Consider the following 57,671-nt stretch of genomic DNA (forward strand, 5'->3'; position numbering starts at 1 on the left):
CTGGACCCCTTCGGCCCCCAGATGCTGGTCCACCAGAAGGCTCTGGACGGCAATGTCAAGCTGGCCCGTGGCATGCGTTCCCACCTGACCCCGGGCGACTTCTACGACATCAGCTACGGGGGTGTGGTCAACGGCAGCCGTTCGGACGGGGAGCACTCCTGGCTGATTCCCAGTGACCGTTGGGAGGACATCGAGGACTGGCATTGGGCCTGTCAGCTGCAGCAGGCGCAGGCCATCCGGTTCGGGGTGGAGTACATGCGCTCGCTGGAGCCGGTAAATGCCGGTACTCTGGTCTGGCAGCTCAACGACGACTGGCCGGTGATTTCATGGGCGGCAGTGGATTATGACGGACATCGCAAGCCCCTGTGGTTCGCTTCGCGTGACTTCTTCGCCCCCTGCCTGGCCAGCATCCAGCCCAAGGTCTCCGAAACCTACCGTGCGGAACACAGCTGGGCCGGCATGCCTGTGCCCCCGGACCAGCTTGCGCTGATCATGGTCAACGACACACGCCGGGCATGGGAGGGCCAGTGGCGGGTGGAACGCCGCCGGTTGGACGGGACCGTACTGGCCGATCAGACCGTCCCCGTCTCCATTGCGGCCGGCGGACAGGCTGATGTGGTTCTGGATCCTGCTGTGGCCTCCTTTGACGACCCCACCAAGGAGATTCTGGTGGCCCTGCCCAGCCAGCCGGGCTTCGCCAGGGTCATCTACAACCCGGCCGAGGTGGTGGCTCAGACCCTCGATCCAGACCCCCTTGAGGCATCCGTCCAGACCGTGGAGGGTGGCTACCAACTGTCCATCACAGCCCGGTCCTACGCCCGAGATGTCTTCTGCCTGGTCGACAAGGTCAATCCAGCTGCTTCCATCGACGGCGGGATGGTCACCCTCCTGCCCGGTGAATCAGTCACCTGGCACATCACCTCGGCACCCGTGGGAAACCCGGCGGCCTTCGCCACCTCCCGGGTCCTGCGCACAGCAAACGATCTGCACCGCCAGGCGCGGTGAGCCCCGGCTCGACTGGGTCGCAGGAGACCGCCCCCCGGTTGACGTTCCTCGCCTCAGTCCGGGGCCCTTTGCCTTTACATTCCTCCAGCTCCGCATAGCAGGGCGAGACACGTGCATGTCGGTTTCCTTCGTAGCCATGGTCGGGTAAGTTAGTCAATTGGGTCCCGGCTGCCCGCTGGGGAATGAGCAGACAACGGACAATGGAGTGCAGGAGCCGCTAGGAGGCCGTAGACCCAGGCAACCCACCGACAAGACGAATTCCAAGGAAGGATTCCGATGAATCTGGATTATCTCGCCAATATCAAGCCGTCCCGACGTCAGCTCGATTGGCAGCGCATGGAGATGTATGCCTTCATGCACTTTGGCATGAACACGATGACCGACCGCGAATGGGGCCTGGGCCACGAGGACCCCGCCCTCTTCAACCCTGAGAGCCTGGATTGCGACCAGTGGATGGAGACCTTCAAGGCCGCCGGCATGACCGGGGTGATTCTCACCTGCAAGCACCACGATGGTTTCTGCCTGTGGCCCAGTGCCTACACTGAGCACAGTGTGGCCAATTCCCCCTGGAAGGGCGGCAAGGGCGACGTGGTCCGCGAGGTCTCCCAGGCGGCCCGCCGCCACGGTCTCAAGTTCGGCGTCTACCTGTCCCCTTGGGACAGGACCGAGGCGGCATACGGACAGGGCAAGGCCTATGACGACTATTACGTCAACCAGCTGATCGAGCTCCTGACCCACTATGGGCCCATCTTCAGCGTCTGGATGGACGGGGCCAATGGCGAGGGCCCCAATGGCAAGACCCAGGCCTACGACTGGCGGCGTTACTTCGACGTGATAAGGGCACTCCAGCCCGAGGCGGTCATCAGCATCTGCGGGCCCGATGTCCGCTGGTGCGGCAACGAGGCCGGCAAGGCCCGCGAGAACGAGTGGAGCGTGGTCCCGGCCTCCCTGCGCCAGGCGGAGTGGAAGATGGGCAAGGAGGAGCAGACCGGGCGCGCGAACCCTGATTGGCGCATGCGCTCGGAAGACGAGGATCTGGGCAGCCGCAGCGTCCTTGAGCAGTATGGTGGCCCCCTGGTCTGGTACCCGGCCGAGGTCGACACCTCCATCCGTCCCGGCTGGTTCCATCACGTCACCGAGGATGACAAGGTCCGCACGGCGGACGAGCTCTTCGACATCTGGTCCACCACCGTGGGAGGGAACGCCAACCTCCTGCTCAATGTGCCGCCCAACGCCCAGGGACGGATCAGCCAGCCCGATGTGGACTCCCTGACAGGCCTGGGCAGGAAGATCCAGGAGTTTTGGGAGGACACCGTCACCGCAGGTGCCAGGGTGACCGTCTCTTCCAACGCAGGCGGTGACGACCCCCAGGCCCTCCTGTCTGCCGATGAGGGCTCGGGCCGGTGGCAGGCCGGGGAGGATGACGAGGCCCCGACCGTCACCATCGACTTCGACCGTCCCCGCCGGATCGACGGACTGGTCCTGCGCGAGTACATCGAGGCCGGCCAGCGGATTGAGCAGATCGGCGTCAGCGCGGATGTGGACGGGAACATCCGTCAGGTGGCCGAGGTGGGCGCCGTTGGTTATCAGCACTTCGCCCACTTCGATCCCATAGCCACAAATCACATGGAGGTCCGTGTGACTCGTTCCCGTGGCCCGGTGGCCCTGTCCACCTGCCTGGCCTGTGAATGCGAGTGAGATAGGGGAACCGATAGCCGGGGCCGCGATGGTCCCTGCGTACGTGCTGTGACCGGTGTCGGGGAGGGCAGGCCTCGAATGTGATACGGCGGCCTGCCTTCCCCTGTATCCGGAACCTTGCACAGGGGGCCACCGCATCATGTGCCTTGCTGCCATCCGTCTGCTAGGCTTGGCGGCAATCACAACCCGTACGGGGGTTGCGTGGGCCCTCTGCGGTTCCGAACGCCACGCTTGGCCCGGCCCGGGGCCCCTCGGGCGTTGTGTCTGGGCCCCCGTCCGGGGTGCCGAAAGGGGCGCCGATGAGCATTCGTCTGGAAGAGGTCACAGAGGCCTCCCGTTCCTATCTGCCTGCCGCCTGGTACTTCATCCAAGCCTGTCGCAGCCGGCCAGGGGATGAACTGGCGGGCGTGGGCAAACTGGGGGACTATGCATCCCAGATCCAGGCGGAACGGGATTGGGTCACGGATTGCACCGCGGAGGCCTCCGGAAGGAACCTGCCTGAAGGGCGGGTGCCGGCCCTGCAGTTCTATGCTTTGGACCGGGACGACGATCTGGTGGGAATGATCCAACTCCGCCTGGGGCTAAACGATTACCTCCTCCGGAACGGGGGGAACATCGGTTACTCGGTACGTCCCGACCGGCGCAGGCGGGGTTATGCCAGCCAGATGCTGGCCGACTGTCTGGTCCAGGCCCGTCGCAACGGGTTGGACCGCGTCTTGATCACATGTTCCCCCGCCAATGAGGGCAGCCGCCGGACCATAATGGCCGCCGGGGGAGTCCTGGAGGATGTCCGGGAGAACGACGAGGGCCGGCCGACCGAGCGTTACTGGATCGATTTGTGAACGGAGGCCCGCTCGTCCCGGTGGGCATCGGTCTTCCTGTCGCTTGGCTGATTTCTGCCGTGTTCGGTTCGTCTCCGCCTGCGCCCGACGAACCGGGCCATGTGTGAAGCAGGTTGGTTTGTTTGTGCGATGTAGCGCGTCTGCCGGTGGTTTCTGAGACAATGAAAACCATGGTGTGGATTATCGTCGGTGTCTGGGTGCTCGTAGTGGTGGCATTCGTGGTCATGGTGCTCCGGCTCGCCCAGGGCGAGTCTCTCGACCGTGCCTTCTCCCAGGCACTCGACAAACGCATCCACAGGGCCGCGATGCGCGACCGTGAGGCTTTGGACCGCCTGCCTCGGATGGCCGGTGGAAGGCTCTCCTTCCCTCCCCGCATGAAGGACCAGGATGATGAACCCGGTGCGGATGGGATCATCTCCCTGGCCTGTCCCGTCTACGTCAACTCGTCCTCCGTGGTCGAGATGAGGGCCCTTCTGACCTCAGCCACCACAGGCGAGATACATGTGCACCTGCCTTTGGGCCGTCAGATTCCTGCTCCCTGGGGTGGGCCGGGTGCGAGGACCGCAGAGTTCGAGTCCCCTGCCGAGGTGGTTCCGACGGCAGGGGGGCAGGGTCATGTGACCGCTGCCGGCGAAGGGGACGACATCCACAAGAAGGGGGAGGCCCTCCAGGATGCCCCCGCCCCTGGAGGACGGCCCCCTCTCGCGGCCGACCCTGGCCACGGGCCCTCCCTCAAGGAGGACCAGGTTGATCGAGCAGGTATTGAAGATCCCAAGGATGGGCGGGAACCGTCAGAGCAGGCGGAGCCCCTGGCCGTGACATCCGAGGTCCTGCCGGCCGTGGCCCAGGCCAAGGGACCGTCCGCAAGCGCGCCGGCCCATAAGTGACCGACCCCCGGGAGGCCTGATCGGCAGGTGGGCGGCCTGACCAGTCTTCGGCCGTGTCCTTTCGCGACTTTAGGCTTACCTGTATGGATACCAAGAGCATCATCGCCGTCGTAGCTGTCGTCGTCCTGATCCTGGTCGTGGCCGGCATCTGGTTCTTCCTGTCACGTCGCAGGGAGAGCGGCCTCCAGCGGACGCAGGAGGCCGAAGACCAGGAGGGGTCCTCCTCGCGGGAGGGCAGGGGGCAAGGGCCTTCGGGCAGAGAACCCCTGCAGGGCCAGACTGAGGGAGGGGCGGGCGCCCAGGGGCCGTCCGCCCGTTCCGGCAGTGCCGGCGAGGGGGCGGCTCAACCGGCCCGGCCCCCCCAGTCCGCTTCTGCCGTGGTGACCCCGGCTACCCCGGCCTCCCGACTTACCAGGCTCAGGGCGCGGCTGGCCAAGAGCCCCAATCCCTTCGGCAAGGCGCTGTTCTCCATTCTCACCAAGGACCACCTGGACGAGTCCGACTGGGAGGATGTGGAAGACACCCTCCTCATGGCTGATGTGGGGGCCGAGGCCAGCGGCCAGCTGGTCGATGACCTCCGCTCGGATGCCAGGGTCACGGGGGAGAAGGACCCGGCGGCCGTCAAGGCCATGCTTCGTGAAAAGCTGATCGCCCTGGTCGACCCGTCCATGGACCGTTCCCTGGCGGCGGACAGGCAAGGAGCCGCCAAGCCGTCGGTCATCATCATGGTCGGGGTCAACGGGACGGGGAAGACCACCACGGCCGGGAAGTTGGCCCGCCTCTTCGTGGGGGCCGGCAAGTCGGTGATCATGGCGGCCGCGGACACCTTCCGTGCCGCGGCGGCGGACCAGCTGGAGACCTGGGGGAGCAAGGTGGGGGTCCCGGTGGTCCGCAGCGACAGGGAGGGCGCCGACCCTGCCTCCGTGGCCTTTGAGGCCTCCCGAAAGGCGCAGGAGTGCGGTGCCGACATCCTCATCGTCGACACGGCCGGCCGTCTGCAGAACAAGGCCAACCTCATGGACCAGCTGGGCAAGATCCGCCGCGTGGTCGAAAAGAACCTGCCTGTGGATGAGGTCCTCCTGGTCCTGGACGCGACCACCGGCCAGAACGGGATGACGCAGGCCCGGGTCTTTGCGGAGGCCATCGGGATCACGGGCATCGTCCTGACCAAGCTGGATGGGTCCGCCAAGGGAGGAATCGTCATCTCGGTCCAGCGGGAGCTCGGCGTCCCTGTGAAACTGGTGGGTGTGGGCGAGGGGCCTGACGATCTCTCCCCGTTCAACCCGGAATCCTTCGTCGACGGCATTCTGGGCGAAGGGTGAAACGGCAGCCCCCCATCCGATGGTTAGAATCGAACCGGTCGCCTGCCTGAGTGACGGCAGGTGCTGAAACTGCACGAGGGTCGAAAGAGGTTGAGCATGGATTCTGGCAATGCCGCATGGATGCTGATGGCAGCGGGGATGGTCTTCCTCATGACCCCTGCGCTGGCCTTCTTCTACGGGGGCATGGTCAGGGCCAAGGCCGTGCTCAACATGATGATGATGTCGACCGTGGCCATCGTGGTCACCGGTCTGGTATGGACCCTCTGGGGTTGGTCGATCGCCTATGCGGGCAAGGACCTGGGCGGGATTTTCGGTGACCCGGTGACCGGCTTCCTCCTGCGTGACTCGGTGACGGCCAAGGACGGGGTCTTCACGGCCATCAACCCGCGCGGGGCCGCATACCCCCACACCATTGACATCGCCTTCCAACTGGCCTTCGCCATGATTGCGGTGGCCCTCATATCCGGCGCCCTGGCCGAGCGGGTCAAGATCAGCACCTGGATGGTCTTCGTGGCTCTTTGGGTCTCTCTGGATTACTCACCGCTGGCCCACATGGTCTGGAACCATGGACTTCTCTCGGCCGACGGTGCCGTCTCCAACGCCATAGGAGCCGCCTTCCATGACTTCGCCGGCGGTACGGTCATCCATGTCAACGCCGCCGTGGCGGCCTTGGTCATCGTCCTCATCATCGGCAGGCGGTCCGGTTTCCGGGAGAAAGCCATGCGCCCCCACAACGTGCCGATGGTCATGCTGGGGGCCTTCCTCCTTTGGTTCGGCTGGTTCGGTTTCAATGCCGGCTCGGCCTTCGCCGCTGACGGGACCGCCGGCTACGCCTGGCTGTCGACCGCGATAGCGGCAAGCGCGGCCACCCTGGGTTGGCTTTTCACCGAGAAGATCCGCTCCGGACATTACACGGCGGTGGGAGCCGCCTCCGGCATGGTCTCCGGTCTCGTGGCCATCACCCCCTGCGCGGATGCGGTCTCCCCCCTTTGGGCCATCGTGACTGGACTCCTGGCTGGCATCGCCTGTTGCCTCGCCTGCGGGTTGAAGTTCCGCTTCGGCTATGACGACTCCCTGGACGTGGTGGGAATCCATGGGGTGGCCGGTCTCCTTGGCACCCTCCTGGTGGGGGTCTTCGCCGCGGATACAGGCCTCTTCGCAGGTGGGGGCTTCCGCCAGCTCCTGGTACAGCTGGTTGTGGTCCTGATGGTGGTCATCTTCTCGGCCGTGATGACCGCCGTCATCGCCTTCCCCCTCGAAAAGACCATGGGCTGGAGGGTCAGCGACCAGGAGGAGGCCATCGGCGTGGATCGTGCGGACCAGGGCGAGACGGCCTACGGTCTTTCGGATGCGGCCGATGCCGCGTTCTCGATGTTGCAAGGAGGCAGGTGACGATGAAGCTCATCACGGCCATCATCCAGCCGCAGAAGCTGGGCGAGGTGAAGAAGGGACTGTCCGAGGCAGGGGTCGCCGGCATGACGGTTTCGTCGGTGAACGGGTTCGGCCATCAGGCAGGGCACGAGGAGGTCTACCGGGGGGTGCGGTACCAGGCCGACCTCGTTTCCAAGATGAAAGTGGAGGTGGTCGTCGACGATGACGATGCCCAGGGCCTGGTGGACCTGATCGTCCGAACGGCCGCCACTGGCACCATAGGTGACGGGAAGGTATGGGTGACCCCTGTGGATTCCGTCACCCGCGTGCGTACGGGGGAGACCGGTTCCCAGGCCCTGTGAGCAGGCAGTGACCCGGCTGCGGACGCGGCTGGAGCCGACTGTGCCCATCCGGGTGCCCACCGGCGGTGGTCCGTCGGCTCCGGCAGGCCCCGGTGCATGTGTCATGCGCCCGGGCGGCCCTGCAATCAGACCGTGGCCATGGCGCGATTCATCCATGTGTCCGTCCGCACGCGCAGGCCGTTGCTGATTGCCCTGATGCCTATGTAGAGGACGTTGATGGCCCCCCAGAGCATGACGATCCGCCAGACGGGAGCCCAATCCCGGGCAAGGAGGGTCAAGCCGGACAGGCAGGCCACATAGATGACAGCCGTCAGCGAGCAGGTGGCGGCCAGGTAGCGGTAGTCGGCGGCACCGATGAGGATGCCGTCCAGGGCCCACATCCAGCCGGCTATGGGCATGAAGACCCCCTGTACGATCATCCCCACGGTGATCAGGCTTCTTATGGCCGGGGTCGGGCTGAAGAGTGGGGCTGCGAAGAGGCCCAGGCAGACCATGATCAGGCCGACGCCCACCCCCATGATCATCCCCGCCCTTGCCGAGATGTCGGTCATGGTCCGGGCCTGGCCCCTCCTGCGTGCACCCAGTTCGGTGGCCACCAGGGACTGGCCGGCTATGCCGACGGCATCCAGCATGTTCAGCCCGAAGTTCCAGGCCGAGTTGACTCCCTGGTAGGCGGCCAGGACCTGGTCGCCCAGGTGGGCGGCGGCCACCACGGTGGAGAACAGGCAGACGCGCAGGGCCAGGGTCCTCAAGAAGAGGGGGACGCCCTCTCCCATGCTCCCGACGATTCCCCGCATCCGGGGCCTCCAGCTGGCTCCCTCCCTCCTGGCCCAGACCAGGGCGGGGACGGTCAGGAAGACCCCCATATACCACTCGGCGATCAGGGTTGCGGTGCCCGAACCGAGAATTCCCCAATGGAAGCCGAAGACGAAGATGACTTCCAGGACCGTATTGAGGATGGCCCCGGACACGGCTGCCACCAGGGTCACATTCACCTTCTGCAACCCCCTGAAGATCCCGTTGGCCGCATAGACCAGGAGCATGGCGGGCAGGCCAGGCAGGAGGGCCCGGAGGTAGGTCCTGGCGTCGACGAGTACCCGGCCCCTGGCGCCCATCATCCTGCAAAGGGGGGTGCTGAAGGCGAAAAGGAGGGCGCAGACCACAAGGCCGATGAAGAGGGCAAGCCACATCCCGTCGATCCCCGTCTCCATGCCCTCCCGGCGGCGGCCGGCCCCGATCAGGCGGGCCACCTGGGAGGTCGTCCCGTAAGCCAGGAAGACACAGAGCCCCACCGTGGTCAGCACCACGGTCGAACCGATCGACAGGCCGGCCAAGGCTGTGTCGCTGACATGCCCGACGATGGCCGTGTCGATCATGACGAAGAGGGGGGCTGCAATCAGCTGGCCGAAGGTCGGTATGGCCAGGGTCACAATGGATCGGTAGGCGGCTGATCTGCCCGCCCCCTTTCCTGCATTTTCCGGTTCGCTGACCTGTTGGGCGCCCCCGTGGTCCCTGCCGTCATTCATGCGCATGAGCGTCATGTTACCGCCCGGGGAGCATCCGTTCTGCGGACCGTCTGTGGTCGTATGGTGAACGAACCCTCTTCCGGTCATCTGGGCGGCTGGCGGCTATCACTTTTAAGGTCCTTATGCAAGTGGGTCCATCTTGAATCTGGCCTGTCCCCACGTTTTACACAGAGTTATACCCATCAGGTGGATAACTTTGTGGAATGTCCTCTGTGACACGCCTAGATTGTGGATAACTTTTCTTTCTGTCCACATTATGCCGGATCATTAGTGACTACTACGGGAACTCACGACGACACGCATGGAGATGTGTAGGAATCATGTACGTGCGGCTGGACCACCTGTATGATTCCGTCCCGGCATCTGCTTTTCGCCCGCCCAAACCCCGCCGTCGCGGACCTGTAAACGCCTTGGGCGGAAACTTCCCCTGTGGGTCGAACCAGGAGGGCCAGACCGTAGAATCGGGCATATGGCAACCGACGAATACAGCGACTTCTCCAATCACGGACAGGGCCCGGACACCGGACACGGCGGGGGGCGCGACGCCCTCTTCGACAGGATCCCCCCGCATGATGACGATGCGGAGATGGCAGTCCTGGGCGGGATGCTGATGAGCAAGGACGCCATCGGTGAGGTCAGTCAGATGATTGACATCTCCGACTTCTACCAGCCCAAGCACCAGACCATCTACGAGGCCATCATCACGTTGTTCTCGGCCTCCCAGCCGGTGGATGCCGTCCTGGTCGCCAACGAGCTGCTCAAATCCGGAGACCTGGAGAAGGTGGGGGGCACCGACTACCTCCACTCCCTGGTCGCCTCCGTCCCCACGGCCGCCAACGCCACCTATTACGCGGAAATCGTCCATCAGAGGGCCATCCTGCGCAACGTGATCGCCGCAGGGACCAAGATAGCCCAGCTGGGATATTCCGCCGAGGGGTCCCAGGCCGAAGACATCGTCAACCTGGCGCAGGCCGAGGTCTACGAGATGAGTGTGGGCAAGGTCCGTCAGGATTACGAAGCCATCGGCCCTGTGGTCCACGACACCCTGGAGCAGTTGGACAAACTGCAGAACGGGGAGATGGAGAAGGGCGTACCCACGGGCTTCAAGAGCATAGACGACGTGACCCAGGGTCTGCAGCCCGGCCAGATGATCGTCGTTGCGGGTCGTCCGGCCATGGGCAAGTCCACCCTGGGCATCGACTTCGCGCGTTCGGCCGCCCTCCACCACAACATGACCACCATCGTCTTCTCCCTGGAGATGAGCAAGACCGAGTTGGCCCAGCGCATCATCTCGGCGGAGACGGACATCCCCCTGGTGGCCCTGAGGAGGGCAGACGACGTGACGCCCGAGCGTTGGAACGTCCTCAACAACTTCTGGAGCAAACTGCAAAACGCCCCCCTCTTCATCGATGACTCCCCCAACATGAGCCTGATGGAGATCAGGGCGAAATGCCGTCGGCTCAAGCAGACCAACGACCTCAAGCTGGTGGTCATCGACTACCTCCAGCTGATGACCTCGGGCAAGCGAGTCGAGTCCCGCCAACAGGAGGTTTCGGACTTTTCGCGCGCCCTGAAGCTGCTGGCCAAGGAGCTGGAGGTCCCCGTGGTGGCCCTCAGCCAGCTCAACCGTGGTCCCGAAATGCGCAACGACAAGAAGCCCATGCTCTCCGACCTGCGTGAGTCCGGTTCGATCGAACAGGATGCCGACGTGGTCTTCCTGGTGCACCGGCCCGATTTCTACGACAAGGAGGACCGGCCGGGCGAGGCCGACATCATCATGGCCAAGCACCGCAACGGGCCCACCGACACCTTCCAACTGGCCTTCCTGGGTGAGAAGTCCAAGTTCAAGGACATGCCCCAGGACTACCAGCAAGGAGGGGTGTGACATGACGCCCGTAAGGGACGGTGACGGGAGGGGACTGCGGCAGGACCGGCCGGGGGCTGAGTCCGGGGCCGACCCGGAGGCGGCCGCCCCCAGGCGCCACTGGTACTCCTTTGCCGCCCTCCCCGCGGGGAGGGCGGTCAGGGCCCTGTCACGACTGACCCATCATGGCGGTTCCGCCCTCCCGGGCAAGGTGGTGGAGCGGCTGGATCCCACCTTCCTGGCCCGGACCCTGGCCCGCCTGCCCAGGGGGGTGGTCCTGGTCTCCGGCACCAACGGGAAGACCACCACGACCAGGATGATCGCCTCCATCCTGGAGGCGCTGGGGCTCAAGGTCTTCACCAACCCGACCGGATCCAACTTCACGCGGGGGGTGGTTTCCGCCCTCGTTTCCGCCCTGGGGCCCGGCGGGCGGTTGGATGCCGACGTCGCCGTGCTGGAACTGGACGAGGCCTACGCCGTCCACTTCGTCGAGCAGGTCAGGCCCCGCTACGCCCTCCTTCTCAACGTCATGAGGGACCAGCTGGACCGGTTCGGGGAGATCGACAACACGGCCCGCCTCCTGGCGCATGTGGCCCGGGCGACCACGGGTACCCTGGTGCTCAACCGGGAGGACCCCCGTATCAGGGCCCTGGCCGGACAGGCCCCCGCAGGGACCAAGGTGGCCTATTTCGGCCTGGCGGATGACCTGCTCACCTCCTTCCCGACGGATGACGACATGGGGGTCCCGGCCGAAGGAGGGGCAGGGGATCAGCGTGCGGCGGATTCCCGTGGGTCCGATACGGGCCCGCTGGTGGGCGGCCCCGGGGCGGCCCCCGCCCATGAGGAAGGGTCCGGTCCCTCCCCCGGGCACGCGCTGCCGGCCGATGTGGTTCTGGAATCGGTGGGTGACCATGCCGCCACCTTCCTGGTCGAAGGCAGGACCGTCCGGACCCGGGTCAGGTTGGAGGGGGTGTACAACCTCTTCAACGCGGCGGCCGCCCTGGCGACGGTCAGGGCCGTCATGGAGGGGACGGAGCCGGACGACGGCAGGCTGATGCAGGCCCTGAGCCAGGTGACCCCGGCCTTCGGAAGGGGTGAGATCATCGACTACCGGGGCCAGCCCGTCGAGCTGGTCCTGGTGAAGAACCCGATGGGGTTCAGGCTGGCCCTGGCCTCCTTCGACCCGGAGGGGCAGGACACGATGATCGCCATCCGTGATGAATACGCCGACGGGAGGGACATGAGCTGGCTCTGGGATGTGGACTTCACCTCCCTGCGGGATTCCGGGGTGGAGGTCGTCTCCGGCACCCGTGCCTACGACATGGCCCTGCGTCTGAGCTACGACCAGGTTCCGGTCCGGTCCGTCCTGCCCGACCTGGACCAGGCCCTGACCACCTTCCTCCAGGCGCATCCCGACAGACCCAAGCGCATATACTGCACGTACACCTCCATGCTCCGCCTGAGGGCGGCCCTGGGGAGGCTGACCTCCGTGCCGGATGCCGGTGTGGGGGTCTGAGACCGTCACGGCCAGGCGGGCGGACGCACAAGCCGGGAGGGCGAACTTCATGACGGGCGGTGCCGGAGCATCGATTCAAGGGGTGAGAACATGAGCGAGAAGACCAAGGTGCCGGCGGAGGCGGCGGGGGAAGCCACGCAGGACCGTCCCCCGATCGACATCATGTCCCTGTACCACCGGGACATGAACATCTACGGGGATTCGGGCAACATCCTGACCGTGGCTCGGCGGGCCGGGCTCTACGGCTTCGCCCCCTCCGTCCACTATTACGACCCCGGCGGGGTCTGGCCCGACCGGGTCGACCTGGTACTGGGCGGTGGCGGTCAGGATCAGGGGCAGGGACGGATCATGGAGGACCTGGCGGCCAGGGGTCCGGTCCTGCATGCCCTGGCCGATGACGGAACCCCCATGCTGATGATCTGCGGCCTCTACCAACTCTTCGGCGACTATTTCCAGACCTCGGCAGGTGACCGTCTGGAGGGCATCGGAATAATCGGGGCCCACACGGTGGGGCGGGACCGCCGCATGATCGGCAACCTGGTCGACCACACGGACGGCTTCGGTGATGTGATCGGCTACGAGAACCATTCCGGGCAGACCTACCTGGATGACGGTGTCCGGCCCCTTGGGACGGTGGACGCCCAGGGCTGCGGCAACAACGGTGAGGACCGGACCGAGGGGGCCCGTGTCGGCAACGTGATAGGAACCTACATGCACGGTTCCCTTCTGCCCAAGAACCCTGCGGTGGCCGACTTCCTCATCCGAGCGGCGGTGGACCGCCGATACGGCAGGGGGGCCTTTGCCCAACAGGCGGCCTCCCTGCCAGAGGAGAACAGGCGGGAAATCGCCGATCTGGACGACCTGGCCTCCCGGGCCGGCCGTGTGGCCGCCTCCCGCCCCCGCTGACCTTGTGCGCCCAGGCACAGGGCCGTGAATGACATTGCAGGTGGGGCCGGGTGGGGGTGCGATCGGTGATTCCGGCCTCCCTGGCCCCGGGCCGTCTGAATCGGGGTTATCGGGAGACGAATCAGGGCCGGCGGGGTGGACTTGCAATCCCTTAATAAATCATTTAGATTTATTAAATCGGACCGGTCGGAAACTCAAGAAGTCCAAGATGCTGTGGTGCATGGCCGGACCGCATAAGTGCAAAGGAGCAGATATGAACACGAGAAAAAGGAAGCTGTCGGTTATGACCGCCCTGGCTGTGTCGACGGTGCTCTGCCTGTCGGCCTGCGGGGGGACATCCTCTTCCGCGGGGGGGGGGATTCGATAAAGGTCATCTATCAGAAGACGGATCAGTTCTCCCAGTTTGACTCTCAGGTCAAAAAAGCAAAAAAGATATTCGAAGACCAACATCCGGGCAAGAAGATCGAACTTCAGCCGATTTCGGCCCAGGAATCCGACTATAAGACCAAACTCTCCCTGGCCCAGCGTTCACCGGAGACCGCGCCCGATGTCATTTCACAGGATTCCGACAGCCTCCAGGCCGACGCGGACGCCGGTTACCTATACAACATCAAGCCTTTCGTCGACAAGTGGGATGACTGGAACACACAGTACATAGACACCGCCAAGAAGATAGGAACCGGCAAGGACGGTGTCTATGGGGTCCCCGTCGACACCGACACCCGCATCATCTGGTACAACAAGCATGTCTTCCAAAAGGCCGGGATACCCATGCCCTGGCAGCCCCACAACTGGCAGGACCTCTTGGATGCCGCAGCCACAATAAAGGCGAAGGTGCCGGGTGTAGTCCCCATGAACATGTTCGCCGGAACATCCGTGGGGGAGGGGACCTCCATGCAGAGCTTCTACCAGCTGCTTTACGGGACCAAGCTGGGGGACAAGGCCCTGAGGGATGCCGATTCCGGGAAATGGACGATCGGCTCCCAGGGTTTCAAGGACTCCCTGAACTTCCTCAAGACCATATATGACAAGGGCTATGCCCCCACCCCCTCCCAGGCCCAGGACGCCAACATCGGCGGCATAATCAGCATGGAATGGCTGCCTGCCGATAAGATCGGCTTCGCCCTGGACGGCAGTTGGCTCCCCTCGACCTGGATCAAGGGCGGCCCCAAGGAGTGGCCCGACTATGAGAAGACCCTGGGTGCCGCCCTCTTCCCCAGCCAGGACGGCGGGAAACCGGAGTACGTGACTTCTTCCGGCGGTTGGACCCTTGCCGTGGGTGGCAAATCCAAGGACCCCAAGCTGGCCTTCGAATTCATCAAGATCCTGTGCAGCAGGGAGTTCTCCCTCGAGAAGGACATCACGGAGGCCAAGATAGCCGTGCGCTCCGATGTGGCCAAGGACCCGAAGTACCTGGCCACCAACGCCTTCACCGAAATCACCACCAAGGCCCTTGCCTACACCCATGTCCGTCCCAGCGTGACCGAGTACCCCAAGGTCTCTGCGGAGATCCAGAAGGCCACGGAGCAGGTGGTCACCGGGGGCATGTCGGTCGATGAGGCGGCAAAGGCTTACGACCAGGCGGTGACCGGAATCGTCGGCCAGGACAAGGTCGCCGTCAGGTAATAGGAGCCTGGTGGTCCGGGTGCGGCCGGCCCCCGCGCCGGCCCAAGGCGCCGGGGGGGCCCCCCCCGGCCCCCTCCAACGCCCGCGGGGGCCCCGCCCCGCCCTCCCGTCCTGGAAAGGAAATGCCCATAATGCGTACTGCCAAACGGTACTGGACGGTCCTGCCCGCCCTGGTCCTCATGGCCGTCTTCATGCTCGGCCCCATTCTCTGGGCCTTTTACGGGTCCCTGACCAACGTCTCCCTGAGCGGCCCCACGGCCACCCAGCCCGCTTTCGTCGGCATGAAGAACTATTCACACCTGCTCACCGACCCCAGTTTCCCCAGGTCCGTGTGGCTGACGGTGATCTTCGTCGTGGTCAGCGCCATCATCGCCCAGAACCTCCTGGGACTGGCCCTGGCCATCCTCCTCCAGAGGGCCAACAAAACCGCCGGCAAGCTGGTCTCCACGGCCGTCGTTGCCGCCTGGGTCATGCCCGAGATGGTGGCCGGTTTCGCCTGCTACGCCTTCTTCTCCAAGGAGGGCACGCTCAATCAGATCCTGGCCGCCTTCGGCGTGCACGGGTCGGAGTGGCTCTACCTCTTCCCCATGTTCTCGGTCATACTGGCCAACATCTGGAGGGGGACGGCCTTCTCCATGATGAACTACCAGGCCGCGATCGGCGAGGTGGACCGGTCCCTGACGGAGGCCGCAGTCGTCGACGGGGCCAACGCCTGGCAGGTCTTCATCCACGTCACCGTCCCCGTCATCAAGCAGACCATAGTCACCAACCTCATGCTGATCACCCTGCAGACCATGTCGGCCTTCACCCTGATCTTCGTCATGACCTCAGGCGGGCCCGGGGACAAGAGCACCACCCTGCCCGTCTTCGCATACAAGGTGGCCTTCAAGTTCGGCGACATCGGCTATGGATGCGCCATCGCCGTGGTCATGCTCTTCATCGGGGCCATCTTCGGAATCGTCTACGTCCACGCCCTCAGGGACGGGAAAGGGGTAACCAATGAGTGAAGCAATCACGCGGCCCGGGGCACCAGATCGGCCGGTGACCCGCAGGCGGGGGAAGCTGACCACGCCCACCTCGCCCACCCGGCACGGCATGGCGGCCTTCCTGTCATACCTGGCCATGGCGGTGGTCTTCGTGGCCTTCGTCCTCCCCCTCCTCTGGCTCTTCTTTGCAGCCTTCGACGGGGAGGCCACCTTCCAGACCAGGATTCCCAAGCACTGGACTTTGAAGAACTTCGCCGCCATCATGACCAGGGACCAGACCTTCCTGCCCCTGTGGAACAGTTTTATGATCTCGGCTGTGGTGACGCTGATCGTCCTGGTCTGCGCCGTGCTGTGCGCCTACCCCCTGTCGCGCTACAGGTCAAGGTTCAACAAGCCCTTCCTTTACACCATCCTATTCGGCACCTGCCTGCCCATCACCTGTCTCATGGTGCCGGTCTACTCCCTCTTCGTCATGCTCCACCTCCTGGATTCCATGGCGGGGACCATCCTCTTCCTGGCCGCCTCCTCCCTCCCCATGGCCATCTGGATGACCAAGAATTTCATGGATTCGGTGCCGGTCGAGCTGGAGGAGGCCGCCTGGGTGGACGGTGCCAGCATGCTCAAATCCCTGAGACTGGTCGTGGTCCCCCTGATGAAGCCGGGGTTGGCGGCCGTCAGCATCTTCATCCTGATGGGTACCTGGGGGAACTTCTTCGTCCCCTACATGCTCCTCCTCTCGCCAAGCAAGCAGCCTGCCTCGGTGACCATCTACTCCTTCTTCGGCCAGCACGGGATGATCATCTACGGCCAACTGGCCGCCTTCTCCCTGATCTACACCCTTCCGGTGGTGGTCATGTACGTCATCGCCAACCGTTTTCTGGGCACTTACTCCCTGGCCGGGGGGATGAAGGGTTGATATCAGGCCGGATCCCTGTCCTCCTGGCGGCGATGGGCGATGGCGGGGTAACCTCGTATGCGGGTCCCGTGGAGTCCGCCGCCTCCTGCGGAGCCCTGCCGCCTCCAACGGAGGCCCGCCGTCTCCAACGGAAAGGGAATGGACAAATTCACGGCCATAAGAGGGAAGGCCGTGTAGGTGGTGCAAAAAAGGACCGCAAAATGCGGTGCCGGAAGTGGTAAGTGACAGAGAAGTAAACTAGACTAACTTTTGCATGGATGGCAAAAGACAATGTAGGTGCGGGGTCTTTTGGGTCCCGCCAACAAGGAGGTTGAACATTGGGATTCACGCATGAGGAAAAGGTCCTGTGGCGCTTGGACAGGCTTCTGGGCCAGCACCTGCGGAACGCTCTGTACCGCCACACCTGCCCGGTCTCGATCGAGTCCTGGGATGTCGCCGGTGAACCTGTCGACTTCCAGACGGCCCGGCAGGCCGAGTACAGGCCCATGTCGGTGGGGGACCCCTGGGGAACGGCCTGGGACACCTGGTGGCTCCACGTGACCGGCCAGGTGCCGGCGGAGTGGGCCCAGGAGGCCGACACCCGTCCGGAACTGGTCGTCGACCTGGGGAAGGTGGGCCTGGGCCCCGGTTTCCAGGCAGAAGGACTGGTGCACCGTCCGGACGGCTCGGTGGTCAAGGCCATCGAACCCTTCAACGGATGGGTGCCCGTGCCTGACCCCGGCCAACCCTGCGAATTCTACATAGAGGCCGCCTCCAACCCGCAGATCTCCAACGGTGGGTCGTTCCACCCCACCGAACTGGGCAATGAGGGGGTCGGCAAGGAGAAGGGCATCTACCACCTGCAGAGGCTGGAGCTGGGCCTGCTCGACCTCCAGGTGTGGAACCTGATCCAGGAGCTCAATGTCCTCCAAGGCCTCCTGCGGGAAATCGACCCCACCCGCACCCGCTACGCCAACATCCTCGATGCCATCGAGGCCGCACTCAACAGCATCGACCCCAACGACGTCGCGGGAACGGCCGCCCAGGCCCGCCGCTGCCTGGCAGATGTGCTCAGCGCACCTGCCACCAAGGGGCACACGGTCTATGCCGTGGGCCACGCCCACATCGATTCCGCCTGGCTCTGGCCCCTGAGGGAGACCCCGCGCAAGGTCGCCAGGACCTTCAGCAATGTGGTCGAACTGGCCGACGAGTACCCTGATTTCATCTTCGCCGCTTCCTCGGCCCAGCAGTACCAGTGGCTCAAGGAGAGCGAACCCGACGTCTACGAGGGGGTCAGGCGCAAGGTCCGTTCCGGCCAGTTCGTCCCCGTCGGCGGCATGTGGGTGGAGAGCGACGCCAACCTGCCCGGGGGCGAATCCCTGGTCCGCCAGTTCCTCCAGGGAGGCCGCTTCTTCCAGGAGGAGTTCGGCGTCACCTCGCACATCGCCTGGCTGCCCGACAGCTTCGGATACTCGGGGGCCTTCCCCCAGATCGCCCGCCTGGCAGGCATGGATTACTTCCTGACCCAGAAGATCTCCTGGAACGATACGGACACCTTCCCCTTCCACTCCTTCATGTGGCAGGGGATCGACGGGACCGAGATATTCACCCACTTCCCCCCGTCGGACAAGTACAACTCCGACGCCTCCCCGGCCGACGTGGCCCGGTCCGAGAAGAACTACACCGAGAAGGGCAAGGGTGCCTCCAGTCTCCTCCTCTACGGGTGGGGCGACGGCGGCGGCGGCCCCACGCGCGAGATGGTGGCGGCGGCCGAGCTCCAGAAGGATCTGGAGGGCGGGCCACGGGTCCTTATGACTTCGCCCGAGACCTTCTTCCGTCAGGCCAAGGACGAAATGAAGAACCCGCCCCGTTGGGTGGGTGAGCTCTACCTGGAGCTCCACCGGGGCACGGCCACTTCTCAGGCGGCGACCAAGAGCGGGAACAAGCGCAGCGAATCCCTCCTGAGGCAGGCCGAGTACTGGGCCAGTCAGGCCGCCATCCTCTGCGGGACCCCCTACCCCTACGACGAACTGCAGGAGATCTGGCGCAAGGTCCTCCTCTACCAGTTCCACGACATCCTGCCCGGATCGGCTATCGCCTGGGTATACGCCGAGGTTCAGCGGTCCGACCGGAAGATCTGGGCCCAGCTGGAGGAGATCATCGACAGGTCCCTGAAGGCGCTCGCCGGCAGTGGGGACGTCCCCCTTGAAGCCAATGCCGGCCCATTGGCCCAGGAGGGCGTGCCCGCCGGTGCCGTCGCGGCCCCCCGGACGGGCAACACCGGTGCCGCCGGGGATGCCCCGGTCAGCCGGGCCCGCAGGGAGGGCGATGATGTGGTCCTCGAAAACGACCGTGTCTCCTTCCGCATCGACTCCCGGGGCCATGTGCTCTCTGCAGTCGACAAGGCCTCCGGCAGGGATGCGATCGACCCGGCGGTGCCGGCCAACGTCCTCCGTCTCTTCGTGGACGCCCCCGCCCATTGGGATGCCTGGGACATCGACAAGACCTACCAGGACATGGAGCTGCCCGGAGCCCGGGTGGAAGGGACCGCCCTGAGCGACCAGGGGAGGTTGACCCTGACCGGGACCATCGGCCAGTCCTCCTTCAGCCAGGAGCTCAGCCTGGATGATGACACGGATGCCCTGATCATCAGGACCCATGTGGATTGGAAGGAGAGCGACAGGCTCCTCAAGCTCTCCTTCCCGACCAACCTCTACACGAAGGAGGCCGTCAACGAAATCCAGTTCGGCCACCTGTCCCGACCGGTCACCGAGAACACCTCCTGGGAGCAGGCCCGCTTCGAGGCCGCCGCCCAGCGGTGGGTGCACATACAGGAGGGCGGTTTCGGTGTCAGCCTGGCCAACTGCACCAACTACGGCCACGATGTCCACCAGTTCATCCTGCCTGACGGCAGGCCGGGCACCCGCATCCAGATATCCCTCCTGCGCGCCCCCCACTTCCCCGACCCCCGGGCCGACCTGGGCGGGCACGACTTCACGGTCGCCCTGGGAGTCGGCACCGACATCAGGAGGGCCATCCGCATGGGATACCGGCTCAACGTGCCCCTTCGCTCCTGGTCGGGTGCCCACCCGGTGGACCCCCTGGTCAAGGTGGATGGGAGTGACGTGCTCATCGAGAGCGTCAAGCTGGCCGAAGACAGGTCCGGCGACCTGATCGTCCGCCTCTACGAGTCCGCAGGCGCCCGTTCACGGGCCCGGTTGACCGCCGGCTTCGGTTGGTCCGGGGTCGATGAGGTGGGCCTGATGGAGGTCCCCTGCGATGCCGTCCAGCCGGCCATCAGATCCCAGGAGGATGGCGGCATCGACCTTGAGCTTCACCCCTTCCAGATCGTGACGCTGAGGTTCCGCAGGTCCTGAGATTGGACCACCTTCCAGGTCAACGGGCCGGCGATCTTGATTGCCCGGCCCGATGACCCGATGCCAATCGGCCGCCCGGCATCCTGCTGGGCGGCCCTTTCATGACCGGTGGGTGGGTCTTTCGTGTCTGGCCGGCCCCTTTGATGAGGGAGGGCAGGTCCTGCCCGGGCCCTCTCCCGGCCGTCGCCCCCGCCACGGCAGGGTGTCAGAGGGCGGGGTGGTCCTTCCCCGACATCCCCGGTGACGAGCCGGGGGTCAGGTCATTGTCAAGTATCGCGCTGGCGGCGCCGATGGCCGCAAGGTCGCCTCCCAGTGTGGTCGACAGGACCTTGAAATCGTGGACCTGCCTGAGGACGGACCGCCTCCTGAGCACCTGGCCCACACGGTCCAGGTAGATGTCTTCCATCAGGTGCCAATAGGGGCCTCCGAAGACCACCGTGTCCATATCCCACAGGTCGGTCAGGATGGTTACGGCCCGGCCGATTCTTCCGGCCCCCTCCACCAGGAGGTCCCTGCAGGCGTCCTCGCCATCGTGCGCCCTTCGGCAGAGCGATCTGAAGGCCCCGTCCAGGAGGGGAAGGTCGGCGGAGTCGTTGAAGGCCTGCGGATCGTTCACCCCGGTGGGGCCTGGGAAGAGCCCCTCCTTCTCCGCCTGTTTGACCAGTGAGCGCGGGTCGCAGGTGACGGCCACGCACCCCTTCTGCCCGCACCAGCAGGCGGGGCCCGAGGTGTCCACGACGATGTGGCCCATCTCCCCCTCGTTGCCCGTCCGGCCCCGGTAGACCTGGCCCTGCCTGACCGTTCCGAAGGCGATGCCCAGACCCATGTACATGAAGATGTAGTCCTGACCCGTCTCCTGTCCGTTGCCGGCCCAGGTCTGGCCGTGGCAGGCGGCGGTCACGTCCTTTTCCATGAAGACGGGCAGGCCGGTGATGGATTCCAGGTCGTGGGCCAGACGGACATTGCGCCACCCTGACAGGTTGGGAGGGTCAAGGACCGTACCCCTTCCCGCATCCAACGGGCCGGGGATGGCAATGCCGATGCCTCCGACTTTTTCCCTGGGTATCCCCTGGCGTTCCAGCAGGAGGGCGGCGGACCGGGCCAGGACGGCGATGGCTCCGGCCGAGTCGTCCGGCAGGATGGGCAGGTCCCTGTCGATGATCTCACCAGCCAGATTGATCAGGATGACGGTGGTTCTGGCCGGCTCCAGGTGGATTCCCAGCGCAAAACGTCCTTCCGGATTCAGTCTTATAGCCGTTCTCGGCTTCCCCCTGCCAACCGTCACGGTCCCCTGCTCCTGGACCAGGCCCCCGTCGATCAGTTTGCGGACCATGTTGGTCACGGTCTGGGCGGTCAGCCCGGTCAGGTGGGCCACCTCCACCCGGCTGATCTGGCCGGCCTTGCGGATGGTGTCGAGGACCACGCTGCGGTTGTAGTCGCCGACGGCGGGGAGGTTGGTGCCATGCAGGAAGGGGGACTCATGCGGATAGGACAGGGACATTCTTGCCTCATTGGATTTGTGTTCCCCTCGTCCTTGGGCCGGGACGGGTCGGGCGACGGGAGTCTGCCTGGCTCCCGAGGGGATCGTCGGACTCCCGGCATGGGAGGGGCTGTGTACGCAATCGATATTATTGGCAGGAAGCGACGGGGAAAGGAGGCCGCCTCAGGGTAGACTGGCCTTGTACCCGGGTCCCCTGCCATGGACGGCCAGTGAGGTTGGCCTCCGGCCCAGGCTGGGATTTGGATGGTCTTCCGCCTCGAGGGCGGAAGGACAAGATGCTGGGAGGCATATCATGGCTGATTTCGATTTGGGAGACGGACTGCGCAAGGTCATCTTGGCGGGCATAGGCGCCCTGGCCACGGGGGTCGAGAAGGGGCAGGAGATCGTGGACAACCTGGTCAAGAAGGGTGAGCTGACCGTCGACCAGGGCAAGATACTCAACACTGAACTCAAACGCAACAGGGCTCAGGCAGCCCGGTCCGGGTCACAGGCGACCGCCGGCCAGGGGGGACCCTCGGCTCCGGTCGCGCCTGAGGCCTCCCGTCCGGTCCCCCCGACCCCCTCGGAACCCTCCACGCCGCCGGCGCCGGCCCCGGCCGGCCCGGTTGACCCCAGTCCCCTGGACCGGGCGGCCACGGCAGGCTCCGACGCTCCGGACACTCCGGCAGGGGATTCCTATGCGGACCCCGCCGGAAGCCCTGCCGTCTGACCTACCGGGCGGATACGGGCCCCGGCAGGGGAGGGTCCGTGCCGCTCCCGATCGGGAGGGGCCGGTCCTGGCCGGTCCGATGCCAGTGGCGATCATGCGGAAGGGAAGACGGATGAGGAATGGGTGCGATGGCCGGTCGTGATTCGCATATAGAGACCATCGGGTTGTTCGGCTACGGCCGCGGCGACTCCGACCTGGACGAGGGCCGCCGGGTCACCCGCCGGGGCAAGTTGAGGCGGCTGGCGCAGATTGTGCGGATAGCCAACCAATACGACATCGTGCACGGTCTGACCCCGGTCACCATGCGTCTCATGTTCGAGGCGCTGGGACCCACCTTCGTCAAGGTGGGGCAGATCCTCTCCATGCGTTCGGAGATCCTCCCCGACTCCTTCTGCCGGGAGCTGTCCAAACTTCGGGCCGAGGCCGACCCCATCCCATACGCCACGGTCGTCGACACCCTGACCGCCGAGTACAAGCGGCCCCTGGACGAGATCTTCTCCTCCATCGACCCGACACCGCTGGGGTCGGCCTCTCTGGCCCAGGTCCATCGGGCCCGTCTGGTGACGGGGGAGGATGTGGCCGTCAAGGTGCAACGTCCGGGCGTGCGCGAGACCATGGTCCAGGACATCGACATCATGCGCAGCATCATCAAGTGGGCCTCCCGCTTCGTCCACAAGACACAGGTGGTTGACATGAAGGGGGTGGTGGAGGAGCTCTGGGACACCTTCCAATCGGAGACCGACTTCCAGCGGGAGGCGGACAATCTTGCCGAGTTCCGGGGATTCTGCCGGTCCTATGCCTACATGGACTGCCCCAAGCCATATCCGGATCTGTGCACCCGGCATGTGGTGGTCATGGAATACGTGGATGGCACCTCGGTCTCCCACCCGGGCAAGCTGGTCGACCAGGGCTACAGCCTCAAGGAGATCGGGACCAAGCTGGTCGACAACTATGCCACCCAGATCTTGGATGCCGGCTTCTTCCACGCCGACCCCCACCCCGGCAACATCATCATCCGCGGGGGGAAGATAGTCCTGATTGACATGGGCATGGTCGGCCGGATCGACAAGGCGACCCGGTCCGTCCTCAAGGACATGATCTTCGCGGTCGGAAGGGAGGACACCCCGGCACTGGCGCAGGGGCTCCTCCGTTTCGCCGGGACCTCCAAGACCCGCAGCGAAGACTATCCGGCCCTCCTGGCCGATCTGGACTCCCTGGTCCAGCATTACGGGAAGATGGACCTGGCCGACCTGGACATCAGTTCATACGTGAATGCGGTGATGCAGCTGGCCGCCCGTCACGGGGTCAAGGTTCCCGGTTCGGTCACCATGGTGGCCCGCTGCCTGGTCACCCTGGAGGGCCTGCTGGATGCCTTCATGCCAGATGCCAACATGGTGCAGATCATCGCCAACCACGTCGCCTCCTCGACCAGCCTGGAGGAAAAAATAAAGGAAGGGGCGGGCCAGCTGGGTTCCGAAGGGGATCTGGCCCTCCACGGTCTGTTGGGAGCCCTGGCCGAATCCAAGAACGCCGCCAGGATGCTCACCAGGGGGCAGCTCAAGGCCAACGTGGAGCTGGTCGGCTCCGAGGAACCCCTTCAGCAGCTGTCCGACATGGTCAACAGGCTGACCATGGCCCTGATCGTGGTCGGCCTCTACGTGGGGTCCTCCATAGTCTACTTCGCTGGAATCAAACCCGTAATCTTCGGCATACCAGTGGTCGGCATGCTGGGTTATGTGGTGGCCTTCATCCTCTCGGCCTGGATCGTCTTCGACATCCTGGTCAAGCACCGGGCACTGAGGCGTCGCCAGGAGGGCGGGGGCTGACGGGGTGAGGCTGACAGCCGTGGGTCTCTGCCTGCACCTGCCGGCCCGGGCCCGGTGATTGGGTTGAACCCGGTTACAGACCTGGGCCCGGTTCCCTTTCGGAGCCTGGCCTGAATCCGGCCGGTTCCCGGCTTCAGCCGGCGAAGTCCTCCACGGTTTCGGGGGACTCGTGGTCCATGAAGAGGGACCTGCCCTGGTCCAGCCCCCGGATGGCCTCCATCTCGGCCCCGGTCAGGGCGAAGTCCCAGATGTCCAGATTCTCCTGCATGCGTTCCTTGTGGACCGTCTTGGGGATGATGACCACCCCGTCCTGGACCAGGAAGCGCAGGGCGGTCTGAGCCGCCGTCTTTCCATGGGCCTGGCCGACACGGGTCAGGACCGGGTTGGTGAACATGCCTCCCAACCCCTCCGCGAAGGGTCCCCAGGATTCGATCTGGGTGCCGTACTTGTCCAGATACTTGCGGTCGGTCCTGCGCTGTTGGAAGACATGGGTCTCCAACTGGTTGACGGCCGGCACCACCCTGTTGAACTTGACCAGGTCCACATAGCGGTCGGCATAGAAGTTGGACACCCCTATGGCCCGGGTCTTCCCCTGGTCGTACAGGTCCTCCAGGGCCCGGTAGGCCCCGTAGTAGTCGTTGAAGGGCTGGTGGAGGAGGGTCAGGTCGAGGTGGTCGGTCCCGAGTTTGTCCAGGGAGCGCAGGACGGACTCCCTGGCCTTGTCATAGCCGTAGTCGCTGATCCAGACCTTGGTGGTCAGGAAGATCTCCTCACGCTTGATCCCGCTCTGCGCGATGGCCGCCCCGACGGCCTCCTCGTTGCCGTAGGCCTGGGCCGTGTCGATGGACCTGTAGCCCACCTCCAGGGCATCCAGGACAGCCTGCTTGCACTGGTCGAAGTCGCGGATCTGGTAGACCCCGAACCCCTCCATGGGCATTTCGACACCGTTGTTCAGCTTCACCGTCGCGATGGCGGTCCTCGTAGGTTCACTCATGCCGCACCTTCCTTTCCTCCTATCAGGATACTTCCCGGTCACCGGAATGCTAGCGTGGAGGTAGTCAAGTCGATGCCGCGGCCCGGCAAGGCCGTGGTGAATCCAAAGGGGCGATGATGACATCTCGAAAGCGGTCCGGTGGTGCGGGCAGGTTCTTCATGTGGACGGTCTTGGGCGCTGCCGCCCTGCGCGTGTGGAGCCTGGCTCCTGGCCTGGTGGTCATCAGGGGCCGGAGGTCGGGGGTCGGCGTCCCCCCGGTCCCTTATGCCCACAGGGGCCTGCACGACGCGGGATCCGGCCTGGACCCGGACCGGCGCTCGCAGGGGCAGAAGGAGTACCTGGAACTCTGTCAGCACCTGGAGGGGGCCGGGTCCTCTGAAGGGCCGGTCGGCAGGCACCAGGCCCGGCCGGACATGCCGAATGACCGCAGGGAGCGCTCCCCCCTGGCGCCGGAGAACTCCCTGCCCGCCTTCGATGCCGCCTGCCGGGCCGGATACGGCATGGAGCTCGATGTCCACCTGACCCGCGACGGGAGGGTGGTGGTCATCCACGACGACAACCTGAAGAGGGTGGCCGGGGTGGATGCCGCCGTGGCCGACCTGACTTACGAGCAGCTGTGTGACATCCCCCTCTTCCCGGCCCCATCACGGGCGGGTGATTCGGTTTCGGCGCCACAGCAGGGTGGACGGGACGGGCAGGGGGGCTGCCATGTCCCCCTCCTGTCCGATGTCCTGGAGCTGGTCGGCGGCCGGACCCCCATCATTGTCGAGTACAAGATGGGCTCACGGTTGGATTCGGCGCTGATGGAGAAGACCGATGCCCTGCTGAGCGCATATAAGGGGGAGTACGTCATCGAGTCCTTCAACCCCCTGGCCCTTGCCTGGTACCGCCGTCACAGGCCTGAGGTCTGCAGGGGCCAGCTGGCCGTCCCCTACCATGGGCCGGTGCGCAGCCTGGACCAGGCCGTCAGGTGGTTGGCCGGCAGGCTCTGGTTCAACTGGCTGGGCCGCCCCGACTTCGTGGCCATGGAGCGGCGGGCCGGACACGGTCTGCCCATGAGGGTCTACCGTTTCCTCGGCGGCCGGCCGGTGGCATGGACTGTCCGCTCCGCAGAAGAGGGGGAGGCCGCCCGCGACGATTTCGACCGCTTCATCTTCGAGTCCTACCTGCCTGGCCGTCCGGGGTCTGCCGTGGAATCTGCCTGAAGGTCAGGACCCTGGATTCCATCGGCATGTTGCGCCCCCGCCTGTCTTTATGATTGTCCTTGTTCAACGTCATTTTCTGGGTTACACGGTTGTAAAGGCTGGAAGCAATGGGTGTTCGTGCCGGTGGGCGTGTGGTCAGGGGAGGTCTTCGAGCCCTGAAGGGCGACGGCCACGGCATGAAGGGGCGGGCGGCCATGCTCCGCGCCGGTTTCCGCAAGCTCCACACCATGATTTCCATGAATTTCCCTCCCAACCTGGCCAGGTTCATGCTCCTGTGCTGCGCAGCCCTCTGGGGCGGCAGCTACCTGGTGGCCAAGTCGGTCATGGTGGCCATACCTCCCCAATGGATGATGTTCCTGCGGATGACCGGGGCCTGCCTCTTCATGATCCTTCTGTTCCCCCGGCACATCCTCCCCCACCTGAGCCGCCGGATCATCCTGCCCGGCCTTGTGGTGGGCATAACCTATTACGGGACCATGGCCATGCAGACCGTGGGGTTGAAAACCGTCGACCCGGGGCGCAGCGCCTTCCTGACGGCCAGTTACTGCGTCTTCACCCCCTTCGTGGTCTGGCTCCTCTTCCACCACCGTCCCAGCCTGATCAACCTCATGGCCTGCGTGATCTGTCTGGCAGGTGTCGGTTTCGTTGCCTTGAAGCCCGGTTCCTCCTCCCTCTCCCTGTCAAGAGGGGACTGGCTGACCCTTGGCTGCGCCCTGGCCTACGCATTCAACCTGACCATGCTCAGCCGCTACTCCCGCCGGTTCTCCCCCCTCTCCATCACCTTCGTGCAGTTCGCCGTGGCCGGTGTCCTCTTCCTCGGCGGGGCCCTGGTCAGTGAACCCGGTCCCAACACCTCCTGGCTCAGGCCCGGCGTCGTGGCCGGCTTCCTCTACCTCTTCCTGGGGGCCACCTTCCTGGCTCAGGTCATGCAGAACATAGGTCTGGCCCACATCGCCCCCGAGAGCGCTTCAGTGGTCATGTGCACGGAGAGTCTCTTCTCGGTCGCCTTCTCGGTCATTTTCCTGGGAGAGAGACTGAGCTGGACCTCCTTCGCCGGTTTCGCCCTGATCTTTGCCGCCGTCCTCATGTCCGTGATCAAGACCGGGCCCCGTCGCCCGCCCAGGCCGGTCATAGTCCAGACCGGTTCGGCTGCGAACTGATCCAGGTGTAGAGACCGGAGGTCAGCATGGCCGCCGCCAACCCCACCAGGGCCATGCCGAAAAAGTACCCGTATGGCAGGGGGATTCGGATACCAGCCAGGGCGGTGTCCATCTGCCGGTAGGTTCCACAGATGACGGCCAGCATGACCAGGGCCGCCAGGACGGTGGCCGCCAGGACGTCGATGGCTGATTCCCAGATAGAGGCCATGGCCAGGGGCAGACGTGATACGCCGACATCCCGCAGGCGGCCGTTCTGCAGGCGGCGCTCGCTGGCGACGATGGCGCAGGACTGGACCAGGAAGATCGATGCAAGGACCGCCGCTCCGGCCGTCATCCTGGGCAGGCCCTGCTGGACATGGGCGGACCGCCTGGCATCGTAGTCCATATGTTCCCTTCGGGTTCTGGCCCGGGCCCCGGAAGCGGTTGGGTCCTGTCTCAACCGGCCGTCCAGGTCGCGCGAGGCCCGGCCGGGGTCGCTCCCTGCCTTGAGCCGGACCAGGGTGGTCAGTCCCTTGGCCTGCGGCGGTTCGATCTGCAGCCCGCTCTCAGGGCCCATGACCAGCTGGCTGGATTGGCCGGTCGGCCCCATGTCGACCACGGCGGCGACGGTGAACCGTTGGGTCTTGTCGTCCTTCCCCGTCAGGATCAGGGTCTGGCCCAGGGGCTCCTTCCCTTCCAGGTTGTTCTGGGCCCACTGTCGGGTCACCGCCACCCGGCCTGGGCCCAGGTCTCCAGGGGAGCCCTTGATGAAGGTGGGCATGATCGTGTCGGCAGGGCGGGCGCCCGGTGTCTGCCCACGCAGGGGGACCATGGTTAAGATGGTCGTGCTGTTCCGATCGACGCCGGGGCCTGAGACCTGCCAGTCTTCGCTGCGGTAGGTGACTGCTGAATCCACGTCCGGTGAGGTGACCAGGGTCCTGTCCAGGGCCCCGGCGGCATCCGCATCGGCGGTCACGATTATCTCGGCCTGGACGGGGGCGTACTGGCTGACCGTCTGACTGGTCCATCCTGCACGGGCTAGGGTCAGTATCCCGGACATGATGACCAGCATGAGGATGACAGGCAGGGCGATGGCACCGGAGGCCCTGCTCTCCCGTCGGGCCCTTTGACGGGCCAGAAGGCCCGAGCCCCGGGTCGCCAATTGGAGGGGGAGGCCGATGACCGACCCGACGGCCGTCACAAGAAGGGGAGCCAGGGCGGCGACTGCCGTCAGAAGGCAGGCGGTGGAGGTCAGGATCCGCGTTTCCACATCCATTCCGTCGACGGGTGCCAGAACCAGGACCATCCCGCCGGTCAGGCCGGCCAGGGCCAGGAGGATCCTGACCGGGCCGATCTTCTTCTTGGCCGCCGTCCGCCCTGACGGGTTCAGGGCTTCAATGGGGCTGACCGAGCCGATCCGCCTGGCGGCGAACCAAACGCCGACCAGGCAGGCAGCCATCAGGGAGACGAAGGCGATGAGGGTACCGGCCAGGTTTGGTCGGCCGGCAAGCCGGACCCCGTAGATCCCTGAATCGAGGATGACCTTGACGAAGGCGCCGGACAGGAGGCAACCGGACAGACTGCCTGCCAGGTCTGCCACAGCCAGGGGGACCATGAACTCTCCCAGGGCCAGCCGCCTCACCCGTCTTGGGGAGGCACCAGCCAGGCGGAACATGGCATATTCCCTCCTTCGGGTTTCAATCAGGAAGCCGACCGAGGAGATGACCAGGATGATGGAGATGAAGGCGCAGATGACCGCCGCCATGACGGCCATCTGCCGGGCGGCATCCTCCCCGCCGGCCTGGATGAGACGTTCGTATGCATTGAGCTGGCCAGCCGGTGGCGCCCCGTCCCTGTGGCCGATGGAGAAAGCCGCTTGAATCCAGCCGCTGCTCAGGGTGGAGGCCGCCAGGGTGGCCAGGAGCATGACCAGGTATGAGGAACGGTGCCTGCGCACCAGGCCCAGGACCAGGGATGATGGGCGGGGCCGACGGACACCCGTGTAGACCGCCGAAACCGCCGTCGTTTCCATGATTTCTGCATGAGCGGACGCGGTGGTTGTCCCGGCCCGCCGGGTCCGATGCGGTCCTTTCATCGCCGTGCCTCTTCCATGGCCGAAGGGGACAGGGCTCTGCCTGTCGAGTCGGTCAGGGGCCGCTGCGAACGGGTTGGCATGGACGGAGGCTGCGGGGGCAATCCCGTCAAATAGTCGTCCCCTGGCCTTTCGTCATCCATAAGGGCCAGCCGGTGGGCGATGGCCTGGGGGTCGCCCCCCGGGCAGGTGGAGTGGACGCGCCCGTCCCGGAGGAAGACCACCCGGTCGGCCCTGGCGGCGACGTTGGGGTCGTGGGTGACCATGAGTATGGTCCTTCCACGGCCCGCAGCCAGATTGAACAGGTCCATCACCGCCTTGGAGCTGCGGGTGTCCAGGGCCCCGGTGGGTTCGTCGGCGAAGAGGAGTTCGGGATCGGCCGCCAGTGCGCGGGCCACGGCCACCCTCTGCTGCTGGCCGCCGGACATGTCAGTGGGGCAGGTGGCGGCGTAGCCTTCCAATCCCACATCCGCTAAGGCCTGGAGGGCGGTGGGGACCGGGATCTTCCTCCCGCCGAAGAGGTCGGTCAGCATCACGTTTTGCAGGCAGGTGAAGGCTTCGACCAGGTTGTAGTCCTGGAAGACGAAGCTCAGGTGATCCCTTCTCAGGCGGGTCAGCGCCGCCTCCTTCATGTCCGCCGGGTTTTGGCCGGCTATGAGGACCGTGCCCCCGCCGGCCTTCAGCAGACCGGCGGCGCAGTACAGGAGGGTGGACTTGCCGGCCCCCGAGGGCCCCATGATGGCCGTCCAGGTGCCCGGGCTGCATTCCAGATCCACCCCGTCCAAGACGGTCCTTCCCCCCTTCTTCGTCCCGTACCTGTATGAAACCTTGTCCAATATGAGAGGCGAACCGTTCATGTCTTCCTTCCACCGTGGCGCCGCCCCGCCCGGATGGGCTTGGGGGGGTTGATCCCTTCTGGTGCCATTTCACCAGCTGCGATAGGAGGATTCAGGGTGTTTTCAGGGTCGGCTGAGGGTCGGTTCAGGGAAGGTTCAGGGAAGATTCAGGGGCCGCCGGACCTCGGGCGGACGTGGGCAGGTGACCGCGTGGAGGATAAAAAACCGCCGGCGGCATGGCCACGTGGGGTGGCATGTCGCCGGCAGAGAGAGCCAGTCGGAAGGGACTCAGTCGATGACGCCGTAGAGTCGGTCGCCGGCATCGCCCAGGCCGGGCACGATGTAGGCGTGCTCGTTCAGGGTCTGGTCCACGGCGCAGACCACGACCTTCAGATTCACGCTGGGGTCGATTTCCTTCTTGATTCGTTCAAGCCCTTCAGGGGCGGCCAGGATGTTGATGGAGGTCACGTCCTTTGCTCCGCGTTCGGCCAGATAGTGGGCTGCGGCGATTGTGGTGCCCCCGGTGGCCAGCATGGGGTCGAGGAGGAAGCACTGGCGGCCTGACAGGTCTTCGGGCAGACGGTTGGCGTAGGTCACGATGTCCAGGGTGCTTTCGTCGCGCTTCATGCCGAGGAAGCCCACTTCGGCGGTCGGCAGGAGGCGGGTCATGCCGTCCAGCATGCCCAGGCCGGCACGGAGGATGGGGACCACCATGGGACGGGGGGAGCAGAGTTTCTTTCCGATCATGGGGGCCACCGGGGTCTCGATCGGATGGTCTTCGACGGCGAGGTTGCGGGTGGCCTCGTAGGCTTCCAGCATGACCAGCTCACTGATCAGCTCGCGGAAGGTGTTGGATGGTGTGTTCTTGTCCCGCAGCACGGTGAGCTTGTGTTCGATGAGCGGGTGTTCTAGTACGTGGAGTTCCATACTTACCAGGATAGCCCAGCACGATGTTGAATATGCGTGTGAATCGGCAATGTGCACAAGTCCTCGTGATTCACCGGTCGGGGCCATCCCTATCGGGGCCGGCCGGGGTGCACGCACGAAGGCGCCTGGAGCGTGCAAGGAGGGACAGGCATGCCCCACCGGTCCTTTGACCACACTGCCGGATATGGACCAGGACATGGGAAAACGCCGAACCATGAAAGCGCCTGTCGGCGCAAACGCCGCTCGTAGCGGCAACAAACGGAGCCCGGGGCTTAACCATGGTCCGACGCGTTTCCCATTGTACGGCAGGAGGGCCGGGTGTCCACAGGGCCACGCCGTAAGATACCCGATTTGCCCGGCTCCGCCGGCTCAAACAGGGCAGGCCTTCAGTCCAGCCTGGATCTGCGCCAGAGGGAGGCTCCGCGCAGGAAGTCTCTGGCCGTCTGGTTCAGAGAGGCGGCCGAGCCCAGAACCTGGGTCTTGCGGCGGCCCCCGTCCTCCCCACCCGGTTTCGCCTGTCCGGTCTGGCCGACAGGTGCCTGCCGGCCTTCCGCCCTGCGCACAGAGGCTTTCATCCCGCGGGCGATCACATCGCAGAAGGCGCTGGCCCGTTCCAGAGCCACGGCGAAGTCACCGGTGAAGGCCCCCGAAAGGATGGAGTCGGCGGTCCTGGCTATGTCCTCGGCGCTTGGGGCCGGGTCCACTCCGGCTATTGCCGATGCCGCCGTGTCCGTCGGTTCGCCCAGCCTCCACAGGTGGCTGATGCCCTCGGCATCCCTGCGCATCCAGCTGCGCAGCATGTAAAGCCGCCAGAGGATCCCGGGGAGGGAATCGGGATCTGCGTCGCTCCAAAGCTCTGCGATGATATCCACCCCCTCGCGGTCCACCAGGGTCAGCACCCGCTCCACAATCTTCGGGTCCTGCGTGTGATGGACCCTGTCCAGGAGGGAGGCGGCGGAGATGTGGCTCATCTCGTTGATCTCCTGCGGGTCGATCCCACCCGAGAGCTGGTCGCTCAGGGCCGGGTCCAGCTGGCCGGGACGGGACGGGCGGGCCGAGCCGCGGCCGGAGGCCACGAAACCTGTGCGCGATGGCCTGATCGATGAGGGGCCGACCTGTGAATAGCTGTCAGTAGACAAGGGGTGTCACCTTCTGTATGTCGATGATGGAGGGCTTTCCGTCGGACCCGTCCGTGCAGGCCAGGCTGATGACGACGGCGGTGCCCGTGGGCATGTAGGGAGAGTGGGGGGAGAGGCGCTTGGCCAGGTCCCTGCTGAGGCACAAACCGCGAAGGCGGTCGAATATTCCCTCCAGGACGGGACGGTGCATGCAGACCACGGTGGTGACCTCCCCTTCCATGAGGTTCCCCATCTGATGGTCCAGCCAGGTCAGTGCGGCTTGCGGGTGCTTCCTGTAGGCGGATTCGGTCAGACAGTCCACGGTGGCGATCTCCTGCCCGGTCTCGTCCGCATAGGGTCTGAGGGTCTGCACGCAACGCTTCCAAGGGGAAGAAAGGACAAGGTCAGGTGCGAAGCAGGCCAGTTCACGGGCCAGGGCGTAAGAGGCCCCGGCGCCCTTTGGGGTCAGGGGCCGGTCGCTGTCCTTCCCCTTCCATTCCTTGCGGGCCACGGCCTTGCCGTGTCTGACGATGATCAGCTGGCGGGCCAGGGCCCCTCCCTCGTCCACCCGGTCGATGAAAGCGTCGAGGATGTCCCTGTCGCTGGGGTGGGTCAGGAGGTTCCTGGCCTCCCAGGCGGACGCCCATCTGGTCTGGTCGATCTCCTCGGGGTCGGGCCGGCGGATTGGTCCAAGGAGGTCCTGGATGGATGGGATCCCCGACCGGTCCTCCAGGGGGACTCCCATCCAGTAGCGGATGTGCTTGAGCCCTTCCGCCCCGGGATTCTTTCCACCGCCTTCATCGCCCAAGGGGTACTCGGCATCGCCCAGATAGGGTCCCAGGCGGATCAGGAGTCCGGTCTCCTCGCCCACCTCCCGCACGGCCGCCTGTGCGGATGATTCCCTTGCCTCCAACTTGCCCTTGGGCCAGCTCCAGTCGTCATATTTCGGCCTATGGACCAGGCAGAGTTCCAGGTCCTCCAGGAGGGAGCGGTTGCAGGCCCCGGCAGGCGGTCTGCCGTCGTCCGAGAACTTCATCCACCCCGGGAAGTCCCTGCGCCGCCTGTATACGATGGCTCCGGCCGCCTCGACTGTCTTGCTCACAGGGTCCTCCCGTCCGGGGAAAACCTGCTTCCGGGGCGACCCGGCTGGGTTTTGCGGCCCCCGGTGCTTCCCGGCCGGCACGGCATCGTCAGTGCCCCCTGCGCTTGGTGCGGGAGTGCCGGTCAATCAGGTACTCCTGACAGTCGACCAGGGGGCTGCCGTCATCGGCCCTGGAGTGCCTGACATAGGTCCCGTCAGGCTGCATATGCCAGGAGCTGGTCGTGTCGGCCATTTGCAGGTCCACGTAGTCGATCAGGCCGTCCACCTGTTCGGGGGCGGTGATTCTGACCAGGGCCTCCACCCGGCGGTCCAGGTTGCGGTGCATGAGGTCGGCCGAACCGATCCAGACCTCCGGCCCCGAGACGGGTCCCTCCCCGATCTGCGGGCCCTGTGAGTTGGCGAAGGCGAAGATCCTGCTGTGCTCCAGGAAGCGGCCGAGGATCGAGCGGACGCGGATGGTCTCGCTCAAGCCCGGCACACCCGGTTTCAGGGAGCAGATCCCCCGTTCCACGATGTCTATCTTGACACCGGCCTGGCTGGCCCGGTAAAGGGCATCGATGATCTTCTCATCCACCAGGGAGTTGACCTTGATCTTGATCCAGGCCTCCTTCTTTTCGTAAGCGGCCCGCTCCTCCCTTTCTATGCGTTGGATGAGGCCGCTGCGTACGGTCCTGGGGGCCACCAGGAGGCGGTGGAAGCTCGACTTCGGAGCGTATCCGGAAAGCTGGTTGAAGAGCCGGGTCAGGTCCTGACCGACGACCGGGTCGCAGGTGAGCAGGCCCAGGTCCGTGTACTGGCGGGCGGTCTTGGGGTTGTAGTTGCCGGTGCCCACATGGCAGTAGCGCCGCAGACCGTCCTGGTCCTGGCGGACGACCAGGGAGAGCTTGCAATGGGTCTTCAGGCCGACGATCCCGTAAACCACGTGGACTCCGGCCCTCTCCAGCTGGCGGGCCCAGGCTATGTTGGCCTCCTCGTCGAAGCGGGCCTTGATCTCGACCAGGGCCAGGACCTGTTTGCCGGCATGGGCGGCATCCACCAGGGCGTTGATGATGGGGGAATTGCCCGAGGTGCGGTAGAGGGTCTGTTTTATGGCCAGGACCTTGGGGTCGGCGGCCGCTTGGGCCAGAAAGGCCTGCACCGAGGTGGAGAAGGAGTCGTAGGGGTGATGCAGGAGTATGTCGTGCTCACGTATGGCGGCGAAGATGTCCTGCGCCCGGCTGGACTCCACCTCGGCTATCTGTCTGTTGGTGGTGGGAATGAAAGGGCGGAATTTCAGGTCTGGCCGGTCTATGGACTGCATCTCGAAGAGGATCGTGCAGTCCAAGGGCGCGGGCAGGCGGTAGATCTCCTCCTCGTTCACCCCCAGCTTGGTGGCCAGGAGTTGGGAGAGGAAGGGGGAGGTGGCATCCGATATCTCAAGACGGATGGGGGGGCCGAACCGGCGTTGGAGGAGCTCTTTCTCCATGGCGTTCAAGAGGTTTTCGGCATCGTCCTCTTCCACGTCGATGTCCTCGTTGCGGGTGACCCGGAAGGAGCGGGCCTCCTTGATGATCATGCCGGGGAAGAGGGACTCCAGATGGGCGATGATCAGGTTCTCCATGGTGATGAACCCGTAACGCTCCTCGCGTCCCTCCTCGTCGGTCAGGTCGTCCACGGGGACCAGGCGGGAGAGGTTGTCGGGGACCTTGACCCTGGCGAAGTGGGTCTTGCCTGAGGTGGGGTTCTCCACCAGTATGGCCAGATTGAGGGAGTTGCCGGATATGTAAGGGAAGGGATGTGCGGGGTCCACGGCCAGGGGGGTGAGGACGGGGAAGACCTGGCGGTGGAAGAAGTTCGACAGGCGTTCCTGTTCGTGCGAGCTCAGCTGGTTCCAACCGAGCAGGTTGATGCGCTCCCCGGCCAGGTCGGGCAGGATGTGCTCGATCACATAGTGGGCGTGCTCGTCCTGGAGGGTATGGGCCAGCTCGGAAATGGCCCGCAGCTGTTGACGGGGGCTGAGCCCGCTGGGGGCCGGGACCGCGATGCCGGTGTCGACGCGGCGCTTGAGGCCGGCCACGCGGACCATGAAGAACTCATCCAGATTGCTGGCGAAGATGGCCGCGAAATTCGCCCTTTCCAGGAGGGGGACGCTTTCGTCCTCCGCCAGTTCAAGCACTCTCTTGTTGAACTTGAGCCAGCTGATCTCCCGGTCGAAATAACGGTCCTCGGGCAGGGGCTTCGCGGGAGCCCTGCGCTCGCCGGATACGGCCTCGGGCTGTTTGTCCTCCGCTATGTGCTCGGCTATCTGACTTTTCAGTATGGCCTGCGAGGGGGCGTCGAATATCTGAACCATACCGAATCACTGTATTCCTTTGTGTTCCTGGGTGCAACGCGTTTGCAGCGGGCACAGTAAAAGGGGCCACCCCTCAAGGGGTGGCCCCACAAGGTCGACTCAGGCGGAATCTCTGCACAACATCATCGTCGTAACGGTAAGTACTCAATGACAACGCCCGTCCAACGTAGTAGTCCTTGTGACCATACACTTTTGTGGGCTTCCGCTCTCTTGAGTTTTCCTTGTAACTATGATTATGCCAGCTTGTCTGCGGATGGCAAGTCGATGTGAGGGAGGCGTCGAAGGGGACGGTTGATTTTCGCTTCTGTGCGCTCTGGTGCACAACCTTGCTGTCCGGAGCTCGGTTTGTGAATTTGAACAGGCGGCTTGTGGACATTTGTTCGGATTCTCTCCGGCACTGCCAAGAATCGTTGAAATTCGAGGCGTGTCGCACATTCGACCACATCTATGATTCGCTTGCTCCCCATGGGCCGTCCCCTGGTGGAATTGGGGGACGGGGCAGGTGAGCCATGGAGGGTTGCTGATATGGACAGGCGAGAGGTCGCAGTTGCCGGAAACGTAGGAGATCGAGCCGGGTGGGGAGGGGGTGGATCGGATGGGAGGGATGCCTGCGGGACAAGTCGGGAGGGTGCCCAGGCCCTTGGGGCCTTGATCTTCACCTCGGCAGGGGGAGGGGTGGGGGTCAGCACCCTGGCGGCCCTCTGTGCCCGTCTGCTGGCCACAGACCGGACCCGGACCGCCCTTGTCGACTGTTCCGGTGGGGGCGGACTTGACGTCCTGCTGGGGATCGAGGGCGAAGAGGGAATGAGGATGGGCCAGGTCGAAGCACCTCTGGGAAGGTTGGACCCTGAAGCTCTGGACCGGGAACTGCCGACGTGGGACGGTGTGGGGGTGCTCAGCAGTGACCCATGGAAGGAGGGCGCCGCCGACTGGTGGAACGTGGATGCGGCCGTCCGGGCCCTGGCGATGGCAAGGGACCTGCTGATCGTAGATGGGGGGAGGGGTGAGGATGTGTCGGGTCTGCCCTCCCTGTCGGCGGCCCCCTGGGTGTTGGTCGTGGAAATGAGCGTCCTTGGTCTGGCGAGAGCCTCCCATCTGATGGACAGGTTTCGTTTGATGGAAACCGGTGGGGGCGGGGTCGGCCGCAGGGGCTTTCAACCTCGCCGGCAGGGCACTGGCGACGGGGGATCCGGCTGGGAGGAAGGGCCAGGAGGAGGGGAGGGAAGCGGGCAATCAGAGTGGATAGGCCCGGGACGGGAGGCCATCTTCGTGGGCATGGACCCAAGGTTGGTCCCTCCCTCCCAGGCGGTTGATGTCCAGGAGGCCTGTGACTTTCTCGGTGTCGACATCTGCGCCGTCTTTCGACCTCACCGCACCCTGGCCCGTTCCGCCCTGGCCGGGCTTGGCATGGAGGGCCTGCCGAGGTCCTACAGGAGGGGTCTCGATGACCTTTGCGCCTGTATAGCCAAGGTCATGGACCTGGGCAGGCCAAGGAGGCATGGTTGAGATGCGGCCATCGGACGGGATACCCGCCTTCGGCTGTCTGAACGGGTTGATGGCCGACCCCGCTGTCACCGATGTCACGGTCACCTGTGAGGGCCGGGTCTGGGCGGACAGGGGGGCGGGGATGGTCGAGTGCCACCCGATGCCCGGTTTCTCAGGCCCCCAGGCGGTGCGTGACTTCGCGGTCCAGGTCTGTTCGCAGCTGGGCAGGCGGTTGGACGATGCCAGTCCCATGGCGGACGCTTCCACCGCAGGGGGCATCCGCCTGCATGCGGTCATCGCCCCCATCGTCCCCGTGGGAGCCTCCATCTCCATCCGTCTGCCCGGCCGTGACCGACCCGGTCTGGAAGGTCTCATCGGAAGCGGTTTGTGCCCGCCTTCCTGGTATTACACCCTCAAGGCCCTGGTGTCAGGCCGGGCCAGCATCCTGATCAGCGGGGGGACGGGGAGTGGGAAGACCACGCTTCTGCGTGCCCTCCTGGCCGAATGCCCCTGCGCGGATCGGTTGGTCACGGTCGAGGAGACGCGGGAACTGGAAATCCTTCCCGGCCATGCCGACCATGTGGCCCTTGCCATAAGGGAGACGAATGTGGAGGGGGCGGGAGGCATAGATCTTGCAAGGCTGATCAGGGCCACACTGCGCATGCGTCCCGACAGGATCATTCTGGGTGAATGCCGTGGCGGGGAGGTGGCCGACCTGCTGAGGGCCTTTAACTCAGGCCACCGAGGGGGCATGGTCACCCTCCACGCCGACGGGGTGGAAAGGGTCCCGGCCCGCCTGGCCACCTTGGGCCTTCTTGCGGGTTTGGAACCAAGGGCCTTGTCCTCCCTGGCGGAAGGGGCCTTCGATGCGGTGATCCACCTGGAAAGAACTGGCGGCAGACGCAGGATCGCCCAGATCGGTGTCCTCGCGCTGGACCGGCAAGGAAGCCTGAGCGGTCGGCCCCTATGCATCTGGGAGGGGGCGGGAGGGGCCAGATACCTGTCAGGATGGGCTGCCTTCGCACGCCGCTGGGGCATACGGACGGCAACGGGGACCTCACAGGGGAGGGACCATGAGTGATTGCCTGGCCCTTGCCCTCCTTTTCCTCTCCTGTGCCCTCTGCCTGTCGGACCGGCCGCGCGCCCTCGGCTTATCCCTCCTCTCGCGCACATATGGTCTGTTTGGAGCCTTCGGCCTTCCGGTCCCATCCGGTGTTTTCCGGGTGGCGGATACCTTACCTGCAGCCTGCTTTTCCGGGCACAGTGGGCGGTTACAAGGTCTTGAGCGCCCAGAGGAAGCCGGGCCGGCAAGGGAGGGGGTCGCCGCGCTGATCGCCTTCCTGGGGGCGCGGATAAGCAGCGGGGGTGACTTGGTAGAGGCTTTTGAAGAGGCGGCGGGGAGGTCCTTCGCCACCAGGGGGATCACCGTTGGGCGGGCTGCCGAGGTGGTGTCCGGCCGCTGTTTTCGTGGGGATGAAGAGGACGAGGTGGATCTTCTGGCCGCTGCCCTTCACGCCATATGGGTGCTCACCGCCAGAACGGGATGCCCTCCGGCCGGATGCCTGGATATGGTCTCCCGTCTTCACAGGAGGTTGGAGGCCATGGCCGAAGCCCGGTCTTCCGCCTTCGCCATGCCCAGTGCCACGGTCCGTCTTCTCTCCTTCCTGCCGGCTTTCACCGTCCTCCTGGGGGAGTTCATGGGCGCGGCCCCCCTGTCCTTTCTGTTGAAACCGGGTCCGGGGACGGCCTGTCTCCTGCTCGGCGGCTGTCTCTACCTGTCGGGCCTCATGTGGATGGATGTCCTCCTGAAGGACGCCGGGGGAGTCGGCTGACATGGTCCGGCAGATTTGCGTCGCCTGCCTCCTCGCTTGCGCATGGTTGGCCGCCTCTCCGGGCCGGCCCGATTGGCTTGGAAGACTGGTGCTGGCCGACGAGGGTCCCCCGCCGATCACCCTGGTCCTGGAGATGGTGGCGGCCTGCCTGTCGCAGGGTTCGTCCATCTCGGGCTCCCTCGCGCAGACAGGTCGTGCCCTCTCCTGTGACTATGGAGATGACCTGGTCCGTGTCGCAGGGGTCCTCGACTCCGGTGGCGGGTGGTCAATGGCCTGGGCCCGGGTCTGCACTGGGCCGGTATACGGGCAGGATATGGCCCTTCTCAAGGGGTGCCTAGAACCCTCATGGAAGACGGGTACCTCGGCCGGGACCAGGATTAAGGCCGAGACGGCCCGTCTGGATGTCGAGGGAAGGAGGGGTCTGCAACAGGCATCCGCCAGGCTGTCCGTGCAGATCCTGCTGCCGACCGGCCTGTGCATCCTGCCGGCCTTCATCGTCATCGGGGTCATCCCCTGCATAGCCTCTTTCGCCGGCTTCCTGACGTGAGGGGCCGAGACCGTTCCCCCCTGGCTTGTCGACCCGGCGGATGGTCCATTTTCAATTCATGCTGTCTGCCGCCCTCTGTGATGACGGTTGGTTATCGACAGGCTGCCGTCGGATGGCACATTCGACCACACGAATGGGCCTCCTTCCCGCAGCCGGTCCGGGTGGCGCAGACTGGGGGCATCCTAAGCAGGTGGTGGATGTACGGGCGGGGTCGGGAAGTGGGGGGCAGGAGTGGGGATGGTCCGAACAGGGAAGAGAGAAAGGTCAGACCGATGACAGTCAGGTTATGCAAGAGAGAGGGAAGGAGCATGGGAGAGATGAAGAAGTCAATGGAAAAGTCGCTCAAGAGCGTGCGGAGGAGGGCGGCCGCACTCCTCCGAAAGGGAGGTGAGTCAGTGCAGGGCATCTTGGATGGTGCCCTTCGGCAGGCTCGGCGGTGTCTGAGCGCCGTGTACATGAAGATTCGGATTCTGGCCAGTCGGCCTGAATCGGGAGCGGCCACGGCCGAATATGCGGTGGTCCTCATCGCGGCCACCGCCTTCGCCGGTGTCCTCCTGGTCCTGCTCAAGTCGGATACCGTCCGATCGCTCCTGGCTTCACTGCTGAAGAAGGCCTTGACGGTCTCCTGACCTCAGAGGTTGGGGCGCAATATGGCAAAGGTTCCCAAATGATAGTCCTGAAGACGGTAAAACGGTGCCGGAAGAGGTGGACCTCCTGGAGCGCGAGGGCCGACCGTGGGACGGTGACGGCTGAATTCGCCGTCATCCTGCCGGCCTTCATCGTCATGGCAGTCCTCCTGTTGGCCATGACCCAGGTTGCGCGTGTGGGAATGGGCTGTCAGGATGCCGCTCGGGCCGTCGCCCGCGAGGTCGTCTTGGCCCGCTCCGATGCTGATTCGACCGCCCTTGCACGGAGGGTGGCAGGGCGGGGTGTCCAAGTGGACGTCGAGGAGGGTGGGGGACAGGTGCGTGTGAAGGTGGCCTGCCCGGTGTTGAAGGGGCCCTTCGGCATACTTCCGCCACGTGTGTTCGGCCAGGCCGTGGCCGTGCTGGAAGAATCAGGGGAGGGGTCGGCATGACAGGGAACGACTGCCGTCGACCGCAAACGTGCAGGCCGCACAGCGGGGACCACCAGGGTCCGGCCTGGCTGCGCAAGGCCGATGGCGGATCCGGCACCATTCTCGGCATCTGTCTGGTGGCCGTGGCCGCCTTCGGCCTACTTCTCCTGGCCCTCGTCACGAATCTGCTGATATGCCAGGCCCAGGCCCGCACCGGGGCCGATGCGTCGGCCCTGGCCGCGGCCTCCGCCCTGGACGAAGGCGATCCCGCACCATGTGTGAAGGCGGCTACAGTGGCTCTTGCCAACAGAGGCAGACTTGCTTCCTGCAGGGTTGAAGATGCCGATGTGGTTGCCGAGGTGGAAGTGGCCACATCTGTGCCCGTCATCACCCATGTGAGTCGCCAGGCCCGTGCGGGTCCCCAGGATTGCGATTGAGCGGAGTTCCCGATTGCGATTGAGCGGAGTTCCCGATTGCGATTGAGCGGAGTTCCTGCCCGGATGGTGACGATGGCTTGACCGGGCCGGCCGCAGCAGGCCCAGTGCGGCGTCGGAGGCTTCGGTCGGCATACAGGGAACACAATGGGATAAGACGGCCCGTGTCTAAAGAAATGGATAGCCTTGAATCATGGCACTTGCACTCTATAGGCGGTATCGTCCGGACACGTTCGATGGCATCATCGGGCAGGATCAAGTGACGATCCCCCTCTCGCGCGCCTTGGACGAGAACAGGCTCACCCATGCCTATCTCTTTTCAGGACCACGTGGGTGCGGCAAGACCAGCAGCGCCCGCATCTTCGCCCGTTGCGTCAACTGTGCCAAGGGGCCCACCAGCCACCCCTGCGGCGAGTGCGAGAGTTGCCGGGACCTGGCCACCGGCGGACCGGGCTCCATCGACGTGGTCGAGATAGACGCGGCCAGTCACAATGGGGTAGATGACGCCCGCGAATTGAGGGAGAGGGCAGGTTTCGCCCCGGCCCGCGACCGCTACAAGATCTTCATCCTCGACGAGGCTCATATGGTGACGCAGCAGGGTTTCAACGCCCTTCTGAAAATCGTCGAAGAGCCCCCTGAACATGTCATGTTCATCTTTGCCACGACAGAACCCGACAAGGTGATCGGGACCATCCGGTCACGTACCCATCACTACCCATTCCGCCTGGTTCCCCGTGAGATCATGGGTCCCTATCTTGAAAAGATCTGCGGGCAGGAGCAGGTCCAGGCGGATCCCGGCGTGCTCAAGTTGACCATGCGGGCAGGGGGCGGTTCGGTCCGTGACACCCTCTCGGTGCTTGACCAGCTTATGGTCGGTTCGGTCGACGGCAGGATCACATACGATTCGGCAGTGGCACTGTTGGGCTTCACCCCCGAGGCCTTGATCAGCCAGGCGGTGGACGCGGTCATAAACCACGATGGACCCGCGCTCTACGGCATCATCCAAAAGGTCGTCGTAGGAGGCTTTGAACCGCAGCGGTTCGTGGAGGATCTCCTGGCCAGGGTCCGGGACCTCCTGGTGCTCAAATTGGCCGGTGACCAGGCCGAGTCGGTGCTGAGCGAGGAGTCGGAATCGGATGAAGCGGACGGCCTCCACCGGCAGGCGGATGCTTTGGACCTGAGCCTGTTGACGGCCATGGCCGATGTCATCAACAAGACCCTGGCCTCCATGGGCGGGGCCACCTCTCCCAGGATGCGGCTGGAGCTTCTGGCAGCCCGGTTGCTGGCCATCGGGTGCGAGCCCGTCGAACAGAAGGTCCAGGCCGGTGGGCAGAGGGCACCCCTGGGAGGTCAGGATGGATACGGTCCCGCCTCCGGCGGGGCGCATGCAGGTTTCATCGGTTCCGAACGGCGGAAGTCGGAAACGGGCAGGCCCCAACAGAAGGAGCCGACGGCGCAGGCGGCGGCAGGGACCGGGCCGGGTTCGGATTCCGGGCGGGATTCGGACGCGGGTCGAGGTCCGTTGACCGCTCCCGGCCAATCCGAAGATTCGGGCGCCCGGGGTCGTGATGCACAAGGGCTGCCGGACAAAGGTCCCCAGGCGACCGACCGGACCCATGAGGCGGAAGGACCTGCACGGCCAGGCCAGGGTCGCGGTGTGCCGGCGGAGGGGGAGCTTGATAAGCGTTGGGATGCCCTGGTGGCTGCTCTGCCTCCACAGGTCGCGGAGTACGTGGTCAGGAGCAAGGTCCCGACCGTCTCCATGCGCCAGGGACCGTCTGGCCGGCAGATGTTGGCTCTGACCTTCGACCGTCCGCTCAGCCAGCACGCCTTCGCCATGGCTGTGGCATCGAGCCCCGTCGACGGGGAGACGGCAGTTCCCAAAATCGTCCTGGTCCGCGCCCGTCAGGAGTTCGGGGCCAAGACGATGATCGCCCCCTCCGGGGTGGCGGCCAATGGTGAGAAGGTCGAATCCGTCAACAGGATGTCCCCTGAACGGCGGGCTGAGGTCAAGAAGCAGGTCGCGCTTGCCAAGGCCAACCTGACGGCGGTGAACCTGGGATCGGCCCTGAAGCCCCGCGCAGGGTCAGGGGTTGGCCGCGGGGCCGGAAACACGGCCGAGGACCAGGGGTCGGCAGCTGAGGGTGACGGATCTTCGGCTGATGCCGGGACGGCCGACGACGGATCGGGGGTCCACCCAGCCGGCCCACCGTCCGGCGGCCCAGTAGGATCTGGCCCTGCCAGCGCCCCTCTTCCTGATGTGTCCACTTCGGCGCAGGCCACTTCCTCCCCGTCGGATTCCCTCCCTTCTGCCGGTTTCGCATCGACCGATTCATACGTCACGCCCGACTCTGATGAGGAAGACCCCTGGGCGCTCTCTCAACAGGCCCCTGTCATCAGCATGCAGGAAACCCAAGAGGACGGTGGATCGTCTTCTCCCAATCGCAATGCCCATGCAGGCGTGGACGGGAACGCCGACGGGCCGGCGCATGATGCCAAGAAGGTGGCAGTGCCGGATCTGAGCGACGACACGGACCCCTGGGCGCTTCCCGACCAGGACGAAGCCGATGACGGGGCTGCGGCCGGTAGCGCACCGGATCCGGAAGGCAACTCTCCAAGCGAACCCGGCCAGGGCAGTGGCGACCTGTCCCCCTCCCGGAATTCCGCGGTCGTTGATTCAGTTGGCACCGGGCAGCCTGCTGTCGCAGGCGGGATAGGTTCGGATTCCACCAGGGTCGTCCAAGTAAACGGGGGCTGGTCCGGGTCGGAATCCGACGGCCCGGTCCAGGCGGTCGGGGCGGGTCAGCCTGCTCAGCCTGCTCAGCCAGCTCAAGCGGCCCGGGCGCCACAGGTCGGTGACGGGGCCGGCACCCCCATCGGCTTCCGTGCGCAGGGGGAGTCCGGCGAGGGGAAAGACCCTGAAGACCCTTCCGAACACACCGTGGATCCTGATGAGGATGCCTATTCCTTGAATGATTCCCGTCTGGGGGCCGATACGGCTATGGATCAGGACCAGCTGGCCGACCTGTTCGATGTGAAACAGGTGGAGGATTTCGCCGCAGACGACCCACGGAACCCGCTGAATGTACAGAAGCACAAGCGTCAGCAGCAACAACGGCAACAGGAGGGGGAGTGAGCGATGGCAGTGGCATACGACGGGGCGATCCAGCAGCTCATCGATGATTTCGCCCGTCTTCCGGGAATCGGCCCCAAGGGGGCCCAGCGTATAGCCTTCTATCTTCTGGGGGTAGACCGTCAGGAGGCCCAGGAGCTGGCTGATGCCATCATGACCGTCAAGGACAAGGTCCGCTTCTGCGAGATATGTGGAAATGTGTGCGAGACCAGCCCCTGCCCCATCTGCGAGGACCCCCGTCGGGACCGTAGCGTCATCTGCGTTGTCGAAGAGCCCAAGGATGTGATGAGCATCGAAAGGACCCGGGAGTACCGGGGTCTCTACCACGTGCTGGGAGGGGCCATCGACCCCATGTCCAACGTGGGCCCTGGGGATCTGAGAATTCCCGAGCTGCTCGGGAGGTTGAAATCCGATCAGGTGACGGAAGTGATCCTGGCCCTTGACCCGAACATAGAAGGGGAGGCCACCACCACCTACCTTGCCCGCCTCCTGGGTCCCCTTGACATCACGGTCACCCGTCTGGCCAGCGGTCTGCCGGTGGGCAGCGACCTGGAGTATGCCGATGAGGTCACCCTGGGCAGGGCCATCACGGGCAGGCGGGGGGTATGATCCCTACCCGCCGGCTTGGCCCCGGCATGGTCATATGATATTCGGTATTCGGGCCGTCCAGCTGGCCCGGGAACAATCTCAGGCGGCTGCAGCCGCAGGATGGAACAAAAGTGGCTCTCATCGTCCAAAAGTACGGAGGTTCCTCCGTCGCGGATTCTGAATCGATCAGGCGGGTGGCCAGGCGGATCATCGAGACCAAGCACGCCGGCAACGATGTGGCAGTGGTCGTCTCCGCCATGGGTGACACCACCGACGACCTGATAGACCAGGCCCTGAATGTCGACTCCAACCCTCCGGCCCGCGAGATGGACATGCTCATGACCGCCGGCGAGAGGATCTCCATGAGCCTGCTGGCCATGTCCATCCATGCACAGGGGGAGAAGGCCCACTCCTTCACCGGGTCCCAGGCGGGCTTCATGACCGATGCCGCATACGGGTCGGCCCACATACAGGCCGTCAGGCCGGAGCGGGTCATGCGCGCTCTGCGCCGGGGGGAAATAGGCATTGTCGCGGGATTCCAAGGGGTGAACGCCGACGGGGACGCGACCACGCTGGGCCGGGGCGGTTCCGACACTTCGGCCGTGGCCCTGGCCGTGGCCCTGGATGCCGATGTCTGCGAGATATACACGGACGTGGATGGGGTCTTCACGGCGGATCCCCGTATCGTCCCCACGGCACGGCGGATCGCCGCAATCTCCTACGGGGAGATGATGGAGATGTCCGCATCCGGTTCCAAGGTGCTGGCCCTGCGCTGTGTGGAATACGCCCGTCGTTTCCACATGCCGATACACGTACGCAGTTCGTTCTCCCACCGGCCCGGCACGGTGATCCTGCCCGAGGGCACCCGGGTGGTCCGGGAACCGGGCCTGGCCACCCAGGCGACGGCCGGAAACGACGCAGACGGGCAGGGGGTCCGGTCTGTCCGGACCCTGGGCGGGATAGAAAGGGAAGGGGCGAAAGCCATGAAGGACCAAGAAGAGCGAGTTGACGGCGTCCGCACCCGGGAGGGGCGGGCCGGCGATGAGGGGGAGAGGTCGATGGGTGACATCTTCCCCGACCTCAAGGGCCCCGAGGATCCCATCGTGTCGGCTGTGGCCCATGACAGCACGGAGACCCAGGTGACCCTCCGCGCCGTCCCTGACAAGCCCGGTGTGGCCACCAGGCTCTTCACCGTCCTGGCCGAGGGGGGCATCAACGTCGACATGATCGTCCAGGCAGGGGCGGCCACCGGCACGGTCGACATATCCTTCACCCTCCCCGGCTCCCAGACCGACAAGGTCCACAGCCTCCTGGCCGCTTCCCGCGAGGCCCTGGAGTACAGGTCCGTGGACGTGGACCCGGCCGTGGGCAAGGTCAGTCTGATAGGTGTGGGCATGAAGAACAACTCCGGAATCACGGCGACCTTCTTCAGGGCGATGAGCGATCGCCACATCAACGTCCTGATGATCTCCTCCTCGGAAATCAGAATCTCCGCCCTGGTCCCCCTCAAGGACCTGGATGAGGCCGTCAGGGCCGTCCACTCCGCCTTCAACCTGGAATCGGACCAGGAACAGGCGGTCGTATACGGGGGGACCGGCCGGTGAGGGAGATGGCGGCAGGACAGGAAGCGAATAACGGGAGGCAAGGTTGACGAAGATAGCTGATCAGGGTGTCGATGTGGCCCTCTTGGGGGCCACCGGCCAGGTCGGTATGGTCATGAGGCGGATACTGGATGAACGGGACTTCCCCGTCCGCAACCTGCGCTTCATGGCCTCCTCCCGTTCGGCGGGGACCGTCCTGGACTGGCGGGGCCATCGGATAGTGGTGGAGGATGTGGCCAAGGCCGACCTGTCCGGCGTGGACATCGCCATCTTTTCGGCCGGCGGCGCCACCTCCAAGGTCTGGGCCCCCCGGTTCGCAAGGGCCGGGGCCTACGTGGTCGACAACTCCTCCCAATGGCGGATGGACCCGAGGGTCCCCCTGGTGGTCTCGGAGGTCAACCCCGGCGACCTGGACGACATACCCGAGCGGATCGTCGCCAACCCCAACTGCACCACCATGGCCTGCATGCCCGTGCTGGCCCCCCTGGACAGGGCCTTCGGACTGGAGCGGCTGATCGTGTCCTCCTACCAGGCAGTGTCGGGGGCAGGCAGGGCCGGTGTCCTCCAGTTGAAGGAGGAGGCGGCCGCCGCCATCAGACAGGGGGCCGACCGTCTGGTCTTCGACGGTTCGGCCATCGACTTCCCGCCCCCCACCAAGGTGGCCCGGACCATAGCCTTCGATGTGGTCCCTTTCATAGGAAGCCTGGCGAGTGACGGCAGCCTGGAAACGGACGAGGAGCAGAAACTGCGCAATGAGGCCAGGAAGATCCTCCACCTGCCTGACCTGGCCGCCTCCTGCACCTGTGTGCGTGTCGGGGTCTTCACGGCGCACGGCATGAGCATAAACGCCGAGTTCGCCCACCCGATCACCCCGCAGGAGGCCGAAGACATCCTTTCACGCGCTCCGGGGGTCGTCCTGTCCGACCTGCCCACCCCCCTTCAGGCGGCAGGGACCGACCCCAGTCTGGTGGGACGTATCCGCGCCGACCAGGCCGTCCCAGGGGGGCGGGGCCTGGCCATGTTCGTCGCCAGCGACAATCTGCGCAAGGGGGCCGCCCTCAATGCGATACAGATAGCCGAGATCATAGCTGCCAGGCATTGCCGGCGGGGCCGATGAATTAGACTGGGCCCCATGACGGAATCTTCGCAAGAGGCACAGCGGCAGCTGGACAGGATCGTGGCCCTGGGCTATCCGGACGTGGCCGATATCAGCGCGGCCGCCTTCCGGGCCCTGGCCAGCCCGCTTATAGCCGCCCTGGATCGGACAGAGCTGGGGACGGAAATCCTCCTGGTCCCCACCCGTGAACTGGTTTCGCCCGAATCCCTGATCGCCAGGACCAGCATCAACCGGATGGCCGGTTTCACGACCATGCCGCCTCGAGACATCGCCAGTTTCCTCCCTCAAGACGGATTCGAGCCCCCCGAGGGCCCCTTCTACATCGTCGTCGAACCCCACACGGGCACCTGCTATGTCAACCGCGAGCCGGACGTGGCCCGCAAATTGATCGATTCCGATGACCGCCTCCCCCTCACCCTGGAAGAGGGGCTGGCCATCGCCACCCAGCATCCTGACTGGCTGGTCGAGAAGAACGGTTTCAACCTGCTGGGGTCGCACAGCGCCGATGGGAGGGTGCCCAGCATCTGGATGAGCCAGAACGCCCCCCGCCTGGGTTCCGTCTGGCCCAACTCACGCCACACCTGGCTGGGCAACGCCTTCTGCACGGGCCGGCGGGGGGTCTCCCTCTTCCGCTGATGACCGCTTGGGCTCCTGTCGGCATCTCCCGGCCCGGATCCAATAACCTCCAGGTCTCTTCCCCTCCTCCCTATTTTCATTTTCAGAATCCCTTCCAGCGGCCTCCTGCCCCACCGACGGTCCGCTCCTCCTGTGGCTGAAGGCAGAAGGGCCGCTCCGTGGACCTGCCCCATCCATCATTCGAGACCATGGCGGTCTCCGTCTTCCCTGGCGTGAAAGATGAGACAAAAGAGAAGAAGAAAAGAGGAGGGACGATGGGTCAGGAACCTTACTCGTCGGTGTTCGATCTGGCGGCAAGCGCCGCGGCCTCCAACGGGGGCAACAACGACCCCCTGCTGCCCCCGCCGCGGTTCGTCGGCTCGGCCCAAAGGCCCAGCGACATGCCCTACAACAAGTATGTGGCCTATGACAGGCAGGTTCCCTTCGATTACCCGCAGCGCACCTGGCCGGAGAAGACCCTGAAGCGGGCGCCCCGCTGGTGTTCGGTGGACCTGCGGGACGGGAACCAGGCCCTGGTCGATCCCATGGATTCTGCCCGTAAGTTGCGTTTCTGGAATCTCTTGGTCTCCATGGGATTCAAGGAGATCGAGGTGGGGTTCCCCTCGGCCTCCCAGACGGACTATGACTTCATCCGCACCCTGATCGAGCGCGAGCTCATCCCCGACGACGTCACCATCGTCGTCCTCACCCAGGCCCGCGAACACCTGATACGCCGCACCTACGAGGCCCTGAGGGGGGCCAAGCGGGCCGTGGTCCACTTCTACAACTCCGTCTCCATCCTTCAGAGGGAGGTCGTCTTCCGTCAAGACAAGGCCGGCATACAGAAGCTGGCCACGGATGCGGCCCGTCTCTGCCGGTCCCTGGAGGCCGATGCCACCGGCACGGACCTTTATTATGAGTATTCGCCGGAGTCCTTCTCGGGAGCCGAGCCGGATTACTCCCTCCAGGTCTGCGACGCGGTGATTGACGTGATCGACCCCACACCGGAGCACCCCATGATCATCAACCTGCCCAACACGGTGGAGATGACCACTCCGAACGTGTTCGCGGACGAGGTCGAGTTCATCTCCTCCAACCTGGGCCGGCGCGACAGCGTGGTGCTCTCCCTCCACCCCCATAATGACGAAGGGATGGCCGTGGCCGCCACCGAGTTGGGGGTGCTGGCAGGGGCTGACAGGGTGGAGGGCTGTCTCCTTGGCAACGGGGAGCGGACGGGCAACGTGGACCTGTGCACCGTCGCCCTCAACCTCCTGGTCCAGGGGGTCGATCCCCAACTGGATCTCTCGGACATGCCCTCCCTGCGTAAGACCGTGGAATACTGCAACCAGATCACGGTTTCGGAGCGTCACCCCTATGTGGGCGACTTCGTCTTCACGGCCTTCTCCGGCTCCCATCAGGATGCCATCAAAAAGGGGCTGGAGGCCAGGCAGCAGGCGGCACTGCGCGACGGGGCCGACCTGGACGGCTACCTCTGGCTGGTCCCCTACCTTCCGATAGACCCCAAGGACGTCGGCGGCAGTTATGAGGCCATCATCAGGGTCAACTCCCAATCGGGCAAGGGTGGAATGGCCTACCTTCTCAAGGCCAATCACCACCTGGACCTGCCGAAGAGGCTCCAGGTGGAGTTCGACAAACTGGTGCAGGGGTATGCGGACAGGACCAGGCACGAGGTCAGTGGAGATCAGATTTGGGGCCTGTTCAAAAACGAGTACCTCTCGGTCGATGATTCGGGCAAGATCGCCGACGACCTGGCCACGGTGGACCACGACGACCGGAACATCAAGCCTTGGGGAAGATTCAGGCTCCTGGGCGTCTCAGTCTCATCCGGTGAGGAGGGTTCGGAAACCGTGCTCGAGGCCACCGTGCTCGACCGGGGGCCGGAGGAGGCAGACAAGGCGGTCAGGAGGCGGATCCAGGGACGGGGCAACGGTCCCATCGCCGCCTTCCTCCAGGCGCTCGGCGTCTTCGACCTGTCAGTGTCGGTGGAGGACTACGCCGAACACGCCATGACGGCGGGGACGGATGCCCTGGCAGCCTCCTATGTGGAGTGCAAGGTGGGCCGACAGGACCGGGCCCAGGTGATGTGGGGGGTGGGGATCGACTCATCCATCAGCACCAGCTCCCTGAAGGCCATCATATCCGCCGTCAACAGGTTTGAACGGGGCTGAAGCCGGTCACAGGCCTGGCCCTCGGTCATCACCGGGGACCAGGCCTCATCTGTCACTCCGGATGATGGTCCGAGCCGTCACCGTGCTCCGGTGGTGTGCCGTTCCCCTCCGGGCCGCCAGGAGAGGTGGCGCCTCCCTGCTGGCCTTCCTCTCCCTGGTGCCCGCTGCCGTCATTGCCACCGCCGTTGCCGGCTTCGTTTTCGTTGCCGTTTCCGGCGCCGCCGTCCCCGGTCTGCTGCCCCCCGTTGCCGTCATTGCCCTCCTGCCTGCGGTCCTCCTGCCTGGGGCGGGGCCATGTAGGCCGGTTCGGGTTGCTTCGGGTCCCCGTACCCCAGGTGCCGTCGGGGCCGCCCACTCTCCCCCTGTCCACCGCCTGGGGGAACTGCTCGACCGGGGTCCCTTCGAGTGCATCTTTCATGTAGCGGGTGAAGAGGACGGACTGGTAGCCGTTCCCCCTGGCATAGCCAAGAAAATTCGGAATCTTCTGGGCGCTTCCATCCTGGCCCGGGTTCCAGATGCCGAAGACCGTCAGGACGGAGGGGGTGAAACCGGCGAAGGCCACGGCCGTGTCATCGTTGGCGGTCCCGGTCTTCGCGGCGATCGGCCGGCCCAGGGAACGGGCGTATGAGCCCGTCCCGAACTGGACCGTCCCCTGCATGGCCCCCTGCAGGAGGGCCACCTGGTCGGCGTCGAAGACCTGTTCCGGCTTGGCGGAGGCCTTGTACAGCTCCTGACCGTCTGGGCCGATGACCCTGGCGACCATGTGGAGCCTGACCTTGCTCCCCCCGTTGGCCAGGGTGGAATACCCCTGGGCCAGGTCGTACGCCGTCAATGCGTCCACGCCCAGGGTGTCGAAGGTGGTGGAATCGTCGATCCTTCCCGTGATTCCGGCCGTATGGGCCACCTGGGCCGTCTTGGCGGCGGTCACGTGTTCGTTCAGGTCCATGAAGACGGTGTTGACCGACTTCGCCAGGGCTGTGGAGAGGTTGATGTACCCGTAACTGGCGTTGCCGGCGTTGGAAACGGACCGGCCGACGCTCGCGAAGGTCCTGGGGGAGTTCCCGTTGAAGACGGTGTCCAGGCTGGTGCCGTCCTGTATGGCCCCCAGGAGGGTGAAGACCTTCATGGTGGAACCGACCTGGAAGCTGGCCTGGTCCACGTTGTTCAGCTGTTGCTTGAGGTAGTCGTCCCCTGCGTAGAAGGAGATGATCGAGCCGTCCTTGGGGTTGACCGACAGGCCTCCCACCTGTATGCCGGCCGGCATGCCCCTGTTGGAAGGCGAACCGGGGCTGGCCGTCTGGAACATGAGGTCCTGCTTGCCCTTGTCGACGGTGGTGATGATCTTGTAACCCCCGGTGTCCAGTTCGTCCGGTGTGAACGGAGCCCCCTTGCCGGTCGAGAGCTCCTTGCGGACCATGGTCAACAGGTAACCGTTGGGTCCTGCAAATGTGTTCTGCCTGGTGAAGTTCACCGTCTGGGGCATCTTGGCCCCATCGCGCTGGGAGGCCTTGATGTAGTTGTCCTCCGCCATGATGCCCAGGACACGGTGGAAGCGGGATTCGGCCTGTTTGGGGTTTACCGCGGGGTCCCAGGCCGTGGGGGCCGGGATTATGCCGGCCAGGGTGGCGGACTCCTCCAGTGTGAGGTCCTTGGCGTCCTTGTTGTAGAAGTTATGCGCCGCAGCCTGGATTCCATACGCGCCCCGGCCGAAGTAGATGGTGTTCATGTAGTTGCACAGGACCGTGTCCTTGGTCTCCGTCCTGGCTATCTTCAAGGCCAGGAAGGCCTCCCGCAGCTTTCCCCGATAAGTGGTGGTCTCGCCCAGATAGTAGCGCTCCGCATACTGCTGGGTGATGGTGGACCCGCCCTGCCGGGTGCCCTTGGTCACGTTGTTGATGAGCGCCCGGCCGATGCCCTTCAGGTCGATCCCGCTGTCCTTGTAAAAGGTGCGGTTTTCCGATGCCACTATCGCGTTGCCCACGTATCCGGGAAGGACGGAGCAGTCGATGATCTCCCGGTCCTGGTCGGCGAAGGTCCCTGCGGGGGTGGTCCCATCGGAGAAGTAGACGGTGGTCTTTTGGGCCAGGGCCTGCTTTTCGGGGGGGATGATGTCGGTGGTCACGTACATGTATACGAAGAGCCCCGCCCCCGCCACCAGGAGTGCCCCGATGATGCCCAGGACCCATTTGAGAATGCGATGGGGCTTCTTCGGCCGGCCCCGCCTGGCCCCCCTGTTCGGCTCCGCCCCCCTCCTTACCCTGTAGGTCTTCCTGGCGTTTCCGGCTCCGTTCCGCTTCAACCCCCTGCCGGTGGTCCCATGCGCCGGATGGGAGGAGGCGGTCCTGGGGGTGCGGCCTGGGGAGGAGGTGGTTGTCCGGGTCTGTCTGGTCATGCGAACCACGGTAGCCAGGTCAGGGGAGATGCGGTCGGCCAGGGGCGGAACGTCCATAGAGTTCGTACTTTTCGACGGTGCCTCCCCCCGCGCGATGGTCCTGTCGTACGGCATCCGCTAGAGTGTGAATCTGCCCGTCGCATATCACCCGGCAGTGGCAGGTACTGCCGGAGGGGCCTGATGTCCAGAAAAATGACCAGTATGTGGACGTTGTGCATGACTGATTTACGCGACGAGTCCCCCCAACTCGCCTGGTACAGGTATGCTTGGGTTGGAATAACTCAGTTAATCAGAGGAGTTTGTATGAGCATCCGTGTAGCTATAGCTGGCGTGGGCAATTGCGCCTCGTCACTGGTACAGGGAGTCGAGTATTACAAGGACGCCAAGGATGATGCGAAGATCCCCGGCATCATGCATGCCAATTTCGGTGGATACCGGATCCGTGACGTGGAATTCGTCACCGCCTTCGACGTCGATTCGCTCAAGGTCGGCAAGGATCTGAGCGAGGCCATCTTCGCCTCGCAGAACAACACCTACAAGTTCTGCGATGTCCCCGACAAGGGCGTCGAGGTCCTGCGCGGCCCGACCGGTGACGGGCTGGGCGAGTACTACCGCCAGATGATCACGGAGTCCGATGCTGAACCGGTAGATGTGGCCCAGGTCCTGCGGGACAAGAAGGTCGACATCCTGGTCTCCTACCTCCCCGTGGGTTCCGAGCAGGCCGACAAGGCCTACGCCACAGCCGCCATGGAGGCCGGATGCGCATTCGTCAACTGCCTGCCCGTCTTCATCGCCTCGGACCCTGAGTGGGCCCAGAAGTTCCGTGATGCCGGACTGCCCATCGTGGGCGACGACATCAAGAGCCAGGTGGGCGCGACCATCACCCACCGCGTCCTGGCCCGCCTCTTCGAGGACCGTGGCGTCCGTCTGGACAGGACCTACCAGCTGAACGTCGGCGGCAACATGGACTTCATGAACATGCTGCAGCGCTCCCGCCTGGAGTCCAAGAAGGTCTCCAAGACCCGCGCCGTCACCTCCATCGTCCCTCACGAGATGGATCCCCACAACGTCCATATCGGCCCCTCCGACTACGTGGCCTGGCTGGATGACCGGAAGTTCGCCTTCGTCCGTCTGGAGGGCACCACCTTCGGTGACGTCCCGCTGGACCTGGAGTACAAGCTGGAGGTCTGGGACTCCCCCAACTCGGCCGGCATCGTCATCGATGCCATCCGTGCCGCCAAGATCGCCCTGGACCGTCATCTGGCCGGCCCGATCCTGGCTCCCAGCTCCTACTTCATGAAGTCCCCTGCCGTGCAGCATGAGGACAATGAGGCCCGTCAGCTGGTCGAGGATTACATCGCCGGCAAGGTCGAGGGTGACGAGAGCGCCCTGGATGCTGACGTGAAGGCCGCCCAGGAGGGCGGCAAGGACGTCTGGCACGCCTGAGTCCTGACGGACCGCCTTCCCAGTGAAGGCGGGCGAATGGAACCATCCGACATGGCCGGCCAACCCGCAGAGGGTTGGCCGGCCATCATCGTCCCCGGGGTGGCCAGAAGCGCCCCGTCCCCCTGTCCCCGCCAACCTCGGAGTCGACGTCATCGAAGGCGATGACCACAGAGTGGACACATTTCTTAATATATGCGTCCCCATACAGTATATTGTTTGACAATGGCGGCGTGGAGTATATGCACGGGCCAGTCGTAAGCAGTCGGGGTATATCAAAGAGGGATTGAATCTATGGGGAGAAGAACATTTCGAGTCGCGGCCCTGGTGGCTGCGGCTGCCATCGGGCTTGGAGGGTCTTCGGCCTTTGCGGCCCAGCCCGGCACGGCCGGCTTCAAAGGCATGCCGGGCATCACGGGCATCAAGAGGGCCGCGCCTGGCCTTATGGGCGCCAAGGGAAAGCTGACGGCCTTCGTCGAGGTCAAGGCCGATTCGGGCCTGGACCAGAAGGTCCGCGCCCGCAGGCAGCTGGACATGACCCGGTCCTCCCTCTCGGAGGAGCAGAAGGACGCCCAGGCCTCGAGTGAAGGACGCGACCGTGCGCAGGAGGCCAAGCGGATGGCCGACAAGGCCTTCAAGGATCTGAAGGCCATCGACCCTCAGGCCTCCCTCCTGTACGACGTCTCGTACAGCCTCTCAGGCGCAGTGGTCACGGCTGATGCTTCCGCCCTCCGCAAGCTTTATGAACATTCCGACCTGGTCACTCACGTCGTTCCGGTGAGGGCAGTGAAGGCCCTGGACGACGAGAAGGGGAAGACCGGGCCCGGCAGGAAGGGGGACGGAATCGCCCCCGCCAACACCCACAACGATCAGCTGGTTGATGCCGTCAAGACCTGGAACGAGACCCATAAGACAGGCAAGGGGCAGAACATAGCCATCGTCGACACCGGCCTGGATTACACCCACGCCGATTTCGGCGGCACGGGCACCGCAGCCGCCTATCGGACGGCACTGGGCTCAAGGGCCAACCCCCTGACCGATCCCACGCTCAAGACCCTCCTGGATGCCAACAAGTACAAGGGCGGTCACGATTTCGCCGGTGCCGACTATGGCAGCGACGATGCCCACTGGGTCCCGGTCCCGGACGAGAACCCCATCGACGGCGAGGGCGGCCACCACGGCACACACGTCGCCGGTACGGCCGCAGGGTATGGAGTCTCCGCCGACGGAACCCGCTTCTCCGGGGACTACACCGGGTTGACCCAGGCCCAGGTTACAGGAATGCGAGTCGGTCCGGGCTCCGCTCCCGAAGCCGGGATCTATGCCTTGAAGGTCTTCGGCGACAAGGGGGGCACCACCAATCTGACCCTTCAGGCCCTGGACTGGGTCGCCAAGCACAATATGGAGGACACTGCCAACAAGATCGGCATCGTCTCCATGTCCCTGGGATCGTCTTTCGGGGCCGTGGATGATCCCATCAACCGGGCGGTGGATGCCCTCTCGAAGGATGACGTGCTTTCGGTCATCGCTGCCGGAAACGAAGGGGACGTCACCGACATCGCCGGTTCGCCGGGCAGCGCGCCCACAGCCCTGACCGTGGCTGCCAGCCAGAGCGGCAAGGCCTTCCAGGACGCGGCCCTGGTGGCGGCTGGACCCGCCTCCCTTCTGAACCAGAAGATTGCCGGCCAGTACTCGGTTTCTTATACGGCGCCCATCTCGGTCACCGGCAAGGTGGTCAGGGTGAAGGCGGCGGACAATCTGAATGGCTGCAAGCCCTACTCCAACGATGACAAGGCGGCGGTCAACGGAAACATAGCCTATGTCGATTGGAACGACGACGACGTGGCCTGCGGTTCCGCCAAGAGGTTCGACAACGCGGCGGCGGCGGGGGCCAAGGCCATCGTCTTCCCATCCCAACGCAACATTCCGGAAGCAGGAATCGCCGGAAACGAGTCCATCCCCGGGTTCCAGATCTTCAAGAAGGCCGCAACCGACGCCGACTTCCGGTCGGCCATCGACGCGGGCACCCTGCAGCTCACCCTTTCCGACAATCTCCGCATGAGCGTGGACGCCGATTACTCCTCCGAGTATGAGGACACGGTTGCCAGCTTCACCTCGCGTGGCATCCACGGGTCCTATGACGGAACGGCCAAGCCCGATGTCTCCGCCCCCGGCGTCAACATCGTCTCGGCATCGGCCGGATCCGGCAACGGTTCAGAGTCCATGAACGGGACCTCGATGGCCACCCCGCTCACCTCCGGTGTGGCGGCTCTGGTCCGTCAGGCCCATCCGGGGTGGAACGCCTACCGGGTCAAGACCCAGATGGTCAACACCGCTGATCATGACGTCCTCACCGCCGACCGCTCCACGGCCTATGGTCCCCTCCGTGTCGGCACAGGCAGGATAGATGCCTTCGCGGCCGTCAACAACACGGTCGGGGTCTCCTCCTCCGATGACGGGACCGTCACCGGCCAGTTCGGCATAGTCCAGGTTCCGCAGGCCGGCTACAAGGCCGACAGGACCTTCACCGTCACCAATGACAGCGATAAGTCCAGGACCTACCGGCTGTCCTACGCTCCGCGCACATCCACGCCAGGCGTGTCCTACAGCCTGGACAAGGACACAGTGACCGTGGCGGCGCACTCCACCGCCCAGTTCAAGGTGACCCTGAACATTCCTGATCAGTCGAAGCTGAGGCACATCCGGGACGTGACACAGAGTGTGGAAGTGGCCGGTAAAAACCGGAGTTATGTATCCGACAGCACCGGTGTGGTCAAACTCACGCCCACCCAGCAGGAAGACGGTGCTTTCGGTCTGCGCGTGGCGTTGACCGCAGCTCCCAAGCCCGTATCGCAGACCTCCTCCCTGTACGAGGAGACCGTGTCCGGCAACCGTCATCTGACGATGAAGGGCCACGGCACCGGTAGCGAGCGAGAAGCGACTTCATATACCTCCCAGGCAATCCCCATGGTTCTGGGAGTCGAGGACCCCGTCGACGGTTACTACGGCGATCCGAATGTGGATGCCCAGCGCAGCCTGGCTGCGGCAGACATCAGATCGGTCGCTTATGCCTCCACGGCCCCGCAGATGGCGGATCCCTCTAAGGGCATGCTGTACTTCGGCATCGTGACCGACAAGTCCTGGAGCCATCTGGGCAACGGGAACGTGAATCCGGCCGTCTATCTCGACACGGACGGAGACGGAGTACCCAACTACGCCATCACCGTGCTGACCAATATGAAAGGCGCACAGTTCGATACTGTTCTCGCCGTCA

41 protein-coding genes and 3 pseudogenes (1 of these 44 only partly in view) are annotated in these 57,671 nt (G+C 64.8%); 34 read left to right on the plus strand and 10 right to left on the minus strand.

Annotated elements, in window-relative coordinates:
* The 7 genes and pseudogenes from V6584_RS00640 to V6584_RS00670 all read left to right on the plus strand — a co-directional run.
* Positions 1-1,005 (plus strand): annotated as a pseudogene (locus V6584_RS00640) (glycoside hydrolase family 2 protein); the annotation flags it as partial.
* Between the two features lie 276 nt (positions 1,006-1,281).
* Positions 1,282-2,703, plus strand: coding sequence for an alpha-L-fucosidase (locus tag V6584_RS00645; protein ID WP_340468533.1), 1,422 nt, complete (start codon positions 1,282-1,284; stop codon positions 2,701-2,703).
* Positions 2,704-3,002: 299 nt separating this feature from the next.
* Complete coding sequence (locus tag V6584_RS00650; protein WP_340468534.1) at positions 3,003-3,545, plus strand: GNAT family N-acetyltransferase; 543 nt, start codon at positions 3,003-3,005, stop codon at positions 3,543-3,545.
* Positions 3,546-3,715: 170 nt separating this feature from the next.
* Positions 3,716-4,432, plus strand: coding sequence for a hypothetical protein (locus V6584_RS00655; RefSeq protein WP_340468535.1), 717 nt, complete (start codon positions 3,716-3,718; stop codon positions 4,430-4,432).
* Positions 4,433-4,515: 83 nt separating this feature from the next.
* Positions 4,516-5,754: a signal recognition particle-docking protein FtsY gene (ftsY, locus tag V6584_RS00660; protein WP_340468536.1), complete on the plus strand. Its 1,239-nt coding sequence runs from the start codon at positions 4,516-4,518 to the stop codon at positions 5,752-5,754.
* Positions 5,755-5,850: 96 nt separating this feature from the next.
* Positions 5,851-7,146 carry an ammonium transporter gene (locus V6584_RS00665; protein ID WP_340468537.1) on the plus strand — a complete coding sequence of 432 codons (1,296 nt, stop codon included), beginning with the start codon at positions 5,851-5,853 and terminating at the stop codon, positions 7,144-7,146.
* 2 nt (positions 7,147-7,148) lie between these two features.
* Positions 7,149-7,487 (plus strand): P-II family nitrogen regulator, encoded by a 339-nt coding sequence (locus V6584_RS00670; protein ID WP_340468538.1) that lies wholly within the window; start codon positions 7,149-7,151, stop codon positions 7,485-7,487.
* 125 nt (positions 7,488-7,612) lie between these two features.
* Here the strand turns inward: V6584_RS00670 and V6584_RS00675 are convergent, their stop codons facing one another.
* On the minus strand, positions 7,613-9,019 hold the full coding sequence (locus V6584_RS00675) for an MATE family efflux transporter (RefSeq protein WP_340486100.1): 1,407 nt from the start codon (positions 9,017-9,019) through the stop codon (positions 7,613-7,615).
* A gap of 463 nt (positions 9,020-9,482) precedes the next feature.
* Here V6584_RS00675 and dnaB point away from each other — a divergent pair, with 463 nt between their 5' ends.
* The 7 genes from dnaB (at position 9,483) to V6584_RS00710 (ending at position 20,183) form a co-directional block, all read left to right on the plus strand.
* Complete coding sequence (dnaB, locus tag V6584_RS00680) at positions 9,483-10,898, plus strand: replicative DNA helicase (RefSeq protein WP_340468540.1); 1,416 nt, start codon at positions 9,483-9,485, stop codon at positions 10,896-10,898.
* Between the two features lies 1 nt (position 10,899).
* Positions 10,900-12,393 (plus strand): MurT ligase domain-containing protein, encoded by a 1,494-nt coding sequence (locus V6584_RS00685; RefSeq protein WP_340468541.1) that lies wholly within the window; start codon positions 10,900-10,902, stop codon positions 12,391-12,393.
* 162 nt (positions 12,394-12,555) lie between these two features.
* A complete protein-coding gene (locus V6584_RS00690; RefSeq protein WP_340469678.1) occupies positions 12,556-13,299 on the plus strand; it encodes a type 1 glutamine amidotransferase in 744 nt (247 codons plus the stop codon).
* Positions 13,300-13,536: 237 nt separating this feature from the next.
* Complete coding sequence (locus V6584_RS00695; protein WP_340468542.1) at positions 13,537-14,925, plus strand: extracellular solute-binding protein; 1,389 nt, start codon at positions 13,537-13,539, stop codon at positions 14,923-14,925.
* A gap of 131 nt (positions 14,926-15,056) precedes the next feature.
* Positions 15,057-15,932 carry a carbohydrate ABC transporter permease gene (locus V6584_RS00700; RefSeq protein WP_340468543.1) on the plus strand — a complete coding sequence of 292 codons (876 nt, stop codon included), beginning with the start codon at positions 15,057-15,059 and terminating at the stop codon, positions 15,930-15,932.
* Positions 15,925-16,827, plus strand: a complete 903-nt coding sequence (locus V6584_RS00705; protein WP_340468544.1) for a carbohydrate ABC transporter permease — start codon at positions 15,925-15,927, stop codon at positions 16,825-16,827. The genes V6584_RS00700 and V6584_RS00705 overlap by 8 nt, the downstream gene beginning before the upstream one ends.
* Positions 16,828-17,144: 317 nt before the next feature.
* Positions 17,145-20,183, plus strand: a complete 3,039-nt coding sequence (locus V6584_RS00710; protein WP_340468545.1) for an alpha-mannosidase — start codon at positions 17,145-17,147, stop codon at positions 20,181-20,183.
* A gap of 205 nt (positions 20,184-20,388) precedes the next feature.
* Here V6584_RS00710 and V6584_RS00715 read toward each other — a convergent pair whose 3' ends face one another.
* Complete coding sequence (locus V6584_RS00715) at positions 20,389-21,684, minus strand: ROK family transcriptional regulator (protein WP_340468546.1); 1,296 nt, start codon at positions 21,682-21,684, stop codon at positions 20,389-20,391.
* 292 nt (positions 21,685-21,976) lie between these two features.
* Between V6584_RS00715 and V6584_RS07975 the strand changes: the two are divergent.
* Positions 21,977-22,145 (plus strand): annotated as a pseudogene (locus tag V6584_RS07975) (phasin family protein); the annotation flags it as partial.
* A 367-nt stretch (positions 22,146-22,512) separates the two neighbouring features.
* Complete coding sequence (locus tag V6584_RS00725; protein ID WP_340468547.1) at positions 22,513-24,219, plus strand: ABC1 kinase family protein; 1,707 nt, start codon at positions 22,513-22,515, stop codon at positions 24,217-24,219.
* Between the two features lie 133 nt (positions 24,220-24,352).
* Here V6584_RS00725 and V6584_RS00730 read toward each other — a convergent pair whose 3' ends face one another.
* Positions 24,353-25,213 (minus strand): aldo/keto reductase, encoded by an 861-nt coding sequence (locus V6584_RS00730; RefSeq protein ID WP_340468548.1) that lies wholly within the window; start codon positions 25,211-25,213, stop codon positions 24,353-24,355.
* Positions 25,214-25,326: 113 nt separating this feature from the next.
* Between V6584_RS00730 and V6584_RS00735 the strand changes: the two genes are divergently transcribed.
* Complete coding sequence (locus tag V6584_RS00735) at positions 25,327-26,418, plus strand: glycerophosphodiester phosphodiesterase family protein (protein WP_340468549.1); 1,092 nt, start codon at positions 25,327-25,329, stop codon at positions 26,416-26,418.
* Positions 26,419-26,612: 194 nt separating this feature from the next.
* Complete coding sequence (locus V6584_RS00740) at positions 26,613-27,578, plus strand: DMT family transporter (RefSeq protein WP_404802614.1); 966 nt, start codon at positions 26,613-26,615, stop codon at positions 27,576-27,578.
* On the opposite strand, the gene V6584_RS00745 is transcribed toward V6584_RS00740, so the two are convergent.
* From V6584_RS00745 to V6584_RS00770, 6 genes are all read right to left on the minus strand, one after another.
* Entirely contained in the window at positions 27,547-29,589 is a 2,043-nt protein-coding gene (locus V6584_RS00745; RefSeq protein ID WP_340468550.1) for an FtsX-like permease family protein, read from the minus strand. The two genes, V6584_RS00740 and V6584_RS00745, sit on opposite strands and share 32 nt — an antisense overlap.
* Before the next feature lie 59 nt (positions 29,590-29,648).
* On the minus strand, positions 29,649-30,506 hold the full coding sequence (locus V6584_RS00750; RefSeq protein ID WP_340468551.1) for an ABC transporter ATP-binding protein: 858 nt from the start codon (positions 30,504-30,506) through the stop codon (positions 29,649-29,651).
* 267 nt (positions 30,507-30,773) lie between these two features.
* Positions 30,774-31,412, minus strand: coding sequence for a uracil phosphoribosyltransferase (gene upp / locus V6584_RS00755; RefSeq protein ID WP_340468552.1), 639 nt, complete (start codon positions 31,410-31,412; stop codon positions 30,774-30,776).
* A 386-nt stretch (positions 31,413-31,798) separates the two neighbouring features.
* Entirely contained in the window at positions 31,799-32,512 is a 714-nt protein-coding gene (locus tag V6584_RS00760; protein ID WP_340469680.1) for a thymidine phosphorylase, read from the minus strand.
* 28 nt (positions 32,513-32,540) lie between these two features.
* On the minus strand, positions 32,541-33,632 hold the full coding sequence (locus V6584_RS00765; protein ID WP_340468553.1) for an NUDIX hydrolase: 1,092 nt from the start codon (positions 33,630-33,632) through the stop codon (positions 32,541-32,543).
* An 88-nt stretch (positions 33,633-33,720) separates the two neighbouring features.
* A complete protein-coding gene (locus tag V6584_RS00770) occupies positions 33,721-35,964 on the minus strand; it encodes an RNA degradosome polyphosphate kinase (RefSeq protein WP_340468554.1) in 2,244 nt (747 codons plus the stop codon).
* 525 nt (positions 35,965-36,489) lie between these two features.
* Between V6584_RS00770 and V6584_RS00775 the strand changes: the two genes are divergently transcribed.
* From V6584_RS00775 to leuA, 14 genes and pseudogenes are all read left to right on the plus strand, one after another.
* Positions 36,490-37,470, plus strand: a complete 981-nt coding sequence (locus V6584_RS00775; protein ID WP_340468555.1) for a CpaE-like family protein — start codon at positions 36,490-36,492, stop codon at positions 37,468-37,470.
* Positions 37,463-38,530, plus strand: coding sequence for a TadA family conjugal transfer-associated ATPase (locus V6584_RS00780; protein WP_340468556.1), 1,068 nt, complete (start codon positions 37,463-37,465; stop codon positions 38,528-38,530). The genes V6584_RS00775 and V6584_RS00780 overlap by 8 nt, the downstream gene beginning before the upstream one ends.
* A gap of 289 nt (positions 38,531-38,819) precedes the next feature.
* The gene (locus tag V6584_RS00785; RefSeq protein WP_340468557.1) at positions 38,820-39,281 is read left to right on the plus strand and encodes a hypothetical protein; all 462 of its coding nucleotides are present in this window, start codon (positions 38,820-38,822) and stop codon (positions 39,279-39,281) included.
* 1 nt (position 39,282) lies between these two features.
* The gene (locus V6584_RS00790) at positions 39,283-39,828 is read left to right on the plus strand and encodes a pilus assembly protein (RefSeq protein ID WP_340468558.1); all 546 of its coding nucleotides are present in this window, start codon (positions 39,283-39,285) and stop codon (positions 39,826-39,828) included.
* 317 nt (positions 39,829-40,145) lie between these two features.
* A complete protein-coding gene (locus V6584_RS00795) occupies positions 40,146-40,457 on the plus strand; it encodes a DUF4244 domain-containing protein (protein WP_340486103.1) in 312 nt (103 codons plus the stop codon).
* A gap of 38 nt (positions 40,458-40,495) precedes the next feature.
* Positions 40,496-40,906, plus strand: a complete 411-nt coding sequence (locus V6584_RS00800) for a TadE family type IV pilus minor pilin (protein WP_340468559.1) — start codon at positions 40,496-40,498, stop codon at positions 40,904-40,906.
* Positions 40,903-41,322, plus strand: coding sequence for an Rv3654c family TadE-like protein (locus V6584_RS00805; RefSeq protein ID WP_340468560.1), 420 nt, complete (start codon positions 40,903-40,905; stop codon positions 41,320-41,322). Before V6584_RS00800 ends, V6584_RS00805 begins: the two co-directional genes overlap by 4 nt.
* Before the next feature lie 190 nt (positions 41,323-41,512).
* Complete coding sequence (gene dnaX, locus V6584_RS00810) at positions 41,513-44,455, plus strand: DNA polymerase III subunit gamma/tau (protein WP_340468561.1); 2,943 nt, start codon at positions 41,513-41,515, stop codon at positions 44,453-44,455.
* Positions 44,456-44,458: 3 nt separating this feature from the next.
* Positions 44,459-45,061: a recombination mediator RecR gene (gene recR / locus V6584_RS00815; protein WP_340468562.1), complete on the plus strand. Its 603-nt coding sequence runs from the start codon at positions 44,459-44,461 to the stop codon at positions 45,059-45,061.
* 110 nt (positions 45,062-45,171) lie between these two features.
* A pseudogene (locus tag V6584_RS00820) lies at positions 45,172-45,936 on the plus strand (aspartate kinase); the annotation flags it as partial.
* Positions 45,937-46,098: 162 nt separating this feature from the next.
* Entirely contained in the window at positions 46,099-46,644 is a 546-nt protein-coding gene (locus tag V6584_RS00825; RefSeq protein WP_340469681.1) for an ACT domain-containing protein, read from the plus strand.
* Between the two features lie 43 nt (positions 46,645-46,687).
* Positions 46,688-47,758 carry an aspartate-semialdehyde dehydrogenase gene (locus V6584_RS00830; protein WP_340468563.1) on the plus strand — a complete coding sequence of 357 codons (1,071 nt, stop codon included), beginning with the start codon at positions 46,688-46,690 and terminating at the stop codon, positions 47,756-47,758.
* 15 nt (positions 47,759-47,773) lie between these two features.
* Complete coding sequence (locus V6584_RS00835) at positions 47,774-48,394, plus strand: DUF5701 family protein (RefSeq protein WP_340468564.1); 621 nt, start codon at positions 47,774-47,776, stop codon at positions 48,392-48,394.
* Between the two features lie 254 nt (positions 48,395-48,648).
* Positions 48,649-50,562 (plus strand): 2-isopropylmalate synthase, encoded by a 1,914-nt coding sequence (gene leuA, locus V6584_RS00840; RefSeq protein ID WP_340469682.1) that lies wholly within the window; start codon positions 48,649-48,651, stop codon positions 50,560-50,562.
* Positions 50,563-50,614: 52 nt separating this feature from the next.
* On the opposite strand, the gene V6584_RS00845 is transcribed toward leuA, so the two are convergent.
* Positions 50,615-52,954, minus strand: coding sequence for a transglycosylase domain-containing protein (locus V6584_RS00845; RefSeq protein WP_340486106.1), 2,340 nt, complete (start codon positions 52,952-52,954; stop codon positions 50,615-50,617).
* A 303-nt stretch (positions 52,955-53,257) separates the two neighbouring features.
* Here V6584_RS00845 and V6584_RS00850 point away from each other — a divergent pair, with 303 nt between their 5' ends.
* Together V6584_RS00850 and V6584_RS00855 are read left to right on the plus strand one after the other, a co-directional pair.
* Complete coding sequence (locus V6584_RS00850; protein ID WP_340468566.1) at positions 53,258-54,400, plus strand: inositol-3-phosphate synthase; 1,143 nt, start codon at positions 53,258-53,260, stop codon at positions 54,398-54,400.
* Positions 54,401-54,691: 291 nt separating this feature from the next.
* A protein-coding gene (locus V6584_RS00855) for a S8 family serine peptidase (protein WP_340468567.1) crosses the window boundary here: on the plus strand, positions 54,692-57,671 show its 5' portion. Its footprint extends 1,040 nt past the window's final position; the window shows 2,980 of its 4,020 coding nt (coding positions 1-2,980); the start codon lies at positions 54,692-54,694; the stop codon falls past the right edge of the window.

Source organism: Bifidobacterium favimelis (assembly GCF_037963085.1).
Classification (GTDB): domain Bacteria; phylum Actinomycetota; class Actinomycetes; order Actinomycetales; family Bifidobacteriaceae; genus Bombiscardovia; species Bombiscardovia favimelis.

Excerpts from the sequence above, each read along its gene's own strand:
- V6584_RS00800 (WP_340468559.1), top strand. The coding sequence starts at position 40,496 with ATGATAGTCCTGAAGACGGTAAAACGGTGCCGGAAGAGGTGGACCTCC.
- V6584_RS00745 (WP_340468550.1), bottom strand. The coding sequence starts at position 29,589 with ATGGAAACGACGGCGGTTTCGGCGGTCTACACGGGTGTCCGTCGGCCC.
- V6584_RS00780 (WP_340468556.1), top strand. The coding sequence starts at position 37,463 with ATGGTTGAGATGCGGCCATCGGACGGGATACCCGCCTTCGGCTGTCTG.
- dnaX (WP_340468561.1), top strand. The coding sequence starts at position 41,513 with ATGGCACTTGCACTCTATAGGCGGTATCGTCCGGACACGTTCGATGGC.
- V6584_RS00805 (WP_340468560.1), top strand. The coding sequence starts at position 40,903 with ATGACAGGGAACGACTGCCGTCGACCGCAAACGTGCAGGCCGCACAGC.
- V6584_RS00750 (WP_340468551.1), bottom strand. The coding sequence starts at position 30,506 with ATGAACGGTTCGCCTCTCATATTGGACAAGGTTTCATACAGGTACGGG.
- V6584_RS00795 (WP_340486103.1), top strand. The coding sequence starts at position 40,146 with ATGAAGAAGTCAATGGAAAAGTCGCTCAAGAGCGTGCGGAGGAGGGCG.
- V6584_RS00730 (WP_340468548.1), bottom strand. The coding sequence starts at position 25,213 with ATGAGTGAACCTACGAGGACCGCCATCGCGACGGTGAAGCTGAACAAC.
- V6584_RS00650 (WP_340468534.1), top strand. The coding sequence starts at position 3,003 with ATGAGCATTCGTCTGGAAGAGGTCACAGAGGCCTCCCGTTCCTATCTG.
- V6584_RS00665 (WP_340468537.1), top strand. The coding sequence starts at position 5,851 with ATGGATTCTGGCAATGCCGCATGGATGCTGATGGCAGCGGGGATGGTC.
- V6584_RS00725 (WP_340468547.1), top strand. The coding sequence starts at position 22,513 with ATGGGTGCGATGGCCGGTCGTGATTCGCATATAGAGACCATCGGGTTG.
- V6584_RS00850 (WP_340468566.1), top strand. The coding sequence starts at position 53,258 with ATGAGCATCCGTGTAGCTATAGCTGGCGTGGGCAATTGCGCCTCGTCA.
- recR (WP_340468562.1), top strand. The coding sequence starts at position 44,459 with ATGGCAGTGGCATACGACGGGGCGATCCAGCAGCTCATCGATGATTTC.
- dnaB (WP_340468540.1), top strand. The coding sequence starts at position 9,483 with ATGGCAACCGACGAATACAGCGACTTCTCCAATCACGGACAGGGCCCG.
- upp (WP_340468552.1), bottom strand. The coding sequence starts at position 31,412 with ATGGAACTCCACGTACTAGAACACCCGCTCATCGAACACAAGCTCACC.
- V6584_RS00715 (WP_340468546.1), bottom strand. The coding sequence starts at position 21,684 with ATGTCCCTGTCCTATCCGCATGAGTCCCCCTTCCTGCATGGCACCAAC.
- ftsY (WP_340468536.1), top strand. The coding sequence starts at position 4,516 with ATGGATACCAAGAGCATCATCGCCGTCGTAGCTGTCGTCGTCCTGATC.
- V6584_RS00655 (WP_340468535.1), top strand. The coding sequence starts at position 3,716 with ATGGTGTGGATTATCGTCGGTGTCTGGGTGCTCGTAGTGGTGGCATTC.
- V6584_RS00690 (WP_340469678.1), top strand. The coding sequence starts at position 12,556 with ATGTCCCTGTACCACCGGGACATGAACATCTACGGGGATTCGGGCAAC.
- V6584_RS00685 (WP_340468541.1), top strand. The coding sequence starts at position 10,900 with ATGACGCCCGTAAGGGACGGTGACGGGAGGGGACTGCGGCAGGACCGG.
- V6584_RS00670 (WP_340468538.1), top strand. The coding sequence starts at position 7,149 with ATGAAGCTCATCACGGCCATCATCCAGCCGCAGAAGCTGGGCGAGGTG.
- V6584_RS00700 (WP_340468543.1), top strand. The coding sequence starts at position 15,057 with ATGCGTACTGCCAAACGGTACTGGACGGTCCTGCCCGCCCTGGTCCTC.
- V6584_RS00790 (WP_340468558.1), top strand. The coding sequence starts at position 39,283 with ATGGTCCGGCAGATTTGCGTCGCCTGCCTCCTCGCTTGCGCATGGTTG.
- V6584_RS00770 (WP_340468554.1), bottom strand. The coding sequence starts at position 35,964 with ATGGTTCAGATATTCGACGCCCCCTCGCAGGCCATACTGAAAAGTCAG.
- V6584_RS00675 (WP_340486100.1), bottom strand. The coding sequence starts at position 9,019 with ATGCGCATGAATGACGGCAGGGACCACGGGGGCGCCCAACAGGTCAGC.
- V6584_RS00835 (WP_340468564.1), top strand. The coding sequence starts at position 47,774 with ATGACGGAATCTTCGCAAGAGGCACAGCGGCAGCTGGACAGGATCGTG.
- V6584_RS00740 (WP_404802614.1), top strand. The coding sequence starts at position 26,613 with ATGCTCCGCGCCGGTTTCCGCAAGCTCCACACCATGATTTCCATGAAT.
- V6584_RS00845 (WP_340486106.1), bottom strand. The coding sequence starts at position 52,954 with ATGACCAGACAGACCCGGACAACCACCTCCTCCCCAGGCCGCACCCCC.
- V6584_RS00775 (WP_340468555.1), top strand. The coding sequence starts at position 36,490 with ATGGACAGGCGAGAGGTCGCAGTTGCCGGAAACGTAGGAGATCGAGCC.
- V6584_RS00825 (WP_340469681.1), top strand. The coding sequence starts at position 46,099 with ATGGGTGACATCTTCCCCGACCTCAAGGGCCCCGAGGATCCCATCGTG.
- V6584_RS00735 (WP_340468549.1), top strand. The coding sequence starts at position 25,327 with ATGATGACATCTCGAAAGCGGTCCGGTGGTGCGGGCAGGTTCTTCATG.
- V6584_RS00705 (WP_340468544.1), top strand. The coding sequence starts at position 15,925 with ATGAGTGAAGCAATCACGCGGCCCGGGGCACCAGATCGGCCGGTGACC.
- leuA (WP_340469682.1), top strand. The coding sequence starts at position 48,649 with ATGGGTCAGGAACCTTACTCGTCGGTGTTCGATCTGGCGGCAAGCGCC.
- V6584_RS00645 (WP_340468533.1), top strand. The coding sequence starts at position 1,282 with ATGAATCTGGATTATCTCGCCAATATCAAGCCGTCCCGACGTCAGCTC.